Annotated in this window: 55 protein-coding genes, 1 tRNA gene and 1 riboswitch (2 of these 57 cut by a window edge); of the genes, 29 read left to right on the top strand and 27 right to left on the bottom strand. The window is 68.8% G+C overall.

The window, feature by feature from the left end:
- The 3 genes in view from BJ972_RS15845 to BJ972_RS15835 are tightly spaced (at most 55 nt apart) and all read right to left on the bottom strand, a layout consistent with a single transcriptional unit that may run on beyond the window.
- A protein-coding gene (locus tag BJ972_RS15845) for a DUF3048 domain-containing protein (protein WP_129175607.1) crosses the window boundary here: on the bottom strand, positions 1-151 show its start. It extends 914 nt beyond the left edge of the window; 151 of the gene's 1,065 nt are visible here — the first part of the coding sequence; it begins with the start codon at positions 149-151; its stop codon lies beyond the left edge, outside the window.
- A 55-nt stretch (positions 152-206) separates the two neighbouring features.
- The gene (locus BJ972_RS15840; protein ID WP_129175605.1) at positions 207-791 is read right to left on the bottom strand and encodes a LytR C-terminal domain-containing protein; all 585 of its coding nucleotides are present in this window, start codon (positions 789-791) and stop codon (positions 207-209) included.
- Positions 788-1,084: a DUF3263 domain-containing protein gene (locus tag BJ972_RS15835; RefSeq protein WP_129175603.1), complete on the bottom strand. Its 297-nt coding sequence runs from the start codon at positions 1,082-1,084 to the stop codon at positions 788-790. The genes BJ972_RS15840 and BJ972_RS15835 overlap by 4 nt, the downstream gene beginning before the upstream one ends.
- A gap of 194 nt (positions 1,085-1,278) precedes the next feature.
- On the opposite strand from BJ972_RS15835, the gene msrB reads away from it, so the two are divergent.
- Both msrB and BJ972_RS15825 read left to right on the top strand, forming a co-directional pair.
- Positions 1,279-1,680 carry a peptide-methionine (R)-S-oxide reductase MsrB gene (gene msrB / locus BJ972_RS15830; protein WP_129175601.1) on the top strand — a complete coding sequence of 134 codons (402 nt, stop codon included), beginning with the start codon at positions 1,279-1,281 and terminating at the stop codon, positions 1,678-1,680.
- 1 nt (position 1,681) lies between these two features.
- Entirely contained in the window at positions 1,682-2,233 is a 552-nt protein-coding gene (locus BJ972_RS15825) for a nitroreductase family protein (protein WP_129175599.1), read from the top strand.
- Positions 2,234-2,249: 16 nt separating this feature from the next.
- On the opposite strand, the gene BJ972_RS15820 is transcribed toward BJ972_RS15825, so the two are convergent.
- The 3 genes from BJ972_RS15820 to BJ972_RS15810 form a co-directional block, all read right to left on the bottom strand.
- On the bottom strand, positions 2,250-3,212 hold the full coding sequence (locus BJ972_RS15820) for a DMT family transporter (protein ID WP_129175597.1): 963 nt from the start codon (positions 3,210-3,212) through the stop codon (positions 2,250-2,252).
- 4 nt (positions 3,213-3,216) lie between these two features.
- Positions 3,217-3,289 (bottom strand) — tRNA-Thr (locus BJ972_RS15815).
- A gap of 57 nt (positions 3,290-3,346) precedes the next feature.
- Positions 3,347-4,264: a DsbA family protein gene (locus BJ972_RS15810; protein ID WP_129175595.1), complete on the bottom strand. Its 918-nt coding sequence runs from the start codon at positions 4,262-4,264 to the stop codon at positions 3,347-3,349.
- Positions 4,265-4,489: 225 nt separating this feature from the next.
- Between BJ972_RS15810 and BJ972_RS15805 the strand changes: the two genes are divergently transcribed.
- The 3 genes from BJ972_RS15805 (at position 4,490) to BJ972_RS15795 (ending at position 7,482) form a co-directional block, all read left to right on the top strand.
- The gene (locus BJ972_RS15805; RefSeq protein WP_129175593.1) at positions 4,490-5,590 is read left to right on the top strand and encodes an ABC transporter ATP-binding protein; all 1,101 of its coding nucleotides are present in this window, start codon (positions 4,490-4,492) and stop codon (positions 5,588-5,590) included.
- Positions 5,591-5,671: 81 nt separating this feature from the next.
- A complete protein-coding gene (locus BJ972_RS15800) occupies positions 5,672-6,988 on the top strand; it encodes a DUF4032 domain-containing protein (RefSeq protein ID WP_129175591.1) in 1,317 nt (438 codons plus the stop codon).
- Positions 6,989-6,990: 2 nt separating this feature from the next.
- Positions 6,991-7,482, top strand: coding sequence for a hypothetical protein (locus tag BJ972_RS15795; protein ID WP_206736521.1), 492 nt, complete (start codon positions 6,991-6,993; stop codon positions 7,480-7,482).
- A gap of 25 nt (positions 7,483-7,507) precedes the next feature.
- Here the strand turns inward: BJ972_RS15795 and BJ972_RS15790 are convergent, their stop codons facing one another.
- Together BJ972_RS15790 and BJ972_RS15785 are read right to left on the bottom strand one after the other, a co-directional pair.
- Positions 7,508-7,987, bottom strand: a complete 480-nt coding sequence (locus BJ972_RS15790) for a pyridoxamine 5'-phosphate oxidase family protein (RefSeq protein WP_164989950.1) — start codon at positions 7,985-7,987, stop codon at positions 7,508-7,510.
- A gap of 51 nt (positions 7,988-8,038) precedes the next feature.
- The gene (locus BJ972_RS15785; protein WP_179419958.1) at positions 8,039-9,208 is read right to left on the bottom strand and encodes an ROK family transcriptional regulator; all 1,170 of its coding nucleotides are present in this window, start codon (positions 9,206-9,208) and stop codon (positions 8,039-8,041) included.
- Positions 9,209-9,311: 103 nt separating this feature from the next.
- Between BJ972_RS15785 and BJ972_RS15780 the strand changes: the two genes are divergently transcribed.
- The 4 genes from BJ972_RS15780 to BJ972_RS15765 all read left to right on the top strand — a co-directional run bounded on the left by BJ972_RS15780 (position 9,312) and on the right by BJ972_RS15765 (position 14,658).
- Complete coding sequence (locus tag BJ972_RS15780; protein ID WP_206736520.1) at positions 9,312-11,477, top strand: alpha-galactosidase; 2,166 nt, start codon at positions 9,312-9,314, stop codon at positions 11,475-11,477.
- Between the two features lie 148 nt (positions 11,478-11,625).
- A complete protein-coding gene (locus BJ972_RS15775; protein ID WP_241830833.1) occupies positions 11,626-12,810 on the top strand; it encodes an ABC transporter substrate-binding protein in 1,185 nt (394 codons plus the stop codon).
- A gap of 10 nt (positions 12,811-12,820) precedes the next feature.
- On the top strand, positions 12,821-13,741 hold the full coding sequence (locus tag BJ972_RS15770) for a carbohydrate ABC transporter permease (protein ID WP_241830832.1): 921 nt from the start codon (positions 12,821-12,823) through the stop codon (positions 13,739-13,741).
- Positions 13,741-14,658: a carbohydrate ABC transporter permease gene (locus BJ972_RS15765; protein WP_129175579.1), complete on the top strand. Its 918-nt coding sequence runs from the start codon at positions 13,741-13,743 to the stop codon at positions 14,656-14,658. Before BJ972_RS15770 ends, BJ972_RS15765 begins: the two co-directional genes overlap by 1 nt.
- A 57-nt stretch (positions 14,659-14,715) precedes the next feature.
- Here BJ972_RS15765 and rlmB read toward each other — a convergent pair whose 3' ends face one another.
- From rlmB to BJ972_RS15745, 4 genes are read right to left on the bottom strand one after another with little or no spacing between them, the layout of a single operon-like run.
- Positions 14,716-15,732 carry a 23S rRNA (guanosine(2251)-2'-O)-methyltransferase RlmB gene (gene rlmB, locus BJ972_RS15760; protein WP_129175577.1) on the bottom strand — a complete coding sequence of 339 codons (1,017 nt, stop codon included), beginning with the start codon at positions 15,730-15,732 and terminating at the stop codon, positions 14,716-14,718.
- Positions 15,729-17,141 (bottom strand): cysteine--tRNA ligase, encoded by a 1,413-nt coding sequence (gene cysS / locus BJ972_RS15755; RefSeq protein WP_129175575.1) that lies wholly within the window; start codon positions 17,139-17,141, stop codon positions 15,729-15,731. The genes rlmB and cysS overlap by 4 nt, the downstream gene beginning before the upstream one ends.
- A 24-nt stretch (positions 17,142-17,165) precedes the next feature.
- Positions 17,166-18,299: a 2-C-methyl-D-erythritol 4-phosphate cytidylyltransferase gene (ispD, locus tag BJ972_RS15750; RefSeq protein ID WP_129175573.1), complete on the bottom strand. Its 1,134-nt coding sequence runs from the start codon at positions 18,297-18,299 to the stop codon at positions 17,166-17,168.
- A gap of 55 nt (positions 18,300-18,354) precedes the next feature.
- Positions 18,355-18,837: a CarD family transcriptional regulator gene (locus BJ972_RS15745; RefSeq protein WP_129175571.1), complete on the bottom strand. Its 483-nt coding sequence runs from the start codon at positions 18,835-18,837 to the stop codon at positions 18,355-18,357.
- A 163-nt stretch (positions 18,838-19,000) separates the two neighbouring features.
- Here BJ972_RS15745 and BJ972_RS15740 point away from each other — a divergent pair, with 163 nt between their 5' ends.
- Positions 19,001-19,465 carry a hypothetical protein gene (locus BJ972_RS15740; protein ID WP_129175569.1) on the top strand — a complete coding sequence of 155 codons (465 nt, stop codon included), beginning with the start codon at positions 19,001-19,003 and terminating at the stop codon, positions 19,463-19,465.
- A gap of 80 nt (positions 19,466-19,545) precedes the next feature.
- Here the strand turns inward: BJ972_RS15740 and BJ972_RS15735 are convergent, their stop codons facing one another.
- On the bottom strand, positions 19,546-20,226 hold the full coding sequence (locus BJ972_RS15735) for a response regulator (protein WP_129175567.1): 681 nt from the start codon (positions 20,224-20,226) through the stop codon (positions 19,546-19,548).
- The gene (locus BJ972_RS15730) at positions 20,223-21,467 is read right to left on the bottom strand and encodes a sensor histidine kinase (RefSeq protein WP_129175565.1); all 1,245 of its coding nucleotides are present in this window, start codon (positions 21,465-21,467) and stop codon (positions 20,223-20,225) included. Before BJ972_RS15730 ends, BJ972_RS15735 begins: the two co-directional genes overlap by 4 nt.
- 177 nt (positions 21,468-21,644) lie before the next feature.
- Between BJ972_RS15730 and phoU the strand changes: the two genes are divergently transcribed.
- A complete protein-coding gene (phoU, locus tag BJ972_RS15725) occupies positions 21,645-22,298 on the top strand; it encodes a phosphate signaling complex protein PhoU (RefSeq protein ID WP_129175563.1) in 654 nt (217 codons plus the stop codon).
- Positions 22,299-22,370: 72 nt separating this feature from the next.
- On the opposite strand, the gene BJ972_RS15720 is transcribed toward phoU, so the two are convergent.
- On the bottom strand, positions 22,371-23,117 hold the full coding sequence (locus BJ972_RS15720) for a phosphoglyceromutase (RefSeq protein ID WP_129175561.1): 747 nt from the start codon (positions 23,115-23,117) through the stop codon (positions 22,371-22,373).
- A 132-nt stretch (positions 23,118-23,249) separates the two neighbouring features.
- Between BJ972_RS15720 and BJ972_RS15715 the strand changes: the two genes are divergently transcribed.
- Entirely contained in the window at positions 23,250-24,059 is an 810-nt protein-coding gene (locus BJ972_RS15715; RefSeq protein ID WP_129175559.1) for a class I SAM-dependent methyltransferase, read from the top strand.
- Positions 24,060-24,074: 15 nt separating this feature from the next.
- Here the strand turns inward: BJ972_RS15715 and BJ972_RS15710 are convergent, their stop codons facing one another.
- The 8 genes from BJ972_RS15710 to BJ972_RS15675 form a co-directional block, all read right to left on the bottom strand.
- Positions 24,075-25,373, bottom strand: a complete 1,299-nt coding sequence (locus BJ972_RS15710) for a thymidine phosphorylase (protein WP_129175557.1) — start codon at positions 25,371-25,373, stop codon at positions 24,075-24,077.
- Between the two features lie 105 nt (positions 25,374-25,478).
- Positions 25,479-25,880 (bottom strand): cytidine deaminase, encoded by a 402-nt coding sequence (locus BJ972_RS15705; protein WP_129175555.1) that lies wholly within the window; start codon positions 25,878-25,880, stop codon positions 25,479-25,481.
- 13 nt (positions 25,881-25,893) lie between these two features.
- On the bottom strand, positions 25,894-27,186 hold the full coding sequence (locus BJ972_RS15700; RefSeq protein WP_206736519.1) for an ABC transporter permease: 1,293 nt from the start codon (positions 27,184-27,186) through the stop codon (positions 25,894-25,896).
- On the bottom strand, positions 27,183-28,448 hold the full coding sequence (locus tag BJ972_RS15695; protein WP_129175553.1) for an ABC transporter permease: 1,266 nt from the start codon (positions 28,446-28,448) through the stop codon (positions 27,183-27,185). Before BJ972_RS15695 ends, BJ972_RS15700 begins: the two co-directional genes overlap by 4 nt.
- The gene (locus BJ972_RS15690) at positions 28,445-29,965 is read right to left on the bottom strand and encodes an ABC transporter ATP-binding protein (RefSeq protein ID WP_129175551.1); all 1,521 of its coding nucleotides are present in this window, start codon (positions 29,963-29,965) and stop codon (positions 28,445-28,447) included. Before BJ972_RS15690 ends, BJ972_RS15695 begins: the two co-directional genes overlap by 4 nt.
- A gap of 181 nt (positions 29,966-30,146) precedes the next feature.
- Positions 30,147-31,229 carry a BMP family lipoprotein gene (locus BJ972_RS15685; RefSeq protein ID WP_129175549.1) on the bottom strand — a complete coding sequence of 361 codons (1,083 nt, stop codon included), beginning with the start codon at positions 31,227-31,229 and terminating at the stop codon, positions 30,147-30,149.
- Positions 31,230-31,526: 297 nt separating this feature from the next.
- A complete protein-coding gene (locus tag BJ972_RS15680; RefSeq protein ID WP_129175547.1) occupies positions 31,527-32,579 on the bottom strand; it encodes a BMP family lipoprotein in 1,053 nt (350 codons plus the stop codon).
- Between the two features lie 14 nt (positions 32,580-32,593).
- Positions 32,594-33,715 carry a mannose-1-phosphate guanylyltransferase gene (locus BJ972_RS15675; protein ID WP_129175545.1) on the bottom strand — a complete coding sequence of 374 codons (1,122 nt, stop codon included), beginning with the start codon at positions 33,713-33,715 and terminating at the stop codon, positions 32,594-32,596.
- 226 nt (positions 33,716-33,941) lie between these two features.
- Here BJ972_RS15675 and sdhC point away from each other — a divergent pair, with 226 nt between their 5' ends.
- The 16 genes from sdhC to BJ972_RS15595 all read left to right on the top strand — a co-directional run bounded on the left by sdhC (position 33,942) and on the right by BJ972_RS15595 (position 49,613).
- Complete coding sequence (sdhC, locus tag BJ972_RS15670; protein ID WP_129175543.1) at positions 33,942-34,382, top strand: succinate dehydrogenase, cytochrome b556 subunit; 441 nt, start codon at positions 33,942-33,944, stop codon at positions 34,380-34,382.
- 14 nt (positions 34,383-34,396) lie between these two features.
- On the top strand, positions 34,397-34,843 hold the full coding sequence (locus BJ972_RS15665; RefSeq protein ID WP_129175541.1) for a succinate dehydrogenase hydrophobic membrane anchor subunit: 447 nt from the start codon (positions 34,397-34,399) through the stop codon (positions 34,841-34,843).
- A gap of 11 nt (positions 34,844-34,854) precedes the next feature.
- A complete protein-coding gene (sdhA, locus tag BJ972_RS15660) occupies positions 34,855-36,675 on the top strand; it encodes a succinate dehydrogenase flavoprotein subunit (RefSeq protein ID WP_129175539.1) in 1,821 nt (606 codons plus the stop codon).
- Between the two features lies 1 nt (position 36,676).
- Positions 36,677-37,435: a succinate dehydrogenase iron-sulfur subunit gene (locus BJ972_RS15655; protein ID WP_129175537.1), complete on the top strand. Its 759-nt coding sequence runs from the start codon at positions 36,677-36,679 to the stop codon at positions 37,433-37,435.
- Positions 37,436-37,455: 20 nt separating this feature from the next.
- Positions 37,456-38,748 carry a YihY/virulence factor BrkB family protein gene (locus tag BJ972_RS15650; RefSeq protein ID WP_241830831.1) on the top strand — a complete coding sequence of 431 codons (1,293 nt, stop codon included), beginning with the start codon at positions 37,456-37,458 and terminating at the stop codon, positions 38,746-38,748.
- A 66-nt stretch (positions 38,749-38,814) separates the two neighbouring features.
- Positions 38,815-39,648 (top strand): exodeoxyribonuclease III, encoded by an 834-nt coding sequence (locus tag BJ972_RS15645; protein WP_129175535.1) that lies wholly within the window; start codon positions 38,815-38,817, stop codon positions 39,646-39,648.
- A gap of 83 nt (positions 39,649-39,731) precedes the next feature.
- Entirely contained in the window at positions 39,732-40,745 is a 1,014-nt protein-coding gene (trpS, locus tag BJ972_RS15640; RefSeq protein WP_129175533.1) for a tryptophan--tRNA ligase, read from the top strand.
- Positions 40,742-41,323 (top strand): GNAT family N-acetyltransferase, encoded by a 582-nt coding sequence (locus BJ972_RS15635; protein ID WP_129175531.1) that lies wholly within the window; start codon positions 40,742-40,744, stop codon positions 41,321-41,323. The genes trpS and BJ972_RS15635 overlap by 4 nt, the downstream gene beginning before the upstream one ends.
- Positions 41,320-42,048, top strand: coding sequence for an HAD family hydrolase (locus BJ972_RS15630; protein ID WP_129175529.1), 729 nt, complete (start codon positions 41,320-41,322; stop codon positions 42,046-42,048). Before BJ972_RS15635 ends, BJ972_RS15630 begins: the two co-directional genes overlap by 4 nt.
- A 78-nt stretch (positions 42,049-42,126) precedes the next feature.
- A riboswitch (FMN riboswitch) is annotated at positions 42,127-42,267 on the top strand.
- Between the two features lie 81 nt (positions 42,268-42,348).
- Positions 42,349-43,380, top strand: a complete 1,032-nt coding sequence (gene ribD, locus BJ972_RS15625; RefSeq protein WP_129175527.1) for a bifunctional diaminohydroxyphosphoribosylaminopyrimidine deaminase/5-amino-6-(5-phosphoribosylamino)uracil reductase RibD — start codon at positions 42,349-42,351, stop codon at positions 43,378-43,380.
- Positions 43,380-43,982: a riboflavin synthase gene (locus BJ972_RS15620; protein ID WP_129175525.1), complete on the top strand. Its 603-nt coding sequence runs from the start codon at positions 43,380-43,382 to the stop codon at positions 43,980-43,982. The genes ribD and BJ972_RS15620 overlap by 1 nt, the downstream gene beginning before the upstream one ends.
- Entirely contained in the window at positions 43,979-45,262 is a 1,284-nt protein-coding gene (gene ribA / locus BJ972_RS15615) for a GTP cyclohydrolase II (RefSeq protein ID WP_129175523.1), read from the top strand. Before BJ972_RS15620 ends, ribA begins: the two co-directional genes overlap by 4 nt.
- The gene (gene ribH, locus BJ972_RS15610; RefSeq protein ID WP_129175521.1) at positions 45,259-45,729 is read left to right on the top strand and encodes a 6,7-dimethyl-8-ribityllumazine synthase; all 471 of its coding nucleotides are present in this window, start codon (positions 45,259-45,261) and stop codon (positions 45,727-45,729) included. The genes ribA and ribH overlap by 4 nt, the downstream gene beginning before the upstream one ends.
- A 49-nt stretch (positions 45,730-45,778) precedes the next feature.
- A complete protein-coding gene (locus BJ972_RS15605) occupies positions 45,779-46,135 on the top strand; it encodes a hypothetical protein (RefSeq protein WP_129175519.1) in 357 nt (118 codons plus the stop codon).
- Positions 46,136-46,316: 181 nt separating this feature from the next.
- Entirely contained in the window at positions 46,317-47,669 is a 1,353-nt protein-coding gene (locus BJ972_RS15600) for an MFS transporter (RefSeq protein WP_129175517.1), read from the top strand.
- Positions 47,670-47,747: 78 nt separating this feature from the next.
- On the top strand, positions 47,748-49,613 hold the full coding sequence (locus tag BJ972_RS15595) for an ABC transporter ATP-binding protein (RefSeq protein WP_129175515.1): 1,866 nt from the start codon (positions 47,748-47,750) through the stop codon (positions 49,611-49,613).
- 108 nt (positions 49,614-49,721) lie between these two features.
- Here BJ972_RS15595 and BJ972_RS15590 read toward each other — a convergent pair whose 3' ends face one another.
- From BJ972_RS15590 to BJ972_RS15580, 3 genes are all read right to left on the bottom strand, one after another.
- Complete coding sequence (locus BJ972_RS15590) at positions 49,722-51,047, bottom strand: Cpe/LpqF family protein (RefSeq protein ID WP_129175513.1); 1,326 nt, start codon at positions 51,045-51,047, stop codon at positions 49,722-49,724.
- 131 nt (positions 51,048-51,178) lie between these two features.
- Positions 51,179-51,553 carry a DUF1622 domain-containing protein gene (locus BJ972_RS15585; RefSeq protein WP_129175511.1) on the bottom strand — a complete coding sequence of 125 codons (375 nt, stop codon included), beginning with the start codon at positions 51,551-51,553 and terminating at the stop codon, positions 51,179-51,181.
- A gap of 46 nt (positions 51,554-51,599) precedes the next feature.
- The gene (locus BJ972_RS15580) at positions 51,600-53,450 is read right to left on the bottom strand and encodes a phosphoenolpyruvate carboxykinase (GTP) (RefSeq protein WP_129175509.1); all 1,851 of its coding nucleotides are present in this window, start codon (positions 53,448-53,450) and stop codon (positions 51,600-51,602) included.
- 112 nt (positions 53,451-53,562) lie between these two features.
- Between BJ972_RS15580 and BJ972_RS15575 the strand changes: the two genes are divergently transcribed.
- Positions 53,563-54,999 (top strand): helix-turn-helix transcriptional regulator, encoded by a 1,437-nt coding sequence (locus BJ972_RS15575; RefSeq protein WP_129175507.1) that lies wholly within the window; start codon positions 53,563-53,565, stop codon positions 54,997-54,999.
- A gap of 151 nt (positions 55,000-55,150) precedes the next feature.
- On the opposite strand, the gene BJ972_RS15570 is transcribed toward BJ972_RS15575, so the two are convergent.
- Positions 55,151-55,822, bottom strand: partial view of a 3-hydroxyacyl-CoA dehydrogenase gene (locus tag BJ972_RS15570; protein ID WP_129175505.1) — the 3' portion only. Its footprint extends 114 nt past the window's final position; only the last 672 of its 786 coding nucleotides appear in the window; the start codon falls outside the window, past its right edge — the gene reads right to left on this strand; it ends in the stop codon at positions 55,151-55,153.

Raw genomic sequence — 55,822 nt, 5'->3', positions numbered from 1 at the left:
GAACGGGACGGGGGTCGACCGTCGGGGTCGGATCCGGCAGGAGCGAGGCCCCCGCGCAGCCCGAGACGGCGACGGAGACTGCGGCGACGAGAGCGAGGAGGGCGCCGGCGCGACGCCGGGGCGCGCGCTTCGACGGTGTTGAGCCGATCACAGCGACAGCGTAGTGTCCACGTCCGCGCTGGTCGCCCTCCGACACGCGCCGCCCGTCAGCCCGCGACGAGGGCGGCGTAATCGGCGCCCAGCACGACGACGAGGGAGGCGCCGGCCTCGGCGAACTCGGTCCCCTCACGAACCTCCGTCGTTCCGAGGGACTGCGCGATGCCTCGCGCCGCGCCTTCGAGCTCGGGTGTCGCGTAGACGACGACCGTCGACTGCACGGTGTCTTCGTCGGCGTTCGCCGTCACATCGATCGTGAGACCCGCTGCGGTGAGCGCCTCGGCCGCCGTCGCGGCGAGACCCGACGTCGAGGTGCCGTTCAGCACCATCACCGGTGTGGCCGGGTCGAGGGTCGGCTCGGCGGTCTGCACGGGCTCGTCGGAGGGCGTCTCCTCGGCCGAGGAACCCGGGAGGATGCGGAGGAGCTCGTTGTTGTAGAGCGAGATCGTGACGATGCCCGCGACGACGAGGACGACGGTCGCGAGTGCAGCCCAGCCGAAGGTCACCCAGCGGCGGCCGGGCTGGAGCGGCGCACGGTGCGCACCGACGCGTTCGATGTCGCTGGGGGCCTGATCGAAGCGATCAGAGGGGAACTTCTGGGCCATGACGTGCGAGAGCTTTCCGGTCGGCGTCAATCGCGGTGGGAACCGAGACCCAGCGATCGAAGCGACCGTGCCGCAGCGCGCGCGTCACGAACTCGTTGCAGTCTCTTGACGAGCATCGGGTCGAACGCGAGGGCTCCGGGCGAATCGATGAGACCGCCGAGTACCTGATAATACCGGGTCGACGAGAATCCGAACTCGTCGCGGATCGCCTCCTCTTTGGCGCCAGCGTGCTGCCACCACGAGCGCTCGAACACGAGGATGCGTTCGTCGCGATCACTGAGCGGCGAGCGTGCAGCGTCGCCGCTGGGTTCGGATGACTGCATTCCCACCTCCCCGGTCGTTGTTCCCCACATACTAAGCAGCGAAACCGAGCGGGGGTCGTGCGCCGATCGGCAGGTCAAGATCCCGTACAGCGGACACAGGTTGCCGTGTCATCCTGGGAACACCGCAGGGTGCACCATGGTTGGGTTAGAGGGTGCGCCGAGTCGGGCGCACCGGTGCCAGGAAGGGAAAGCCCATGGGTTACAACGTGTCGAAGTCCGAGGACCAGTGGCGCGACGAGCTCGGCGCCGATCAGTTCGCCGTTCTCCGCGAGGCCGCCACCGAGCGCCCGTGGACGGGTGAGCTCCTCGACGAAGAGCGCGCCGGCATCTATGCCTGTGCGGCGTGCAACGCAGAACTGTTCAAGAGCGGGACCAAGTTCGACTCCGGGTGCGGATGGCCGAGCTTCTACGAGTCGGTCCGCCCCGACGCCGTGGAGCTCATCGAGGACAACACCCTCGGCATGGTGCGCACCGAGGTGCGTTGCGCGAGCTGCGGCTCCCACCTCGGCCACGTCTTCCCCGACGGTTTCGGAACGCCGACCGGCGACCGCTACTGCATGAACTCCATCGCACTCGACTTCACGCCCGAGGCCTGACGTGGGCTCGGCCTTCGAGGCGGCCCTCGCACGGCGCTCGCGTTCGAAGGTCACCGACGACGCTCCGAGCCATGCCGAGCTGATCGACCTGATCGGCGCGGCCGGTCGCGTCGCCGACCATTCGTCGCTACGGCCGTGGCGGCTCATCGCGCTGCGCGGCAAGGCTCGCGCGCGCCTCGGTCGCGCGCTCGCCCGGGCGGCCGGACGATCGGCGGAGGATGCCGGCAAGTACGAACGCAAGGCCGAGCGCGCACCGCTCATCATCGCCGTCGTCTACTCGCCGAAGAAGAGCTCGAAGGTGCCCTCGTGGGAGCAGGAGGCCGTCGCCTCGGGCGTCGCCCACATGCTGAGCCTGCTGCTCGACGAAGCCGGGTGGGGCGTCTTCTGGCGCACCGATTCGAACACACGGTCCAAGCGCGTCGCCGCGATGCACGACCTCACGAAGCGTGAGCGGTTGCTCGGTTGGCTTTACGTCGGCGGGGTGCCCGAGAACGCGAAGCCCGGCCGACGCTCACCGGTTCCGGCCGAGAAGCTCCTCACCGAGCTCGACTGACCGCCGTTCGGCGTGCTCAGCGGCCGGCGGGACGACGACGACTCGCGCTCGCGACGAGCACGGCGATGAAGGCCACGACGGCGCCCGAGATCGTCGCGATCTCGGCGACGAGACTCACCGACGCTCCGAGGGGCGCGACGAGGTCGAGGGCGACGGCGCCCACGAGCTGACCGGCGAGCATCGCGAGCCCGAGCAGGAGCACACCGGTGAAGCGCACGAGCACGGCGGATGCCGCGATGAAGACGCACCCGATCGCGCCGCCCACGTAGAGCCACCACTCGGTGGGCAGCGCGGAGGGCCAGCTCGTCACGAGCGAGTGGATCAGGAACGCGACGACGAGAGCGATCGTGCCGAAGAGGAAGTTGCCGAACGTCGCAGCGAGTGCGCTCGTGGAGCTCACGCGCACACGCCCGTTCACGGCCTGCTGCCAGGCCATGCCGCACCCCGCGATGAGCGGCATGATGACGGCGCCGAGTGCCGCGGGTTCGCCGAGACGCGGCGCGACGGCGATGAAGACCGCGACGAGCGCGAGCACCGAGCCGACTGCTCGATTGACCGTCACGGGGCGGGGTCCGCCGGGGCCGAGCCCGAGCCTGTCGAACACGAGGCCGCCGCCCGCCTGACCGGCGACGATGGCGACCGTGAAGAGAGCGACGCCGAGCACGGGCGCCGACAACCCCTGAGCGAGGACGAACAGTGCTCCGGCGAGGCCGCCGAGCAGCATCCACCAGCGCAGCTCGCCCGAACGAACCGCGGCGACGGCGAGTCCGACGCCGCGGCGACCGTACGGCGAGACGGCCATCGCGACGCAGAGGATCAGGAAGCCGCTTCCGAACGAGATCGCCGAGGCGGCGAACCCGTCATCGAGCCTGACCGAGAGCTCGCCGTTGATGCGGGACTGGATCGACACGAGAACGCCGCCGATGCCGGCGAGGAGGAGCGGGATCCAGAGGGGGACGTGCCGAGAGGAGTTTTCCATTGTGAGCCGGCTGCGGGACTCGAACCCGCAACCCCCGCTTTACAAGAGCGGTGCGCTACCAATTGCGCCAAGCCGGCCTGGGACTGAGTCCCGGCGTTCATCCTAACCGCCGTCGTTCGGCGGCGGCGAACCGATTACGGGGTCGGGGTGGGGGTGGGCGTGGGGGTCGGCGTGGCGTCCTTGTCGGTCGTCGATGCGACGGCCTGGAGGACGAACGACGAGAACTCCTGGGGGTCGTCGAGCGAGCCGTTGTACGACTTGCCGTTCACGAGGATCGTCGGCGTTCCCTTGAGCTGCTCGATGTCGGAGTTCGGCAGCGGTTCGCTGCGAGCACGGTTCGTCGCGACCTGGGCCCACGACTTGAACTGCACGTCGTCGATGCACTGATCGATCGACGACGAGGTCGCGCCGGCCGATGCCGCGCGCGCCTTCAGCTCGTCGTTCGTGAGACCGGGCGTACCCTCGGCCGGCTGGTCGACGAAGAGTGCGGCGTTGAAGTCGAAGAAGGCATCGGGCGAGTAGTTCGCCACACACGCCGCGGCGTTCGTGGCCCGCAACGAGTACTGCGTGCCTGCCGAGCGGTTCGCGAGCAGGGCGATCGGGTGGATCTCGACGGTCGCCGCGCCCGATTCGACGAGGTCGCGGATGGTCTCGCCGTTCGTCTGCTCGAACTGGCCGCAGAACGGGCAGAGGTAGTCGATGTACATGACGATGTTCGCGACCGAACCCGAGTTGTCGGGCACGGTGGGGGTCGGGGCCTCGCCGGGCGCCAGCGCCGGGGTGCTCACGACCGTGAGCCCTTCGCCGATGAGAATGCCGTCGCTCGCCATGTTGCGCGGGCCGGGCCCAGCGGGACGGTTCATCTGGATCACGAACACCGACACGACGGCGACGACGGCGACGATCGCGACGGCGACGCCGCCCTTCAGCAGCCAGCTGTTGCGTCGCTCGCGTCGCTTCTGTGCGACGCGCAGCTCCTTGGCCTTCTCGCGCGCAGCTTCGCGACGTTCGTTCTTGGAGGCACGAGGCTCGAGAGGGGAACCGCTGGTCATGAATTCGCTCCGTGTGGCTGGTAGGCGCCGAGTCATCGGCACGACCTTCCGATAGTAGACGCGAGGTCTGAGAATCGGCCATATGCGGCGGCAGCCTCCCGCCGATTCCGCGTGGTCGCCCACGCGTGGCATACTGTGTGGATCAGCGTCCAATGGCGGGCGCCGTGTTTCCATTCACTACGGATCGTCCGGCACGTACCTGCCGGTGAAGGAGAAAGAACAACGATGGCTTCTGTCACGTTCGATAAGGCAACCCGTCTCTACCCGGGTGGCACCCGTCCCGCGGTCGACAAGCTCGACCTCCAGGTCGCCGATGGCGAATTCCTGGTTCTCGTCGGCCCCTCCGGCTGCGGTAAGTCCACGTCGCTGCGTATGCTCGCCGGCCTCGAAGAGGTCAACGAGGGCAACATCCTCATCGGCGACCGCAACGTCACCGACGTTCCGCCGAAGGACCGCGACATCGCGATGGTCTTCCAGAACTACGCGCTGTACCCGCACATGACCGTCGCCGAGAACATGGGCTTCGCGCTCAAGATCGCCGGCGTCAACAAGGACGAGCGCGCCGCTCGCGTTCTCGAGGCCGCCAAGCTCCTCGACCTCGAGCCCTACCTGAGCCGCAAGCCGAAGGCCCTCTCGGGTGGTCAGCGTCAGCGTGTCGCCATGGGTCGCGCCATCGTGCGTCAGCCCCAGGTCTTCCTCATGGACGAGCCGCTGTCGAACCTCGACGCCAAGCTCCGCGTCCAGACCCGTACGCAGATCGCGTCGCTCCAGCGTCGTCTCGGCGTCACCACGGTCTACGTCACGCACGACCAGACCGAGGCCCTCACCATGGGTGACCGCATCGCGGTCCTCAAGGACGGCCTCCTCCAGCAGGTCGGCACCCCGCGTGACCTCTACGAGAAGCCCGAGAACGTCTTCGTGGCCGGCTTCATCGGCTCGCCCGCGATGAACCTCTTCCACGCCGACATCGTCGACGGTGGCATCCTCTTCGGCACCTCGCTCGTCCCGGTCGAGCGCGAGATCCTCGCTCAGACCTCGAGCAAGGTCGCCACGATCGGTGTTCGCCCCGAAGACATCACCGTCTCGCAGACCCCGGGCCAGGGCCTCGAGGTCGACGTCGACCTGGTCGAAGAGCTCGGCGCCGACGGCTACCTGTACGGTCACTCGACCGTCGAGGGCAAGCGCACCGACATCGTCGCTCGCGTCGACGGCCGCCTGCACCCGAACGCCGGCGAGAAGGTGTACCTCACGGCTACGCCGCACCACGTGCACCTCTTCGACATCGAGTCGGGCGCACGCCTCGGCAACAAGGCCGTCGTCAGCTGACGAACGATCGTCCTTGACGGATGCCGGCCGGGCGCGTGTCTCGGCCGGCATCCGTTTTTTCTTCCCTGAAAGGCGAATAGAGTGAGCGGTTCCCTCTCGATCACCTCGGCGATGGCCGATCCGGCACTTCTCGACCTTCCGTGGGACCTCCCCCTCGACGCGTGGCCGAACGACACGATCGCCGCGCTGCCGAAGGGCATCTCGCGCCACCTCGTGCGCTTCGCCCATCTGAGCGGTCATGTCGCGGCCGTCAAGGAGACGACCTCCGACATGGCGCGCGGCGAGTACGAGATGCTGCGCACGCTGCAGCGCCTCGAGATCCCGTGCGTCGACCCGATCGCCGTGATCGACGGCCGCACCGACGCCGACGGCGAGCCGCTGAAGCCCGTGCTCGTCACGCGGCACCTCAAGTTCTCGCTCCCCTACCGCGCGCTCTTCTCGCAGACGCTGCGGCCCGACACCGCGACGCGCCTCGTCGACGCCCTCGCCGTGCTGCTCGTCCGACTCCACATCGTCGGGTTCTTCTGGGGCGACGTCTCGCTCTCGAACACCCTCTTCCGCCGCGACGCCGGCGCGTTCGCGGCCTACCTCGTCGACGCCGAGACCGGCAAGCTCTACAGCGGCGGTCTCTCGAACGGTCAGCGCGAGAACGACCTCGAGATCGCCCGGGTCAACATCGCGGGCGAGCTGCTCGACCTCGAAGCGGGCGGCCGCGTCGCCGACGAGCTCGACCCCGTGCGCATCTCGAACGGCATCGTCGCCGCGTACCGCAGCCTTTGGACCGAGCTCACCGAGTCGGAGTCGTTCTCGTCCGCCGAACGCTGGCGCATCAACGAACGCGTGAACCGCCTGAACGCCCTCGGCTTCGACATCGAAGAGCTCGCGATCAAGACGGATGACGCCGGTACGACGGTCCGCATCCAGCCGAAGGTCGTCGACGCCGGGCACCACCAGCGCCGTCTCTTGCGCCTCACCGGTCTCGACGCGCAGGAGAACCAGGCTCGTCGCCTCCTCAACGACCTCGACTCGTATCGCGCCACCTACGGCAAGGCCGAGGTCGACGAGGAGATGGCGGCGCACGAATGGCTCGTGCGCGTCTTCGAGCCGGTCGTGCGCGCGATCCCCGTCGAGCTTCGCGGCAAGCTCGAACCCGCCGAGGTCTTCCACCAGATGCTCGAGCACCGCTGGTACATGGCCCAGGAGGCGGGTCACGACATCCCCCTCGCCGAAGCCGTCACCCACTACGTCAACGACGTGCTCCGCCACCGACGCGACGAAGCGACAGTCATCGACCCGCCGACCGACGCGTTCACGATGCCGATCGACACGATCGCCCCGATGACGGGTGCGATCCCCGTCGCCGACGACGAGCAGGACGACTGGCGCCTGAAGGTGTGACGATGCCCGACCGGCGCGCCCGGGTGCTCGCCCGCTACCGGAGCCTCGGTTCGGGCGAGTTGTTCGCGGCTGCCGTCTTCGCGTTCCTCGCGTGGTTCGCCGTCGCTCCCTGGCTCTCGAGCCGAGAGTCCCTCGCACTCGTCTCCGCGCTCGTACCGCTGCTCGTCGTACTCGTGCAGGCGGGCGTCTACTGGCTGCTCGCGCGCGCCTGGGTCGGCCGCGGATCGATGCCGACCTCGCTCGCTCGTCTCTTCGGCGCTCTCCGGATCTTCACTGCCGTTCTCCTCGCGATCGGCCTCGTCGGAGTCATCGCGTGGTGGCCGTCGAGAGGGCTCGTCGCCGCGTTGATCCTCGGCGTCTGGGCGTTCGGGGTCGTCGAGTACATCAACTACTTCGTCGTGCAGCTCGCGCGACCCATCTCGGCCGGCACGTCGGCGACGAACTGGCTGCGCACACCGCGTCTCGTGCGCGACATGCGCGCGGCGGGGCGCTGAGCCGGCGCGCACGTCGCGAACGCGATCAGAGGCGGACGGTGTCGTTCTCGCCGATGTCGGGTGTGCCGCCCGTGAGGATCGCCTTCGTGGCCTTCACGAACGCGAAGACACCGGGCTCGGTGAGGGCCCAGTACTCGGCCGATTCGCCCTCGACGGTGATCACCGAGATGGTCGGGTCTTCGCGGCCCTCGGGGAACCAGGCCTGGGCCGAGGCGGTCCAGAGCTCGTCGATCAGAGCGGGGTCGGCTCCGATGCTCGCGGTTCCGGCGAGCGAGAGGTAGCCCTTCTTCGACGAGAACGAGACGTTGACGCCGCGGTTCTCGGCGATCTCGGCCGTCTTCTCGGTCGGGTGCTGCACGAGGAAGTAGACGCTGCCGTCGAACTCCTTCTGGAGCACGGCGAGCGGCCTGCTGTGGAGCGAGCCGTCGGCGCTCACCGTCGTCAGGATCGCGGTGTCGGTCGACGTCACGATGTCGGCCAGAATCTGCTGCACGTTGTCGGTCATACGCTCGACGCTACGCTCGACCGCCGTCATCCGAGAGGGCTTGACTCGAGGCTACCGCTGTGCAGATGGGGAACGGAGGCGCCACGCCCGGTCGTCTCCGAGCGCGTCGATTCCCGCTTCGATCGCGACGGCGGCCGCGCCGCGCGCCCACGCCGTGAACCCCGAGTCGTCGAGGAACACGTCGACGGCGAGCGCCTCGGGATCGCGGTCCTCCGAGAGCACCTCGAGCACGCGGCTACGCGTGCGGCGGACGAGCTCGAGCCCCTCGCCGGCGAGCACGACGGCGTCGAGCATCGCGAGGTTGACGACCGCCGCGATGAGGTGCCCGAGAGCGCGCGCGGCGGCGTCGACGACGAGGGATGCCGCGGGCTCGCCGCTCTCGGCGAGGTCGAGTACCTCGTCGTAGCGCACGGGGCGCCCGAGAGCGGACTCGACCTGGTCGCAGATGCTCGGGATGGAGAGGAGCGCCGTCGCGCATCCTCGATGCCCGTCGATGCAGACGGGCCCGTGGGGGTCGAGGGGGAAGTGGCCGCCCAGGCCGAGGCCGGTGTCGGGCGTGACGACGACGGTGCCGCGCGAGACGAGGCCGTAACCGACGCCGGCTCCGATCGTGATGACGGCGAAGCTCGAGCGCCCGCGTGCCGCGCCGAACCACTTCTCGGCGACGGTGAGCGCGACGACGTCGTTCGCGACCGTCACCGGCGCACCGGCACGCTCCTCGAGGAGGGCGCCCAGTTCGACGTCGCGCCAGCCCAGGAAGGGCGCTCGCGTCACCGTGCGGCCGTCGAGCACGTTTCCACCGATGCTCACGCCGATGCCGGTGAGCTCCGTGCCGCCCGACACCCGCTCGACGAGGTCGGCCAGGAGGGCTATGACGGCGCCGGGCGATCGATCGACGACCTCGACGACCTCGACGGCCGAGTGCGCGGCACGCACGTCGGTCAGCACGGCCGTCGCATCGTCACCGGTGAGTTTGATGCCGACGAAGCGGCCGGCGTCGGCCACGACGTCGAGGGGCTTGGTCGGACGCCCCACCCCGACGGCCTCGGCGCTCTGTCTCTCGACGAGGAGGCCGCTCTCGATGAGGGGCTTGCTCAGCCGTGTGAGACTCGCCGCCGAGAGGCCGAGTCGCAGGCCGAGTTCGGCTCGCGAGATCGGTCCGTGGATGAGAACCTCGCGGGCGATCTTGCGGGAACCGTCGGCGGAGACCAGATCGCTCATGTGTCGCGCCGTTCCCGCATGCGCTCAATCTTGGCACGCTCGTCGTCGCGTCCGAGGAGATCGGGTCTTGACAGACGAATTATTTTCAGCGTAGAAATAACCCATGCACTCCCCCAGCACCGTTGCTTCGACGATCGGCGGCCCGACCATGTCATCCGCCCTCCACCTCCGAGACGGCGGAACGAGCATCGTGCTCGACCTCCGCACCGACTCCGTCCCGACGATCGTCTACTGGGGCGACGACCTCGGCGACATCTCCGCGGCGGCGGTTGACGGACTCGCACTCGCGGCCGTTCCGCAGCGCGTCTCCGGCGGCCTCGATGTGACCGCACGACTGACGCTCCTCCCGCAGCCGTCCTCCGGATGGTTGGGCACCCCCGCGATCCAGGGACACCGCATGGGCCGAGGCTTCTCGCCCCGCCTCGCACTCACCGACGTCTCGGTCGACGGCGCGAGCGTGACCGTGAGTGCGGCCGACGAGCGCCGCAGCCTCAGCGCCGTGATCGAGCTCGAGGTCACGCCGGCCGGGCTCCTCCGCCAGCGTCTCTCCCTCACGAACACGGGCGACGACGACTACACGCTCGACTCCGCCCTGATGTTCTTCCCCGTGCCGGCCGACGCCGACGAGATCCTCGACACGACCGGACGCCATCTGCGCGAACGGTCGCCGCAGCGCCAGGCCTTCACGATCGGCTCCCATGTGCGCGAGAGTCGTCGCGGTCGGCCCGGTGCGGACTCGACGCTGCTGCACGCCGCCGGTCGCCGCGGATTCGGCTTCGAGAGCGGACTCGTGCACGGCGTGCACCTCGCGTGGAGCGGCAACCACCGGCTCGTCGCCGAGCGCACGCCCACGGCCGACGGCTTCCTCGCCGCCGGGGAGCTCTTCGAGCCCGGCGAGGTCATCCTCGCTCCGGGCCAGACCTACCGCTCCCCCGACGCGCTCGGATCGTGGGGCGAGGGGCTCAGCGCGCTGTCGGCGCGTTTCCACGACGAACTGCGCGCGCGACCGTCGCACGTCGCGCGTCCCCGCCCGATCACGCTCAACACGTGGGAGGCCGTCTACTTCGACCACGACGTCGAGCGACTGCTCGCGCTCGCGGACGCCGCCGCCTCGGTCGGCGTCGAACGCTTCGTGCTCGACGACGGCTGGTTCCTCGGTCGCCGCGACGACGAGGCCGGGCTCGGCGACTGGTACGTCGACCGCTCGGTCTGGCCCGACGGTCTGACGCCGCTCGTCGACCGCGTGATCGATCTCGGCATGGAGTTCGGACTCTGGGTGGAGCCCGAGATGGTCAACCCCGATTCCGACCTCGCGCGGGCACACCCCGACTGGCTGCTGAGCGCTCGGGAGGACCTTCCGCTGAGCGCCCGCCAGCAGCAGGTGCTCGATCTCGCGAACCCCGAGGCCTCCGCCTACGTGCTCGAGCGGCTCGACGCGCTCGTCACCGAGAACCGCGTCGCGTACCTCAAGTGGGATCACAACCGCGACCTGCTCGAACCGGGTGACGGCCCCTCGGGTCGCGCCCGCTCCCGCGAGAACGTCCTCGCCCTCTACGACATCCTCGACACCCTGCGCCTCCGCCACCCGCACCTCGAGATCGAGTCGTGCGCGTCGGGAGGGGCACGCGTCGACCTCGGAATCCTGCAGCGCACCGATCGCATCTGGACGAGCGACTGCCTCGATCCCCTCGAACGGTTGCAGATCCAGAAGTACACCGGCCTCGTCGTTCCGCCCGAGATGATGGGCGCCCACTTCTCGAGCCCCGTCGTGCACTCGACCGACCGCACGGCCCGACTCGAGCTGAGCGCCGGAATCGCCCTCATCGGGCACGTGGGGATCGAATGGGACCTGACCTCGCTCGACGAGTTCGGGCTCGCGGCGGTCGCCCGGTGGGTGCGGCTCGCGAAGCACTACCGCGATCTCGTGCGCACGGGCAGCGTCGTCCACGCCGACCGCTCGGACGACGCCATCGACGTGCGCGGAGTCGTCTCGCACGACCGAGAGCACGCGTTCTTCACGATCACGCAGGCGCGCACGAGCGTCACCCTGCCGCCCGGGCGCATCCGGCTGCCCGGCCTCGACCCGACGACGGAGTACACCGTGTCGGTCGTCGAGCCGAGCCCGGAACACCACCAGCCCGGCCAGTCGCCGCTCGCATGGGCCACGGGCCTCTCCGCCTCGGGCCGCTCGCTCGGCACCGCCGGTCTGCAGGCGCCCGTGCAGTTCCCCGGCCGACTCACCCTCATCGACGTACACGCGACCGCGTGACCGCAACACCCGACGCGCAAGGAGGCGCACGATGACATCCCCTTCATCACGATCCGGCCGGCGGAGGCGCAGAACGACGGCGCTCGCCCTCGGCCTGACCGTCGCAGTACTGGCGACAGGCTGCGCCGGCACCGACAGCGGAGAGGGCGTGACCCGACTCGACTTCTTCCAGTTCAAGGGAGAGGCTCTCGAGGACTTCACCGCCATCATCGCCGACTTCGAGGCCGAGAACCCCGACATCGACGTCGTCCAGAATCAGGTGGCCGACGCCGACACCGTCATCCGCACCCGGCTCGTGAAGGATGACGTACCCGACGTCATGACTCTCAACGGCAACGGCGGGCTCGGTCAGCTCATGCGCGCCGGGGTGTTCCACGACTTCACGGGCGATCCGCTTCTCGAGACCATCAATCCCGGGGTCCAGCAGATCCTCTCCGACATCGGCTTCGCCGACGGAGAGGTCAACGCTCTCGGGTACGTCAACAACGCGAACGGTGTCATCTACAACCGCGAGATCTTCGCGGAGCAGGGGCTCGAGGTCCCCGAGACGTGGGACGAGTTCATCGCCGTGTGCGACGCGCTCGAAGCCGCGGGCGTGACGCCGTTCTTCGGCACCCTCGCCGACTCCTGGACGGCGCTCCCGTCGTTCAACGCGCTCGGCGCCTACCCCGCCCAGGACGGCTTCTTCGATCAGATGCGCGCCGAGGGCGACACCGTCGGCCCCGACTCCGCCGTCTCGTTCGAGAAGGACTTCGGCACGGCCCTCGACCAGCAGAGCCAGCTCTTCTCCTACGCTCAGGCCGGCTACCGCGGCCGCACCTACGACGACGGCAATGCGGCCTTCGCGAACGGCGAGGTCGCGATGCTGCTGCAGGGCATCTGGGCACTCAACCCCGTCAAGGGCATCAACCCCGACATCGACGCGGCGATCTTCCCCTACCCCGCGGCCGACGATCCTGACGACCGGCTGCTCGTCTCGGGCGTCGACGTCGCCGTGCTCATCGGCAAGGACACCCCGCACCTGGCGGAAGCCGAGAGATTCGTCGAGTACCTCTTCCGTCCCGACGTCATCGAGAAGTTCGCGGCCTCGCAGACCATGATCCCCTCGGTCATCGGTGCCGAACTGAGCGACGACCCCGCCCTCCAGTCGGTCAAGCCGTACTTCGACGACAACCGCATCACGGGCTTCATCGACCACCAGGTCCCGCCGAGCATCCCGCTCGCGGCGATCGTGCAGGGCTTCCTGCTGAACGGCGACACCGAGGCCGCACTCGCGACCCTCGACAACGAGTGGCGCAAGGTCGCCGCCCGCACGACGACGAGCGGAGACTGAGATGTCGGCCATGACAGAGACCCGGGCGGTCACGACCGCCGATACCGGACGCGAGGGTCGTCCACGGAAGGTCGGTGGCCGCGCGCCGTCCGCCTACTACTGGATGGTGTGGCCGGCGCTCGCGCTCTTCGCCTTCTTCCACACCCTTCCCGTGCTCGTCGGAGTGTTCTTCAGCTTCACGAACTACGCCGGCTTCGGCACGTGGGACTTCATCGGCATCGGCAACTACGTCAACCTCTTCCGAGACGACCGCGTGCTCGCCGCCTACGGCTTCTCGTTCGGGTTCGCGCTCGTCGCGACGGTGCTCACGAACGTGATCTCCCTCGCCATCGCGATGGGCTTGAACGCCAAGATCGTCGGGCGCAACACGTTCCGCGGCATCTTCTTCGTGCCGTACGTGATCGCGATCCTCGTGATCGGCTACGTCTTCCAATTCCTCTTCTCGAACTCGCTGCCGAAGCTCTTCCCCGAGATCCCGCTCATCGCCGACAACATGCTGTCGAACCCGAACTGGGCCTGGGTGCCGATCGTCGTGCTCGCCGTCTGGCAGGCGAGTGCGTTCGCGATCATCATCTACCTGTCGGGCCTGCAGACCATCCCGCAGGAACTCTACGAAGCGGCATCCCTCGACGGTGCGAGGCCGTGGCGCCAGTTCCGCTCGATTACCTTCCCGCTCATCAGCGCCTTCTTCACGATCAACATGGTGCTGAGCCTCAAGGGCTTCCTCCAGGTCTTCGACCACATCGTCGCCCTCACCAACGGCGGGCCGGGCACCGCGACCGAGTCGATCACGATGCTCATCTACAAGGGCGGCTTCACCGGAGGCGAGTTCGCCTACCAGACCGCGAACGCGGTGATCTTCGTGATCGTCATCACGGTGGTCTCCCTCATCCAATTCCGAGTCCTTCAGCGCAGAGAGGCGGACTTCTGATGACGACCGTCACGAATACGGCAGCGCAGGTCACTGCACTCGCCGAGAACGAGATGCCTCCGGGGCGGAAGCGCCGCACGCGCGAGCCCTCCGACGACACGCGGCGCATCAACTGGTGGGCGACGGCGCTCATCGCCGTGTGCTCGCTCACCGTCCTCATCCCCCTCTGGCTCGCCGTCATGGTCGCGCTCAAGACGCCCGATCAGATCGCCTCGGGAACCGGCTTCGAGCTTCCGACGACGATCCGCTGGGAGAACTTCGCCGACGCCTGGACACGGACGAACTTCCCCCAGGCGCTGATGAACACGGCCCTCATCACGGTCGGCGCCGTCGTCTTCACGTTGCTCACCAACTCGATCGTCGCCTACGCGATCGCTCGCAACATGCACCGGCACTTCTTCACCGGGGCGTACTTCTACCTGCTCGCCGCGCTCTTCATCCCGTTCCCGATCATCATGCTGCCGCTCGTGAAGCAGACCGCCCTCCTCGGCATCGACAACCAGGTCGGCATGATCATCCTGTACACGGTGTTCGGGCTCTCGCTCAACGTGTTCATCTACACGGCGTACATCCGCTCGATCCCGATCGAGCTCGAAGAGGCCGCGCGCGTCGACGGGGCGAGCACGTGGCGGGTCTTCTGGTCGGTCATCTTCCCGCTCCTCGGGCCGATGAACGCGACGGTCGGAATCCTCACGTGCGTGTGGGCATGGAACGACTTCATCCTGCCGCTCGTGATCCTCAGCGACCCGGCCGACCGCACGCTGCAGCTCGCGCAGTACGTCTTCCAGGGGCAGTACAACACCGACTACTCGGTCGCGTTCGCCTCGTACCTCATGGCGATGGCGCCGCTCCTGCTCGTGTACGTCTTCGCGCAGCGTTGGGTCATCTCGGGGGTCACCCGAGGCTCCATCAAGTAGGTGCCGAGAACGACGGATGCCCCGGGTCGCGTGACCCGGGGCATCTCTCGTTCGTGTCTAGGACTTCGCGGCGCGGAGCTTCGCGATCTCGTAGAGGGTCACCGACGCGGCGATACCGGCGTTGAGCGACTCGACCGACTCGATCGGGATCGACACGACGGCGTCGCACGTCTCGGTGACGAGACGTGACAGGCCCTTGCCCTCGCTGCCGACGACCACGACGATCGGGCGATCGGCGAAGTCGAGACCGGGAAGGTCGACGTCACCCCCGCCGTCGAGGCCGAGCACGAAGACGCCGCGCTCCTTGAGCGCCTTGAGCGTCTGGGTGAGGTTAGGGGCCATGGCGACGGGCGTGCGAGCCGCGGCTCCGGCCGACGTCTTCCACGCCGACGCCGTGAGGCCGACCGAGCGACGCTGCGGCACGATGACGCCCTGGCCGCCGAAAGCGGCGGTCGAGCGGATGATCGCACCGAGGTTACGCGGGTCGGTGATGCCGTCGAGTGCGACGAGGAGCGGTGTCTCGCCGCGATCGATGACCTCGTCGAGGAGCTCGAGCGGGTGCGCGTACTCGTACGCGGGCACCTTGAGCGCGAGCCCCTGGTGCACCCCGCCCTCTCCAGCGAGACGATCGAGCTCGGGGCGCATAACCTCGAGGATCGGGATCTCGCGGTTCGTCGCGAGCTTCAGCACCTCGCGCACACGGTCGTCGACCTCGATGCGCGCGGCGATGTAGAGCGTCGTCGCGGGGATCTTCGCGCGCAGCGCCTCGACGACCGCGTTGCGGCCCGTCACGATCTCGGACTCGTCGCCCGACTTCGAGCGTCGAGCGGCGCCCGATGCGCCACGGGGCGAGCCCTTCTGCGGGGAGTTGCCGCGACCGCCGGCCGCGGCGTACCGCTCGGCGGCCGCCTTGCGCTTACCCGCGGGGTGGTACGGACGGTCTTCCGCCTTGGGCGTCGGCTTCTTGCCCTCGAGGGCCTGGCGGCCCTGGCCTCCCGAACCGACCTGCGGGTTCTTCGTCTTCTTGCGTACAGCGCCGGCTCGCGCCTGCGCCTTTCCGTTGCTGCCCTTCATGACAGGCTCCAATGCGTTCCGGTCGAGGTGTCTTCGATGGTGATGCCGGCCGCGGCGAGTTCTGCGCGGATCCGGTCGGCGGCTGCGTAATCCTTCGACTCGCGCGCGATCGTGCGGTCGTCGATGAGCCGGGTGATGAGGGTGTCGAGGACGTGGCGGCTACCCGCGTCATCCGTCGTCGACCATTCGGGGGCGGAGGGGTCGAGGCCGAGGATCGCGACCATCGCACGCACGTGACCCTCGATCTCTGCCGCGAGGCGGAGGTCCTCGGAGTCGAGTGCGTTGTTGCCGGCGCGGACGGCGTCGTGGAGAACGGCGAGCGCTTGGGGAACGCCGAGGTCGTCATCCATCGCCTCGGCAAAGTCGGCGGGCACCTCGTGCACGCCCGTGCCCGCGAACCGGGTGCCGTCGAGGCGTCGTTCGACCCGCTCGAGGAAGCCCGTGATGCGCTCGAACGCCGCTCCGGCCTCGACGAGCGAGCCCGGGTTGTAGTCGAGCGTCGAGCGGTAGTGCGCCGACCCCAGGAGGTAGCGCACGACGATCGGCGGTGCCGCGGCGAGCAGTTCGGAGGCGAAGACCGAGTTGCCGAGCGACTTCGACATCTTCTGGCCGCCGACGTTCACAAGGCCGTTGTGCACCCAGTAGTTGGCGAAGGCGTCGCCGGCCGCGTTCGACTGGGCGAGCTCGTTCTCGTGGTGCGGGAAGCGCAGGTCGAGACCGCCGCCGTGGATGTCGAAGTGGTCGCCGAGGTAGCGGGCCGCCATGGCGGAGCACTCGATGTGCCAGCCGGGGCGACCGTCGCCCCACGGCGAGGCCCACGCGGCGGACGTCGGTTCGTCGGCCTTGTGGCCCTTCCACAGTGCGAAGTCGCGGGGGTCGCGCTTGCCCCGAGGGTCGGCGTCGGCCGCGGCCTCCATGTTGTCGCGGCTCTGGTGCGTCAGTTCTCCGTATGCGGGCCAGCTCGCCGTGTCGAAGTAGACGTCGCCCGAACCGTCGGCCGCCGCGTACGCGTGGCCGCGGTCGATGAGGCGGGCGATGATGTCCTGCATCTGCTGGATGCTCGCCGTCGCGCGCGGCTCGTAGGTCGGCGCGAGGATGCCGAGCTTCTGGTAGCCCGCCGTGAACTCGAGTTCGAAACGGTAGGCGAGAGCCCACCACTCCTCGTCGCCCTGCGCGTTCACGAGGATCTTGTCGTCGATGTCGGTGACGTTCCTGACGAAGGTCACCGCGAAGCCGCGGTACGAGAGCCAACGGCGGAGGATGTCGTAGACGAGCGCACTCCGCAGGTGACCGATGTGCGGGCTCGACTGCACCGTGGGTCCGCAGACGTAGATGCCGACCCGGCCCTCGGTGAGGGGCACGAAGTCGCGAAGGGACTGTTCCTTCGAGTCATAGATACGCACGGTCACTCCGTCAGCCTACCGGCGGCGCTCTCAGGCGACCGCGACGATGAGCGCGCTCGCGAATGCCGCGACGCCCTCTCCGCGACCGGTGAAGCCGAGTGAATCCGTCGTCGTCGCCGAGACGCTCACGGGAGCACCGAGCACGTCGGACAGGACCCGCTCGGCATCGAGCCGACGGGGAGCGAGTTTCGGTCGGTTGCCGCAGATCTGCACGGTCGCGTTGCCGATGCGGAAGCCCGCGGCCTCGACGAGACGACGCGTCTCGGCGAGGAAGACGTCGCCGTGCGCGCCGGCGAACCGCTCGTCGGCGGTTCCGAAGACGCCTCCGACGTCGCCGAGCCCCGCCGCGGCGAGCAGCGCGTCACAGAGGGCGTGGGCCGCGACATCGCCGTCGCTGTGACCCGAGAGGCCGCGCTCGCCCGGCCAGTGCAAGCCGGCGAGCCAGAGCTCTTCTCCGTCGGCGAAGGCGTGGACGTCGGTGCCGAAGCCGATGCGCGGCGCACGGTCTCCGCCGAGGAGGAGTGCAGCGCGCTCGAGGTCGGCGGACGTCGTGATCTTGAAGGAGCGTTCGTCGCCGGGAATGACATCGACGTCGAGACCGTGAGCGGCGACGAGCGCCGCATCGTCGGTGAACTCGCGGTCGGCCGCTGCGTACGCCGCCGCGAGCGGAGCGCGGGGGAAGCCCTGCGGCGTCTGCATGGCGGCGAGCTCCGTGCGATCGAGAGTCTCGATCACGCGGCCGACACCGTCGACGCGCTTGACCGTGTCGGTGACGCCGAGAGCGGGCACGATGCCGACGGAACGCTCGCGCACGGCGTCGATGACGGCCGTGAAGCGGTGCGCGGGTGCGAGCGGGCGCGCCGCGTCGTGCACGAGCACGATCTCGACGGCGGGTTCGAGCGCGGCCAGTCCGGCCGCGACCGACTCCTGCCGCGTGGCGCCACCGGCGACGACGGTCGCCCCGGGCGCCGCGTCGCGAGCACGCTCGAGCTCGGCGGCCGGCGCGACGACTACGATCTGCACGGGCTCATCGAGATGAGCGACCGTGTGGACCGCCCGCGCCACGAGACTCGTGCCGCCGAGTTCGACGAACGCCTTGGGCTCGGCGCGCCCCAGACGGGTACCGCTGCCTGCGGCGACGATGACGACGGCGACGGTACTCATACTGCGCGCGTTCCACACCGAGGGCGCGGCCCGTGAGGGCCGCCCGCCCGCGGAATCAGGACGCGAGGACCTCGTCGAGCACGGTCGATGCGCGCTCTTCGTCGGTCTTCTCGGCGAGCGCGAGCTCGGAGATGAGGATCTGACGAGCCTTCGCGAGCATGCGCTTCTCACCGGCGGAGAGACCGCGGTCCTGGTCACGACGCCACAGGTCGCGGACGACCTCGGAGACCTTGATGACATCGCCGGAGGCGAGCTTCTCGAGGTTCGCCTTGTATCGGCGCGACCAGTTGGTCGGCTCCTCGGTGAAGGGAGCGCGCAGCACCTCGAACACCTTGTCGAGGCCTTCCTTGCCGATGACGTCACGGACGCCGACGAGGTCGACGTTCTCAGCGGGGACCTCGATGACGAGATCGCCCTGCGTGACGTTGAGCTTCAGGTAGAGCTTCTCCTCGCCCTTGATGACTCGCTTCTTCACCTCAACGATCGTTGCGGCTCCGTGGTGGGGGTAAACGACTGTCTCGCCGACCTCAAAAAGCATGAATAGTTGTCCCTTCAGCAACGTTTAGGATACCACAGGCATCTGGTGCTAAGGTTCGCTCCCCTGCACGGCGACCGTCCGGGCCGTGCGCTAAACTCGGACACGGCTCGTCACCGCGCTCACGCGCGCCCGGGCCGATTCCCGCTCTTGCCTTGGAGGTCCTGTGAAGTTGCGCCTGGCGGCATCCGTCGCTCTTGCCCTTGGAATCGCCCTCGGCGGAAGCGGATGCGCGATGGTCACCTACCAGGCGACCACCGAGAAGTACGACGCGAGCGACGGCCTCTCCGCGAACGTCGGCCCGCTCGACGTGCGCAACGCGCTCGTCGTGAGCGACGACGGCGTCGACGGCAACCTCATCTTCACGGTCGTCAACACGAGCGCCGACGACGCCGAGCTCGCCATCCAGTTCGAGGGCGACTCGGGCCGCACGACCTCCACCCTCGACGTCCCCGGCAACTCGACCGTCGTCCTCGGCGGCGAAGAGGAGCCCATCCTGCTCGAGGGCATCGGCACGATCCCCGGCTCGCTCCTGCCCGTCTACTTCCAGACCGGCGACTCCGCGGGTGAGCAGCTCACCCTTCCCGTGCTCGACGGCGGACTGCCCGAGTACAGCGCGTTCGTTCCCTGATCGAACGCCCCTGACACGCCGAAGGCGCCGCGAACCCGGTTCGCGGCGCCTTTCGCGTACCCGCCGAGACGGGCCGGGCCTCAGGCCTCGAAGCGGTAGCCGAGACCGCGCACGGTCACCAGAAGTTCGGGCTCGGACGGCGCGACCTCGATGCGCGAGCGGATGCGCTTGATGTGCACGTCGAGCGTCTTCGTGTCGCCGAAGTAGTCGCTGCCCCACACCCGGTCGATGAGCTGGCCGCGGGTGAGCACGCGCCCGGCGTTCCGCATGAGCAGCTCGAGGAGTTCGAACTCCTTGAGCGGGATCGAGATCTCCGAACCGTCGACGGCGACCGTGTGCCGCTCGATGTCCATGACGACGCGACCGTGGTCGAGGATGTTGTCGTCGAGGCCCTCGACCTCGACGCGACGCCGCAGCACCGCACGGATGCGGGCGAGCAGCTCACGCGTCGAGTACGGCTTCGTGACGTAGTCGTCCGCTCCGAGTTCGAGCCCCACGACGATGTCGACCTCGGAGTCCTTGGCCGTGAGCATGATGATCGGCACGTTCGAGCGCGAGCGCACCTCGCGGCACACCTCGGTGCCCGGCAGGCCGGGGAGCATGAGGTCGAGCAGGATGAGGTCGGCGCCGCTGCGGTCGAACTCGGCGAGCGCACTGGGACCGTCCTCCGCGACCGTGACGTCGTAGCCCTCACGTTCGAGGAGGAAGCTGAGCGGCTCGCTCAGTGCGGATTCGTCTTCGACGAGGAGGATGCGAGTCACGGGGTGTCTCCGGGGATCGATGCGCGGGCGGGGAGGGGGCTGGATGCGGAGAGACGATCTCTCGAGTCATCCGTCGTACTGCGGAGCGGGTCGGTGGCCGGCTCGTCGGCGGGGAGCTGGGGAGCCTCGGGCAACCGGATGACGAACGTCGAGCCGCGCCCCGGTCGTGACCACGCGCGCACCTCGCCGCCGTGGTTCTGCACCGTGTGCTTCACGATGCTGAGGCCGAGGCCCGACCCGCCGGTGTTGCGCGAGCGCGCCTGATCGACGCGGTAGAAGCGCTCGAAGATGCGCTCGAGGTCGTCCTCGACGATGCCGATGCCCTGGTCGATGACGGCGATCTCGACGATGCCCTTGTCGCACGTCACGCCGATGCCGACGCGCGAGTTGTCGTTCGAGTAGCTCACGGCATTCGAGACGAGGTTGTTGACCGCGACGAGCAGGAGCGCCGGGTCGCCGTAGATCTGGGCCTTGCTCTTCGCCTTGACGGCGACCTCGATGCCGCGAGCCTCCGCGACGATGCGGTTCTGATCGACCGCCGCCGCGACGATGTCGTCGACGTCGATGAGCTCGTCGGGGCGGAGCGCATCGTGCGCCTGCAGCCGGGAGAGTTCGATGATCTCGCTCGTGATGCGCGCGAGGCGCGACGACTCCGAGGAGAGCCGGTGCGCGAAGCGGCGCACCATCGGCGGCTCGTCGGCCGCCTGGTCGAGGGCCTCGGCGAGAAGGCTCACCGACGCGATCGGGGTCTTCAGCTCGTGGCTGATGTTCGCGACGAAGTCACGGCGCACCTCGTCGAGGCGATGCGCCTCGGTGCGGTCCTCGGCGAGGATCATGATGAAACGCGTGCCGAGTCGCGCGATGCGCACGTGCAGTTGCAGGAGGGCGTCACCGCCGAATGGACCGCGCCCGAGCGAGATGTCCTGCGTGACCGACTCCCCCGAGCGCCGCACGTCGCCGGCGATGTCGACGAGTTCGGAGTGCACGAGGTTGCCGTTCCAGACGAGCCCCATCGCGAGCGCACCGGGAGAGGCCTTCAGCACGTTGTTCGACGGATCGATGACGATTCCCGCCGACTCGAGCGCATCGAGCACCTGGTCGACGCCATCGGGCACGGTGGGGCTGACGACCCGTGCGGCGCTGGCCCCCCGGCGCTCCGCGAGATGGAACAATCCCACGAAACCCGCGCCGATCACGAGTCCGAGCGCCAGCGCGATCAGCACCAACCACGTGGGATCCATGGCACCAGACTAGAACGCGGCGCGCCGACGATTCGACGTTACCCCTCTGCTCGGGGCTACTTTAGAGACTGTTCAGGTCATCGGCACCTGCCGTTAACCTCTCCCGGCCACGATTCCCGAAGGTCGGTGAGCCGGAGAGTTCTTCGCGTCCGCGCGACCAAGGAAGGGATTCGATCCATGCGTGAGGTGTTCCAGCAGGAACTGCGCGAGGTCCAGGAGCGACTCGTCGAGATCGCGAACCTCGTTGCGGAATCGATCGAGAAGGCGACGACGGCGTTCAACCAGTCGAACGTCAGTCTCGCCGAAGAGGTCATCGAGGACGACTATCGCATCGACGCCCTCGCGGTGGCACTCGATGAGCACGCGATCACGATCCTCGCTCGTCAGTCGCCCGTCGCCCGCGATCTTCGTATCGTCGTGAGCGCGCTGCGCATCAGCGCATCGCTCGAGCGCATGGGCGACATGTCGACCCACATCGCGCAGCTCGCGCGCTACCGTTTCCCCGACAAGGTCGTGCCGAAGTCACTGCGCCCGACCTTCGCCGAGATGGGCCGCCTCGACGTCGAGATCGCGCGGAAGCTCGCCGAACTCGTCACCACCGAGAACATCGAGCTCGCCGAAGAGATCCGCAACGACGACGACAAGATCGACGCGCTGCACCTCTCGGTCTTCGACAAGGTGCTCGGCGAGACCTGGAAGGGCGAGGCCGTCGACACGGTCGACGCGACCCTCGCGAGCCGCTACCACGAGCGTTTCGCCGACCACGCGGTCTCGATCGCCAAGAAGGTGCAGTACCTCGCCACGGGCGACTGGGTGCCGGAAGACGTCTGATCCCCGAGCCACGGAAAACGGCGGATGCCGCGAGCGATTCGCTCGCGGCATCCGCCGTTTCGGGGTCTCGGTCTACTTCTTGCCCTGAGCGGCCACAGCGGCCGCTCCGGCGGCGGCGGCCTCGGGGTCGAGGTACTCGGCCGGGCCGAGCGGCAGGAAGTCGTCACCGAGGCGGTAGACGAGCGGGATGCCGGTCGGGATGTTCAGCTCGGCGATGTCGTCGTCGCTGATGCCGTCGAGGTGCTTGACGAGGGCGCGGAGCGAGTTGCCGTGGGCGGTCACGAGCACGGTCTTGCCCGACTCGAGGTCGGGGACGATGTCCGACGTCCAGTACGGGATCATGCGGTCGATGACGTCCTTGAGGCACTCGGTGCGCGGCAGCTCGCCGTCGGCGAGGTCGGCGTAGCGCGGGTCGCCGACCTGCGAGTACTCGGCGTCGTCGGCCAGCACGGGCGGCGGCACGTCGAACGAGCGACGCCACAGCTGGAACTGCTCGGGGCCGTACTTCTCGAGCGTCTCGGCCTTGTCGAGGCCCTGCAGGGCGCCGTAGTGACGCTCGTTGAGGCGCCAGCTGCGACGGACCGGGATCCACGCGCGGTCGGCCTCGTCGAGGGCGAGGTTCGCGGTCTGGATCGCGCGGGTGAGCACCGAGGTGTGCAGCACGTCGGGCAGCACGCCCGACTCGGCGAGCAGCTCGCCGGCACGCTTCGCCTCTCCGACACCCTGGTCGGACAGACGCACGTCGACCCATCCGGTGAAGAGGTTCTTCTGGTTCCAGTCACTGTTTCCGTGACGCAGCAGCACGAGGGTATAAGCCATGCCTCCAGGGTAGTCGGGTTCGCAATTCAGGTTCGAACACGTGTCGTGACCCGATGCGCCGCAGCGCGACGCCCGACTCGCCGCTCCGCACCTGAATTGCGCACGGGGTCGAGCGGAGGTGAGGATGTTCGGATGCCGGTGGGACAGATCACGCGCGGGACGACCAACACGAATCGTCTCCGCCGCGTCGACCGCTGGATCGCCGACCGGCCCGAACTGCAGACCGCCGCCGATCCCCTCGTCGTCGACCTCGGCTACGGCGCGAGCGGCGTCACGGCCTTCGAACTCGCGGCACGCCTGCGCTCGGCACGACCCGACGTCTCGGTGCTCGGCCTCGAGATCGAACCCGGTCGCGTCGCCACGGCGACGGCCCAGCTCGAGCGCGTGCAAGCGGGACTCACGCCCTTCGCCGCCGACTCCCCCGTCTCGTTCGCCCTCGGCGGGTTCGACGTCTCGATCCCGGGCGGGCGGCGCCCCGCCGTCATCCGCGCCTTCAACGTCCTACGGCAGTACGACGAATCGGATGTCGCGGGAGCATGGCGTCTCATGACGAGCCGCCTGCAGCCCGGCGGGCTGCTCGTCGAGGGGACGTGCGACGAGATCGGGCGTATCGCGAGCTGGGTCGCGGTCGACGCATCGGGGCCGCAGAGCCTCACGGTGAGCCTCCGCCTCGCGAACATCGACGCGCCGTCCGTCGTCGCCGAGCGCCTGCCGAAGGCGCTCATCCACCGCAACGTGCCCGGTGAGCGTGTGCACGCGTTCCTCACCGACCTCGACCGGGCGTGGCGCGTCAACGCACCGCTCTCGGTCTACTCGCCCTCGCAGCGGTGGATCGCGACCATCGCGTCACTGCGGTCGACTGGCTGGCCGATCCTCGCCGACGCGCGCCGCTGGCGCCTCGGCGAGGTCACCGTGGCCTGGGAGGCCGTCGCTCCCCGGTAGACGCCGACGCGGCCGTCAGCGACCGATGCGCTCGGCGATCAGCGGGCCGCCGTCCTGCACGGTCTCGCCGGCGTCTCCGATGCGCCACGCGCCCTCGACCGATTCGAGAGCACGCGTGAAGCGAGCGGCGTCCTCGGCGTGCAGCGTGAAGAGCGGCTCGCCGGCCTTCACCGTGTCGCCCGGCTTCTTGTGCAGGTCGATTCCCGCCGAGTGCACGACGGGGTCCTGCTTGCGGGCGCGGCCGGCTCCGAGACGCCAGGCGGCGATGCCGAACGGCAGAGCGTGCTGCTCGACGAGCACACCGTCACGGTCGGCCGTGACCGTGTGGGTCTCGGGTGCGACGGGCAATGCGGCATCCGGGTCGCCGCCCTGCGCATGGATCGACGCCCGCCACGTGTCCATGGCACGGCCGTCGTCGAGAGCGCCCTCGACATCGGCATCCGTCACTCCCGCGAGCGCGAGCATTTCGCGGGCGAGGGCGAGCGTCAGCTCGCGCACGTCGGCGGGGCCACCGCCGGCGAGCACCTCGACCGATTCGCGCACCTCGTTGGCGTTGCCGATCGTGAGGCCGAGCGGCACGTTCATGTTGGTGAGGAGGGCGGATGTCGCGACGCCGGCATCTTCACCGAGCTCGACCATCGTGCGGGCGAGCTCGCGCGAGCGCTCGATGTCCTTGAGGAACGCGCCCGAGCCGAACTTCACGTCGAGCACGAGAGCGCTCGTGCCCTCGGCGATCTTCTTCGACATGATCGACGACGCGATGAGCGGGATCGCCTCGACCGTGCCCGTGATGTCGCGGAGTGCGTAGAGCTTCTTGTCGGCGGGGGCGAGGCCTGCGCCCGCGGCGCAGATGACGCCGCCCACGTCGCGCAGCTGCGCGAACATCTCCTCGTTCGTGAGGTCGGCGCGCCAGCCCGGGATCGACTCGAGCTTGTCGAGCGTGCCGCCCGTGTGGCCGAGTCCGCGACCCGAGAGCTGCGGCACCGCGACGCCGAACGAGGCGACGAGAGGCATGAGCGGGAGCGTGATCTTGTCGCCCACGCCACCCGTGGAGTGCTTGTCGGACGTCGGCTTGCCGAGGCCCGAGAAGTCCATGCGCTCGCCCGAGGCGATCATCGCCATCGTCAGGTCGCGGATCTCGCGGCGCTCCATGCCGTTCAGGAAGATCGCCATGGTCATCGCCGACATCTGCTCATCGGCGACGTAACCGCGCGTGTAGGCATCGACGAGCCAGTCGATCTCGGCGGTCTCGAGCGCGCCTCCGTCTCGCTTGGTGCGGATCAGGTCGACGACGTCGAACGCTTCGATACTCATGGTGTCCTTCCTGTGCAGGAGTCGTGGCGAGGGAACGGAGCGATTGCGACGAGGGACTCCTGCGAATCGTCGAAGCTCCGACAAAGAGGGCGTGGCCCGGGCGCCTCAGGCGTCGCGGTACTCGACGAGCTGACGGGGCCCGAACGCGTCGGGCAGCACCTCGTCGATCGTCTTGATGCCCGACACGGTCTCGAGGAGCATGCCCTCGGCCGAGTGCTCGTAGAGCAGCTGACGGCACCGGCCGCACGGCATGAGCACGTTGCCGTGCCCGTCGACGCAGCTGAAGGCGATGAGCTTTCCGCCGCCGCCCATCGTGAGCGCCGACACGAGCGAGCACTCGGCGCAGAGCGTCACCCCGTAGCTCGCGTTCTCGACGTTGCAGCCGTTCACGATGCGGCCGTCGTCGACGAGCGCCGCGGCCCCCACCGGGAAGTTGGAGTACGGCACGTAGGCGAGCTTCATGGCGTCGTTCGCCGCGGCGCGCAGTTCATCCCAATCGATGCTCATGCGTCATCCCCGATCATGATTTTATGTACGGTTTACCGGCTGCCGCGGGGCCTCGACTGAGACCCACGAGACCCGCGACCGCGAAGATCGTGACGAGGTACGGCAGCATGAGCAGGAACTCGCTCGGCACCGGAGAACCGATGATTCCGAGCACGTTCTGCAGGCTCGACGCGAAGCCGAAGAGCAGGGCAGCGAGCGTCGCCTTGATCGGGTCCCAGCGACCGAAGATGACCGCGGCGAGGGCGATGAAGCCGGCGCCCGCCGTCATCTCCTTGTTGAACGCGCCGACCGAGCCGAGCGTGAAGTACGCACCTCCGAGACCGGCGATCGCACCCGCGAGCGAGACGTTCCAGAACCGCGTGCGGCCGACGTTGATGCCGACGGTGTCAGCGGCCTGCGGGTGCTCGCCCACGGCGCGGAGGCGGAGGCCCCAGCGCGTGTAGAACAGCGCGAAGAACACGAGCGCGACCGCGATGTACATGAGGTAGATGATGATCGTCTGCCGGAAGAGCACCGGTCCGATGATCGGGATCTCGCTCAGGAACGGGATGTTGATGCGCTCGAAGCGCGGCGGCGAGTTGAGGAGCGCCGCGTCCTCGGTGAGCACCTGCGAGTAGAGGAAGCTCGTGAGACCCGTGACGAGCACGTTGAGCACGACACCGACGATGACCTGGTCGACGAGGTACTTGATCGCGAACGCGGCGAGCACGAAGGACACGAGCATGCCGGCGAGCATCGCCGCGGCGAGACCCACGAACGCGTTGCCGGTGATCGAGGCGACCATCGCCGAGACGAACGCGCCCGCGAGCAGCTGACCCTCGATCGCGACGTTGACGACACCGACGCGCTCGGAGATGACTCCGCCGAGGGCACCGAAGATGAGCGGCACGCTCAGGGCGACGGTTCCGATGAGGAGACCAGGCACGGGGATCGTCGCGCCCGCGGCCGCCCACGTCAGGAATCCGACGACGAGCAGCAGGGCGAACACCGAGATGAGCCAGAGCGGCGTCTTCCGGCGCGACCGCACGAGGAGGAAGGCGACGACGGCGATCGCGACGAGGAGCGCCGTGATGACGTAGCCGGTCGTGCGCGACGGCAGGTCGAGCGGCGGCAGCTGGATGAAGTCGTTGTCGGTCGAGAGCCGGAACCGCGTGACGGCGTCGGCGGCGACCGGTACGAGAACGAAGAGGATGAACCCGATGAACGCGAAGATGGCGAGCGCGATCGGCGCCTTCCAGCTTCGGACGTCGGCCTTCTCGAGCACGATGGGCTGGTCGGCGTGGTGGTGTTCGGTTGCGGTGCTCACTTGGCCGTCACCTCCTGCGTCACGTTGGGGACGGCTCGGCGCGGGCGCGAACCCGGGGCCGGCAGTCGGAAGATCGCACGCACGAGGGGCGGCGCGGCGATGAAGAGCACGATGAGCGACTGCACGACGAGCACGATGTCGATCGGCACGCCCTCGGCGGCCTGCATCGCGAATCCGCCGGCCTTGAATGCACCGAAGAGGATGCCGGCGACGAAGATGCCCCACGGCTTCGAGCGACCGAGCAGAGCGACCGTGATGGCGTCGAATCCGACACCGGCGTCGATGCCGGAGCTGAAGCCCGTCGTGACCGTTCCGAGCACCTGGTTGACGCCCGCGAGGCCGACGAGGCCACCCGAGATGAGCATGACGTAGACGTACATGCTCTTGACGTTGATACCGGCGACACGAGCAGCGTTGGGGTTCTCGCCGACGGCGCGGAACTTGAAGCCGAGGCTCGAGCGGCTGAGCAGCCACCAGACGTAGACCGTCGCCGCGATGACGACGAGGAAGCCCGCGTGCAGGTTGTACGACGGCCCGAGGAGGTCGGGGAAGATCGCGGTCTCCTGCATGGGCGGCGTCTTGGGGTTGTTGCTGCCGGGCGCCTGGAGCGCACCGGGGGTGCGCAGCAGGAAGGTGATCAGGTAGAACGCGACGTAGTTCAGCATGATCGTCACGATGACCTCGTGGGCACCGGTGCGGGCCTTGAGGAGTCCGACGATGCCGCCCCAGATCGCACCGCCGATAAGTCCGGCGAGCACGGCGACGATGAGGTGGATGACGGGAGGCAGGTTCCACGCGAAGCCGACGTAACCGGCGCACGCCGCGGCGATGAGCATCTGGCCGCGACCACCGATGTTGAAGAGGCCGGCGCGGAACGCGAGGCCGACGCCGAGACCGGCCGCGATGAGCGGGGTCGCGAAGGTGAGCGTCTCCGTGAGCGGCTTGATGCCGGTCGCGAAGTCCGGGCGGCGGAAGTTGTAGATCGCGCCCTGGAAGAGAGCGCTGTACGCACCGGAGACCGACTGCCAGATGGCGCCGAGCATGTCGCCCGGCCGCGCGAAGAAGTAGCCGGCCGTCTTCTGGACGTCGGTGTCTGTGATGGCGATGAGGATCGCGCCGACGAGGAGCGCGAGCACGACGGCGAGCACCGAGATGACGGCGCTTCCCGTGATGATCTCGCGGAAGGCCGACTGGAACCTCGAGGGCTCCTCACCCGGAGGTGTCGGGCGTGGGGTGGGGGCTTCTGCCGTCGCCTGGCTCACGCGGCGACCTCCGTTCCCGCCGGGAGTTCTCCGGCCATCATGAGTCCGAGGACGTCGCGCGGGGTGGTGCCGGGCACGATGCCGACGATCGCGCCGCGGTACATGACCGCGATGCGGTCGGCGAGCGCGACGACCTCGTCGAGCTCGGTCGAGACGACGATCACGGGAACACCCGAGTCGCGCGTCTCGACGATGCGCTTGTGCACGAACTCGATCGAGCCGACGTCGATACCGCGCGTGGGCTGGGCGGCGACGAAGAGACGCAGTTCACGGCTCAGCTCGCGCGCGAGCACGACCTTCTGCTGGTTTCCGCCCGAGAGTCGGCCGACCGGCGTCGTGATGCCCTGCGCTCGCACATCGAACTCGCGCACCTTCTCTTCGGCGAACTGGGCGAGGTAGCTCAACTGCAGCGATCCCGCCTTCACGAAGGGGGCCGAGTCGGAGCGGTCGAGCATGAGGTTCTCGGCGATGGTGAACTCGCCGACGAGTCCGTCCTCCTTGCGGTCCTCGGGCACGAAGCCGACACCGGCGTCGAGCACCTTCCGCACGCTGAGGCCCGTGAGGGTCGCGCCGTCGAGGGAGACGGTGCCGCGCACGCGCGGCTGGAGGCCGAGGATCGCCTCGGTCAGCTCGGTCTGGCCGTTGCCCTGCACGCCCGCGATCGCGAGGATCTCGCCGCCGCGGACGTCGAACGAGACGTCGTTCACGACGATCTGGCCGAGCGGATCGATGACCGAGAGCTTCTCGACGATGAGAGCGCGGTCGCCGAGCGTCGGCGGGTTCTTGTGCACGGTGAGCTCGACGGCGCGGCCCACCATGAGGGATGCGAGGTCGGAGTTCGACGCGGTCGGTGCGGCTTCGCCGACGACCTTGCCGAGACGGATGACGGTGATGCGGTCGGCGACCTCGCGCACCTCACGCAGCTTGTGCGTGATGAACACGATCGCCGTGCCCGACTCGCGGAGCTGGCGCATGATGACCATGAGCTCGTCGGTCTCCTGCGGCGTCAGCACGGCCGTCGGCTCGTCGAAGACGAGCACGCGGGCGTCGCGCGAGAGGGCCTTGATGATCTCGACGCGCTGCTGCACGCCGACGGGGAGATCTTCGACGAGCGCGTCCGGGTCGACGTCGAAGCCGAACCGCTCGGAGATCTCGATCACGTGGCGACGCGCGGCGGCGAGGTCGAGGCGACCGCCCGCCTTGGTCTCCTCATGACCGAGCATGACGTTCTCGGCGACGGTGAAGACGGGGATGAGCATGAAGTGCTGGTGCACCATGCCGATGCCGGCCGCCATGGCGTCGCCGGGGCCCGAGAAGTGCTGGACGACGTCGTCGAGCAGGATCTCGCCCTCGTCGGCCTGATACAGGCCGTAGAGCACATTCATGAGTGTGGACTTGCCGGCGCCGTTCTCGCCGAGCAAGCAGTGGATTTCTCCGGGCTCAACGGTGAGATCGATGTGGTCGTTCGCGACCAGAGCGCCGAACCGTTTGGTGATTCCACGAAGTTCGAGCTTCATACTCCCCATCCTAAGAGCGGTGCGCCGATGTCGGTGGGTCTGCTCACAAGTGCAGCTGCCGGTGGGTCGTCGCTCGGAAGTTGTCCATGTGCTCAGGTGAGCACGGTGAGTGGCGGTTAACCGCGCCACGGGGAGGCCAGGCGAACCCGGCCTCCCCGCGACACAGCGATGTGCTTACTGACTACTTGGGCGACGAGGGCGACTCGACGGGGATCGAACCGTCGACGATGCCGGCCTTGATCGTCTCGAGCTCGTCGGCGAGAGCCGGGTCGACCTTCGATTCGAAGTCGTGGAACGGGGCGATTCCGACGCCGTCGTTCTCGAGCGTTCCGACGTAGGGCTCGTTGCTGAACTCGCCACCGGCAGCAGCGGTGACGACGTCAGCGACACCGACCTTCATCTGCTTGAGGATCGAGGTGAGGAAGAGCGACGCGTTGTCGGGGCTGGTCTCGACGAGGTCGGCGTCGACACCGATCATCGCGATGTCCTTGCCCGAGTCCTTGATGGCTTCGATCGCCGACAGGAAGATCGGTCCACCGACGGGCAGGAGCACGTCGACGTTCTGGTCGATGAGGCCCTGAGCCGAGCTCTTGGCGACCTCGTTGGCCTCGAAGCCACCGGTGAACGAACCGGTCTGGCTGGCGACATCCCAGCCGACGACCTTGACGTCGGTGCCCTTCTGCTCGTTGAAGTACGCGACGCCGTCGGCGAAGCCGTCCATGAAGATGGTGACGGTCGGGATCTGCATGCCGCCGAAGGTGCCGACGGAGCCGGTCTTCGAGTAGCTCGCGGCCGCGTAGCCGGCGAGGAACGCCGCCTGGGCGGTGTCGAAGATGATCGGCTTGATGTTCTCGCCCTCGATCGACGAGTCGATGATGGTGAACTCGACATCGGGGTTCGCCGCAGCAGCCTCGGTGGTCGCCTCTTCGAGGAGGAAGCCGACGGTGACGATCAGGTTGCAGCCCTGGTCGACGAGGCTCGTGATATTCGGAGCGAAGTCGGTCTCGGTCGCGGACTCGACCTGCTTGTAGTCGACGCCGAGTGCGTCAGCGGCCTCGACGAGACCCTCGTAGCCGAGCTGGTTGAACGACTTGTCGTCGAATCCGCCCGAGTCCGAGACGATGCAGGGGAGGAAGTCGGGAGCCGCGGCTCCATCGGTGCTTCCGCCGCCTTCTTCGGGTGCCGAGGCGCAGCCGGCGAGAAGCGCGGCAACGCCCAAGGTCGCGAGACCGCTGAAGACGGCCTTCCGGGTCGTGATCGTCACTGTGACCTCCAAGATGCAGGCCCTCTATAAACGGGGCCAGAGTGCAAGTCACGTTACAGAAAGTTGCGGCGAGTGACAGGGTCGCGAGCGAGCGCGAAACCGAAAAGTTACAAATCTCTGCTCATATGAGCAACCGCGTGGTCACGACACGCTCACCCGCCGCATCCGCCGCCCCTCCCTCACCCCAACCCCCTCGTCTCGGCGTCACGACACGCTGGTTATCGGGTCGATAACCAGCGTGTCGTGACGCCGAGACGGAAGGTAAGTGCGGGGGCGCGGGGGCGCAGGGGCGCGGGGCTAGGGGGCGCTCGGGGAGGTGACCTCGATGGTGCCCGCGATGATCTCGGAGCGCACCCCGTCGATCTCGGCCTGGAGCTCGGGGCTCACCCGGTCGGCGAGGTCGTGGTACGGGGCGAGCCCGACTCCCTCGTTCTCGAGCGTTCCGATGAAGGGCTCGTTCGTGAAGGTGCCGTCGATGTCGTCGCCGACGATCTGCACGACGGCGTCCTGGGTGTTCTTCAGCACGCTCGTGAGGATGACGGGACGGAACGAGGCGTCGAGCGTGTCGTAGCCGTCGTTGTCGACCCAGATCACGAGGGCGTTCCGCTCGAGGGCCGCCGCTGCGGCACCTTCACCGACCTGCCCCGCGACGGGGAGGATGACGTCGGCGCCCTGATCGATGAGGCCCTCGGTCGTCGTCTTCCCCTTGTTGATGTCTTCGAAGTCGCCCGTGAACGTGCCGTCCTGGGCGGCCTTGTCCCAGCCGAGCACACGAACGGCTGTGCCGTGCACCTCGTTGTAGTGGGCGACGCCGTCGACGAAGCCGTCCATGAAGAGGGTGACGGGCGGCTGGTTGCCGCCGCCGAACGTCGCGACGACGCCGGTCTGCGTGACACCCGCGGCGAGGTAGCCCGCGAGGAAGGTCGCCTGCGCCGTGTCGAACACGATGGGCTTGATGTTCTCGCCCTCGACGAGCTCGTCGACGATCGCGAAGTGCACGTCGGGGTTCGCCGCGGCCTGCTCGGTCGTCGGGTCGGCGAGCTCCCACCCGACGGTCAGCACGAACTCGCAGCCGCTCTCGACGGCCTGCTGCACGTTCGGCGCGAGGTCGGTCTCGTTGGTCGAGACGAGCGCGCGCACGTCGATGCCGAACTCGTCGCTCGCCGCCTCGAGGCCCTCCCAGCTCGACTGGTTGAACGAGCGGTCCTCGAGACCGCCCGAGTTGGTGACCATGCGCGCGCAGTAGTCGCTGCCGGCGGTCTCGCCGCCGGCGTCGGGCGCGGCGGCGCAGCCGGCGAGGAGGACGGATGCCGCGAGCACGCCGGTCGCGGCCAGATGACGAGTGAGCATGAGGGGTCCTTTCGTCAGAGCACGTCGCTCGAGCCGCTGAGCTTCAGGGCGTCGACGACGCTCTTCACCCGCTGGGCGTGCTCGGCGGTCGTCACGAGGAGGGCGTCGGGGGTGTCGACGACCACGATGTCCTTCACGCCGATGAGGCTGATGACACGCTTCGTCTGCGTCACGACGATGCCGCTCGACGCGTCGGAGAGCACGCGGGCGTCGCGGCCGAGGATGGCGAGGTCGCTTGCCCGACCGCGCGAGTTGAGCTTCGCGAGGGATGCGAAGTCTCCGACGTCGTCCCACCCGAAGAGACCGGGGATGACGACGAGGCGACCGGCGGCCGCGGCGGGTTCGGCGACGGAGTAGTCGATGGCGATCTTCTCGAGACGCGGCCAGATGCGGTCGACCGCGGGGCCGCGCGTCGCCGGATCGTCCCACGCCTCGGCGAGTTCGAGGAGGCCCGCGAGGAGCTCGGGGCGGTTGCGGCCGAGTTCCTCGAGGATGACGGAGGCGCGGGCGATGAACATGCCGGCGTTCCACAGGTGGTCTCCACCCGAGACGTACGTGCGGGCCGTGGCGAGGTCGGGCTTCTCGACGAACGACTCGACGAGGAGTCCGTGGGGCGCTCCCTCGATGGAGAGCGACTCGCCGCAGTGGATGTACCCGAAGCCGACGGCGGGTTCGGTCGGGCGGATTCCGATCGTCGCGATGTACCCGGCCTCGGCCGAGGCGACGGCCTCGACGACGGCCTCGCGGAAGAGTGCGGCACCCGTGATGACGTGGTCGGCGGCGAAGGAGCCGATGACGACGCCCGGCTCGCGTCGCTCGAGGATCGCCGCGGCGAGTCCGATCGCGGCGGACGAGTCGCGCGGTTCGCTCTCGAGCACGACGTTCAGGTCTTCGAGCGCGGGGAGCTGGCTCTCGACGGCGCCGCGGTGGGCGCGACCCGTGACGACCATGATCCGCTGCTCGCCCGAGAGCGGGGCGAGGCGGTCGAACGTGTCGCGGAGGAGGGTCTGGCCCGACCCGGTGAGATCGTGGAGGAACTTCGGCGCATCGGCGCGGGAGAGCGGCCACAGGCGCGAACCGACACCGCCCGCCGGGATGACCGCGTAGAAACCGGGGATCGCGTGGTCGTTAGGCATGCGGCCAGACTACCGAGAGGCGGATGACGCGTCATCGCGCTCAGTGGAAACTCTCGCCGGCCGCGTCATCCGTTCGATCTCGATCGGGAGATGTCTCGACGTCGAGACACTTAGGTTTGCCTTAGCGGCAGGGGCCCCGGAGCGGAGATAGACTAGCGGCATCGAGCCTCGTGCTCAGAGTGCCCTCTCTTCGCAGGGCGTACACGACAGCCAGGGAGGGTTGTTCATGCCAGAGTCGCCGGCAGGAACCCTGACGGAATCGGTCGATTCGAACGTCGGGACGGCGAAGAAGAAGCACCGACCGGGCGGAACGCTCTATCGGGGCAATGAAGGCATGTGGTCGTGGGTGCTTCACCGCATCACGGGCGTCGCCATCTTCTTCTTCCTTCTCGTCCACATCCTCGACACGGCTCTCGTGCGAGTGAGCCCCGAGGCGTACAACGCCGTCATCGGCACGTACCAGACGCCCATCATGGGCCTCGGTGAGGTCGCCCTCGTCGGCGCCATCGTCTTCCACGCCTTCAATGGTCTGCGCATCATCCTCGTCGACTTCTGGTCGTGGGCGACGCGCCATCAGAAGCTGCTGTTCTGGATCGTCATCGGCCTGTGGGTCGTCACGATGCTGGCCTTCACCCCCCGCCACCTGATCAACGTGTTCAGCCACTAGGAGAGGAGAGCGACATGACGACAACCATCGACTCCCCCCGCGCTCCGATCCGCCCGGCCCGCAAGCGCGGGATCAACTGGGAGAAGTGGGGCTGGATCTACATGCGCGCCTCGGGCGTCGTGCTCGTGGTGCTGATCTTCGGCCACCTCTTCGTGAACCTCATGGTCGGCGAAGGCGTCAAGGCCATCGACTTCGGATTCGTCGGCGGCAAGTGGGCCCAGCCGTTCTGGCAGTGGTGGGATTGCCTCCTGCTCTGGCTCGCGCTGATCCACGGCACCAACGGAATGCGCACCCTCGTCAACGACTACACCAACCCCGGGCGCATCCAGTCCGTGTTGAAGGGTGCCCTCCTGGCATCCGCTGTCGTCCTCATCGTCCTCGGCACGCTCGTCATCTTCACCTTCGAGCCCTGCCCCGTGGGAGCACCCGCCGATCTGCTCCCCTCGTTCTGCTCGGCTTGACTAGGAGCACTGTGACTGCCGCCCCGTCCCCCTGGAACAACGACGCCGACGTACGGATCGTCGACGGAGTCCACTACCACCAGTTCGACGTCGTCATCGTCGGCGCCGGCGGTGCCGGCATGCGTGCCGCGATCGAAGCCGGCCCCGGCGCGAAGACCGCCGTCATCTCGAAGCTGTACCCGACGCGCTCCCACACGGGTGCCGCTCAGGGCGGCATGGCTGCCGCCCTCGCGAACGTCGAGGAGGACAGCTGGGAGTGGCACACCTTCGACACCGTCAAGGGCGGCGACTACCTCGTCGACCAGGACGCGGCCGAGATCCTCGCGAAGGAGGCCATCGACGCGGTCATCGACCTCGAGAACATGGGCCTGCCCTTCAACCGCACACCCGAGGGCAAGATCGACCAGCGCCGCTTCGGCGGTCACACGCGTGACCACGGCAAGGCGCCCGTCCGCCGTGCCTGCTACGCCGCCGACCGCACGGGTCACATGATCCTGCAGACGCTCTTCCAGAACTGCGTCCGCCTCGGCATCAACTTCTTCAACGAGTACTACGTGCTCGACCTCGTCATGACCGAGGTCGACGGCGTCGACCAGCCCTCGGGCGTCGTCGCCTACGACCTCGCCACGGGCGACCTGCACGTCTTCCAGGCCAAGGCGATCATCTTCGCGACCGGCGGCTTCGGCAAGATCTACAAGACGACGTCGAACGCGCACACCCTCACGGGCGACGGCGTCGGCATCATCTGGCGCAAGGGCCTCCCGCTCGAGGACATGGAGTTCTTCCAGTTCCACCCGACCGGTCTCGCCGGCCTCGGCATCCTCCTCACCGAGGGTGCCCGCGGTGAGGGTGCGATCCTCCGCAACGCGAGCGGCGAGCGCTTCATGGAGCGGTACGCCCCGACCATCAAGGACCTCGCGCCGCGCGACATCGTCTCGCGCTGCATGGTGCAGGAGGTCGCCGAGGGCCGCGGTGCCGGCCCGCACAAGGACTACGTGCTGCTCGACTGCACGCACCTCGGCGCCGAGGTGCTCGAGACGAAGCTCCCCGACATCACCGAGTTCGCCCGCACCTACCTCGGTGTCGACCCGGTCTTCGAGCCCGTCCCCGTCATGCCGACGGCGCACTACGCCATGGGCGGCATCCCGACGAACGTCGCGGCCGAAGTCCTCCGCGACAACACGACCGTCGTGCCCGGCCTCTACGCCGCCGGCGAGTGCGCGTGCGTCTCGGTGCACGGATCGAACCGTCTCGGAACGAACTCGCTCCTCGACATCAACGTCTTCGGCAAGCGCGCCGGAAAGAACGCCGTCGAGTACGTGCAGACGGCCGAGTTCGTGCCGCTGCCGGACGACCCGACCGCGGAGATCCGCGGCCTGCTCGAGCACCTGCGCACCTCGACCGGCACCGAGCGGATCGCCGCGATTCGCAAGGAGCTGCAGGACGAGATGGACAAGGGCGCCCAGGTGTTCCGCACCGCCGAGTCGCTCGCGCACGTCATGAACGTGATCGCGGGCCTGCGCGAGCGCTACAAGAACATCGCCGTGCAAGACAAGGGCAAGCGGTTCAACACCGACCTGCTCGAGGCCGTCGAGCTCGGCTTCCTGCTCGATCTCGCCGAGGTCGTCGTCTTCTCGGCGGCGAACCGCGACGAGAGCCGCGGCGGCCACATGCGTGACGACTTCCCGAAGCGCGACGACGAGAACTACATGAAGCACACGATGGCGTATCTGTCGGGCGACGCACACTCGTCGCACGCCGCCGATCACATCCGGCTCGACTGGAAGCCGGTCACGATCACGCGCTACCAGCCGATGGAGAGGAAGTACTGACGTGAGCACCGCTACGCTCGACGCCCCGACGACGGATGCCGCGATCCTTCCGTTCACCGTGACGTTCATCATCCGCCGGTTCGACCCCGAGGTCGACGACGAGCCGCGCTGGCAGGACTTCGACGTCGAGATGTACTCGACCGACCGCGTGCTCGACGCCCTCCACAAGATCAAGTGGGAGCAGGACGGCACGCTCACGTTCCGTCGCTCGTGCGCCCACGGCATCTGCGGCTCCGACGCCATGCGCATCAACGGCCGCAACCGCCTCGCGTGCAAGACGCTCATCAAGGACCTCGACATCTCGAAGCCCATCTACGTCGAGGCGATCAAGGGTCTGCCCCTCGAGAAGGACCTCATCGTCGACATGGAGCCGTTCTTCGCGTCGTACCGCGAGGTGCAGCCGTTCCTCATCGCGAACTCCACGCCGGAGCCCGGCAAGGAGCGCGTGCAGTCGATCGCGAAGCGTGAGATCTTCGACGACACCACGAAGTGCATCCTGTGCGCCGCGTGCACCTCGTCGTGCCCCGTCTTCTGGACCGACGGCCAGTACTTCGGCCCGGCGGCGATCGTCAACGCGCACCGCTTCATCTTCGACTCGCGCGACGATGCGGCCAACGTGCGCCTCGACATCCTGAACGACAAGGAAGGCGTGTGGCGCTGCCGCACGACCTTCAACTGCACCGAGGCGTGCCCGCGTGGCATCGAGGTGACGAAGGCGATCGCCGAGGTCAAGCAGGCCATCATGCGCGGTAAGCCGTAGCCCCTCGCTAGTCTGGTCGCGTGAGTCAGTCCCCGAACCGCGATGCTTCGGCGCGCGGTGGGCGCTCCCGCGTACCCGCGTCGGAGCCGGTTCCGGCTGAACCGGTGATCGGCATGCCGCTCGATTCCGAGTCGGCCATGCGCGAGCGGATGCGCCGTGCCGAGGCGGAGCTCAAGGAGCGTGCCGACCAGGTGAGCGGACCCTTGCGCGAGCGCTTCGAGGAGCCCGTGCAGCGCGTCACCGAGCTCACGCAGCGCACCCTCGCGCTCTTCCCCGTGCGCGTCTGGCGGCGCTTCCTCACGGTCAACGGCTTCCTGCTGAGCGCCGGGATGAGCTATCAGGCGCTCTTCGCGATCTTCGCGGCCGTCTACGTGGTCGTCGCGGTCGCGGGTATCTGGTTCAGCGGTCGCCCCGACGTCATGCAGGCCGTCATCGACCTCATCAACACGTACATCCCGGGCCTCATCCGCGAGGGCGGCGCGATCACGCCCGAATCCCTCGAGGCAGCCGCGACGACCAGCACGAGCCTCTTCGGGTGGACCGGCGCCGTCGCCCTCGGTGGTCTCATCTGGACCGCGATCGGCTGGGTCACCTACTCGCGGCTCGCGATCCGCAGCGTCTTCGGGCTGCTGAAGGACACGCGCGCATACGTCCTCCTCAAGGCCCGCGACTTCCTCGCCGCCCTCATCTTCGGTGCCGCGCTCCTGCTCGGAGCGGGCCTCACCGTCGCGAGCACAGCGGCCCTCGAGTGGATCATGAGCCTCTTCGGCGTGCCCGAGGACTCGTGGCTGACCTCCTTCGCGGGTTCCCTTGTCGGCCTCGTGCTCGTCTTCGTCATCGACGCGTCCGCGCTCATCGCCCTCTTCCGCTTCCTCTCGGGCGCCGAACTCCGATGGCGCCAGCTGTGGAGCGGATCGCTCCTCGGCGGTCTCGGACTCGTCGTGCTGCAGTTGCTCGCGTCGACGCTCCTCGGCAGCGCGACGCGCAACCCCCTGCTCGCGACCTTCACCGTCTTCATCGGTCTGCTGCTGTGGTTCCGTTTCACGAGCGTCGTCATCCTCGTCGCCGCATCGTGGATCGCCGAAAGGGCGAGCGATCGCGACGAGTCGCTGCGCCGCGTGAGCGCCGAGGAGCTCGAACGCGAGCGCATCGAGCGCGAGCGCCACGCCCTCCTCGTCGCCGCACGTGTGCGGGTGCGGCGAGCCCAGGCCGCCGTCGACGCGGCGCACTGGTGGAACGCGTGGAGCGCCCGCCGTGAGCTGCGGGCGGCGACCACGGCGCTCGGCGAGCTCGACGCGACGAACAGCGGATGACGCGGAGGGCGCCCGCGCTCTGTCGGCGGCCGCGCTCTGTCGGCGGCCGCGCCTATGATCGAAGGCATGGCCCGCCCCCTTCGCATCGCCTCTGTCAACGTGAACGGCGTCCGCGCCGCCTACCGCAAGGGAATGGGCGACTGGCTCGACGCCCGCGGTGTCGACATCCTCGCGCTCCAAGAGGTGCGCGCGTCGACCGACGACCTGACGGGTCTTCTCGGTGACGAATGGTCGGTCCTGCACGACGCGGCGACGGCCAAGGGTCGCGCGGGCGTGGCGATCGCTTCGCGCAACCGAGCGACCATCCACCGCGTCGAGTTCGGTCCCGACGAGTTCGACAGCGCAGGCCGCTGGATCGAAGCCGACTACGAAGTGGGCGACAAGATCGTCACGGTCGTCAGTACCTACGTGCCGACCGGTGGCGTCGGCACGCCGAAGCAGGACGACAAGTACACGTTCCTCGCGGGCATGGCCGAGCGCCTTCCCGCGCTCGCCGCGCACACCGACTACGCGGTCGTGATGGGCGACCTGAACGTCGGGCACCGCACCCTCGACATCAAGAACTGGAAGGGCAACCTCAAGAACGCCGGCTTCCTGCCGGAGGAGCGCGCCTACTTCGACCAGTTCCTCGGCGCAGAAGGCGCCGACGACTACAACGCGGGCGGCGGCCTCGGCTGGGTCGACGTCGGGCGACGTTTCGCCGGCGACGTCGCGGGCCCGTACACGTGGTGGTCGCAGCGCGGCAAGGCCTTCGACACCGACACCGGCTGGCGCATCGACTACCACCTGGCGACGCCCGCACTCGCGGCGACCGTCACCGACTACGCGGTCGACCGTGCGGCGGCCTACGACGAGCGATGGTCCGACCACGCCCCCGTCGTCGTCGACTACGCCCTCTGACCCTTCTCGCCCGCCGGCCCGCCGCGGCGCGACACTCCCCGTGACACCCGGCCCCTCGGCCCTCCGAACAGGAATCTCTTCGCATGACCTCGTCCTCCCGCCCCGTCCTCTTCTCGGGCATGCAGCCCTCCGCCGACTCGCTGCACCTCGGCAACTACCTCGGCGCCCTCACCAACTGGGTGGCGCTGCAAGACTCGTACGAGTCGTACTACTGCGTCGTCGACCTGCACGCGATCACCGTCGCGCAAGACCCGGTGGCCCTGCGGGCGAGCGTGCGTCGCACGGCCGCGCAGTACATCGCCGCGGGCATCGATCCCGAGAAGGTCACTCTGTTCGTGCAGTCGCAGGTGCCGGCGCACGCCGAGCTCGCCTGGATCCTCTCCACGATCACGGGCTTCGGCGAGGCGAGCCGCATGACGCAGTTCAAGGACAAGTCGGCCAAGCAGGGCGCCGACGCGACGACCGTCGGTCTCTTCACCTACCCCGTGCTCATGGCGGCCGACATCCTCCTCTACGGCACCGAGCTCGTGCCCGTCGGCGACGACCAGAAGCAGCACCTCGAGCTGACTCGCGACCTCGCAGGGCGTTTCAACTCGCGGTTCGGCCAGACGTTCACGATCCCCGAGGCCTTCATCGGCAAGGAGTCAGCCCGCATCTACGACCTGCAGGAGCCGACGTCGAAGATGTCGAAGTCGGCGGCCACGGAGGCCGGCCTCGTGAAGCTCCTCGACGAGCCCTCCGTCACGGCGAAGAAGTTCAAGAGCGCGGTCACCGACACCGAGCGCGAGATCCGTTTCGACCGTCAGGCGAAGCCGGGCATCTCGAACCTCCTCGGCATCCACTCGGCGATCAGCGGAACGAGCGTCGCCGATCTCGAGGCCGCCTACGCGGGCCGCGGGTACGGCGACCTGAAGAAGGAGCTCGCCGAGCTCGTCGTCGAGACGCTCGCGCCGATCCGTGAACGCGCCCTCGAGCTCACGAACGACCCGGCCGAGCTCGATCGCGTGCTCGCCGCCGGTGCCGAGAAGGCCGACGCCCGCGCCCGCGCGACGCTCGCCGAGGTCTACGACCGCATCGGATTCCTGCCGCGCCGATGAGCGATCCCGTCGACCTCCGCACGGCACGGCTCGTGCTCGATCAGCCGACGACGGCCGACGTCGACACCATCGCCGAGTTCTGCCGCGACCCGCTGTTCGAGCGCTATCTGACGACGCCGTGGCCCTACGAACGCCACCACGCCGACATGTACGTCGAGCAGTATGTTCCGAACGGATGGCAGACCGGGGGCGAGTCGACGTGGGCGTTGCGCCTCGAGCCCGGCTCGCCGCTGCTGGGCGTCGTCGGCATCCGCTCGGGTTCGGGTGAGATCGGATTCTGGCTCGGTGCGCCGCACCGCGGCCACGGCTACATGCCCGAAGCGGTGCGCGCTGTGATCGCGTGGGCGCACGACGGCGGCATGCCCGGAGTCGACGACCTGCTCTGGCGGGCCGCGCCAGGCAATCGGGCATCGGCGTCGGTCGCGCGCGCGACAGGTTTCCGTTTCACGGGCGAGGTCGATCCGACCTTCCTCGACCGATCGGGCCAGCCGACGGCGGCGTGGATCGCACGGCGCGGCCGCAGCATCGACCACAACGCCGCGGCAAGTTGGGCCGCGATCCTCGAGTGGCCGTCGTGAGCGGGGCTGCCCTCCAGGTCGTGCTCTTCGATCTCGACGACACGCTCTTCGCGCATCGCGAGGCGGTGCGGAGCGGCATCGTCGCGCACTCCGCGCTGCGCGGGCACCGCGGCGAGGCCGACGCGCTCGATCGGCTGTGGTTCGAACTCGAAGAGCGGCACTATCACTCGTATCTCGCGGGCGACCTGAGTTTCGAGGGCCAGCGCCGAGCGCGGGCTCGCGACTTCGCGGCGGCCCACGGCGTCGAGCTCGATGGTGACGCCTCGGGTGCGTGGTTCGCCGACTACTTCGAGCACTACCGCGCTGCCTGGCACCTGCACGCCGATGCGCTTCCCACCCTCGACGCGCTCGAGCGCGTCATCCCGGGCGTGCGGTTCGGCATCATCACCAACGGCGAGGCCGACTTCCAGGCCGACAAGATCGACCGCGTGGCGATCGCATCACGCCTCGAGCATGTCATCGCGTCGGGCGAGCTCGGCGTGACGAAACCCGATGCGCGCATCTTCCAGCACGCGGTCGAAGCCTTCGGCGTCGCCCCGGCCGCCGCCGTCTACGTCGGCGACCGCCTGCGGACGGATGCGCTCGGCGCCGCGCGCGCCGGACTCACGGGCGTGTGGATCAACCGGAGCGGCAAGCGCCCGAGCGAGTCCGACGCCGCCGAGATCGCGGAGCTCGGGGTCATCGAGATCGCGTCGCTCTCCGAGCTCCCCGCGCTCCTCGCCTGACCGATCCTGCGTCCTTTACGCGAGTGTGACGGGGAATACTCGGGGTGTCGGAGCGTTGACCTACAATCGAGAACACGAAACGTGCTCCGGGGTCGGTGAGAATCCGAACCGGCGGTGATAGTCCGCGAGCCGTGAGAGTTGCCCAGTCGGGTCGCTCGAGCGGTTGAACTGGTGAAACTCCAGTACCGACGGTTAAAGTCCGGATGGGAGGCGCACGGGTCGGTAGTCGTCGAGAGACGACCGCCGACGCTCGGACGCGAGTCCATCGATCCCCGGAGCCCGCACAGGGAACGGAAGAGGATGTCGGTCGTCGAGCGGTCGCAACACGAGGAACGGGCGTTGCGCCGAGCCATCGAGCTCGCCGGCCGCGGTCCCTCGCGCGGCATCAACCCTCGGGTCGGCTGCGTGATCCTCGATGCCGACGGCGATGTCATCGCCGAGGGCTGGCACCGCGGCGCCGGTACGGCTCACGCCGAGGTCGACGCCCTCTCGAAGCTCAGCGAGGGCGCGGCGCGCGGCGCGACGGCCGTCGTCACGCTCGAGCCCTGCAACCACGAGGGCCGCACGGGCCCGTGCGCCCAAGCACTCATCGCGGCGGGTGTCTCCCGCGTCGTGTTCGCCGTGCCCGACCCGGGTCAGCACTCCTCGGGAGGCGCCGAGACCCTGCGTGAGGCCGGTGTCGACGTCGAGGGCGGACTCCTCCTCTCGGACGCCGAGACCGCACTCGGCGACTGGCTGCCCGCCGCTCGACTCGGACGACCGCTCGTGACGGTGAAGTGGGCGCAGACCCTCGACGGTCGCGCAGCAGCCGCCGACGGGTCGAGTCAATGGATCACCGGCCCCGCCGCCCGAGCCGACGTGCACGTGCGCCGCGCCGCCGCCGACGCCATCGCCGTCGGTAGCGGAACGCTCCTCGCCGACGACCCGTCCCTCACGGCGCGCACTCCCGGCGGCGAGCTGCTCGAGTCGCAACCGGTTCCCGTCGTCTTCGGGAGTCGCGCCATTCCGGCCGATGCCGCCGTGCACCGGGGCCCGCACGAGCCGCTCCACGTCGACGGCCACGACCTCGATGCCGCGCTCCGTGAGCTGCACTCCCGAGGCATCCGTTCGCTCTTCGTCGAAGGCGGCCCGACGCTCGCGAGCGCGTTCCTCGCCGCCGATCTCGCCGACGAGCTCGTCGTATACATCGCCCCCACGCTTCTCGGCGGACCCCGCGTCGCGATCGGCGACCTCGGAATCGGCACGCTCGCCGACGCCCACCGACTCACATTCGACTCACCCGAGACACTCGGCGACGACATCCTGATCGTCGCCCGGAGAGGAACCCGCTGATGTTCACCGGAATCATCGAAGAGATCGGCCGCATCGACCGCATCGAACTGACCGACGACGCCGCCCGCTTCACCGTGCGCGGACCCATCGCCGTCTCCGATGCGCGCCACGGCGACTCGATCTCGGTAAGCGGCGTCTGCCTCACCGTCGTCGAGCAGGGCGACGACTGGTTCACGGCCGACGTCATGCGGCAGACCCTCGTGACGTCGACCCTCGGCGACGCCGCCGAAGGCCGCACGGTCAACCTCGAGCGCGCCGCGAAGATCGGCGACCGCATCGGCGGCCACATCGTGCAGGGCCACATCGACGGCACCTCCGAGCTGCTCTCGGTCGTTCCCGGTGAGGCGTGGCGCGTGCTCCGCTTCAGCCTCGACCCTCAGCACGCCCCGCTCGTCGTCGATAAGGGCTCCATCACGGTCGACGGCACGTCGCTCACGGTCAGCGCCGTCGGCGACGACTGGTTCGAGGTGTCGCTCATCCCCGAGACCCTCACGGCGACGACGCTCGGCGAACGCGTCGTCGGCGACCGGGTGAACATCGAGACCGACATCCTCGCCCGCCAGGTGCAGCGCATGCTGCGATTCGAAGGAGACCGCGCATGAGCCTCGCCACGATCCCCGAGGTGCTCGACGCGCTCCGCGCCGGCAAACCCGTCATCGTCGCCGACGACGAGGCCCGAGAGAACGAGGGCGACGCCATCATGGCCGCCGAGTTCGCGACGCAGGAGTGGATCGCCTGGATGGTGCGCCACACGAGCGGCTACCTCTGCGCCCCCATGCCCGACGGCGTCGCCGACCGGCTCGACCTGCCCCTCATGGTCGAAGACAGCCAGGACGCACGAGGCACCGCCTACACGATCACCGTCGATGCGGCCGATCGCGTGAGCACGGGCATCTCGGCCGCCGACCGCGCCCACACGCTCCGCGTGCTCGCCGACCCGTCCGCGACGCCCGACCGGCTCATCCGGCCCGGCCACGTCATCCCCCTGCGTGCGCGCGAGGGCGGCGTGCGCGAACGGCCCGGGCACACCGAGGCCACGGTCGATCTCATGAAGCTCGCGGGCCTCGCGCCCGTCGGCGTCATCGGCGAGCTCGTGGCGGACGACGGCGAGATGATGCGCCTGCCCGGCCTCATCGAGCTTGGCGAGAGCGCCGGCCTGCCCGTCACGACGATCGCGGCGCTCGTCGCGTGGCTCGACGAGCACCCGGCCTCCGACGTACCGGCCGCCGCCGACGTGCCCGAGTCGTCGCGCGTCACGTTCGAGGTCGAGACGACCGTTCCGACCACGCACGGACCGTTCCGCGTGCGCGCCTACCGCGACCGCTCGACGGGCGCCGACCACGTCGCGATCGTCGCCGGTACCCCGAGCGCGCAAGGCACACTCGTGCGCGTGCACTCCGAGTGCCTGACCGGTGAAGCGTTCGGCTCGCTCAAGTGCGAGTGCGGCCCGCAGCTCGACGCCGCCCTCGACACCATCCAGCGTGACGGCGGTATCGTCATCTACCTGCGCGGCCACGAGGGTCGAGGCATCGGCCTCATCAACAAGCTGCGCGCCTACGCGCTGCAGGAGCAGGGCCTCGACACGCTCGACGCCAACCTCGCGCTCGGCCTGCCCGCCGACGCGCGCGACTACGGCGCCGCGACGGCGATCCTCGACGAGATGGGCGTGCGCTCGGTGCGACTCCTCACGAACAACCCCGAGAAGATCCGCCAGCTCACCTCCCACGGCATCGCCGTGAGCGAGCAGGTGCCCCTCGTCGTCGGCGTCGGCGCCTTCAACGAGGGCTACCTTGAGACCAAGCGCGAGCGCATGGGCCACACCATCACCGACAGCCAACTCGGCGCCGCCGAGGCAGCACTCCTGGAAGGACACGCATCATGAGCGGAGCAGGCTCCCCCACACTGACGGTCGACGGCACGGGGATCACCGTCGTGATCGTCGCGGGCAGCTGGCACGAAGTCGTCACCGACGGGCTCATCGCGGGCGCGCAGCGCTTCCTCGACTCCGCCGGCGCGACCCACTCGCTCGTGCGCGTGCCCGGCAGCTTCGAGCTGCCGATCGTCTCGAAGGCCGCCCTCGACGCGGGCGCCGACGCCGTCGTGGCCCTCGGCGTCATCATCCGCGGGGGTACGCCCCACTTCGAGTACGTCTCGTCGGCGACGACCGACGGCCTCACGCGCGTCGCCCTCGACACGGGCAAGCCCGTCGGCTTCGGCGTCCTCACGACCGACGACGAGCAGCAGGCCCTCGACCGTGCGGGCATCGAGGGCTCGAAGGAAGACAAGGGAGCCGAGGCCGCCGAGGCCGCCCTCGCGACGGTCGTCGCGCTGCGGAGCCTCGCCCGCTGAGGTTTCCCTTACTGGCGACGACGTTCTTGCTCTACATACAGTAGAGAGCATGAACGTCGTCGTCATGATCCTGCTCATCCTGCACTTCGTCGGCCTCGCATCGCTGCTCGGAGGTTTCCTCGTGCAGACGAAGGCAATCGGTCGCGGGAAGGGCACCGTCGTGACCGCGATGGTGCACGGAGCACTGACGCAACTCGTGACGGGCGTCGCCATGGTCGGCCTCATCGAGATGATGGGCGAGCGCGACCTCGACATGGCGAAGATCGCCGTCAAGCTCATCGTCGCCGTCGTCATCACGGTTCTCGTGTTCGTGTTCCGCAAGAAGGACCCGGCGCCGTCATGGGCGCTCTGGCTCATCGGCGGCCTGACGCTCGCGAACATCGTGATCGCCGTCGTCTGGCGCTGATCGAGCCGTTCGTCGCGCGAACAGTACCGTTCGTCTCGCTCGAGTCGACGCGGCTCGCGCCCGAGCGTAGCGTTCTGAGGTTGCCACAAGCGACGGATGACTCATCCGTGTGCGGTTCTGACGCCTGATCGACGCCTCCCCCCATGCGGAGATCAACGCACTCTTCGGAAAGCCGCTCCTCATGTCTCTGTCCGCAACTCAGGCGGAATCCTCGAACGTCCCCGCGAACCCGCGCAGCCGCGTGCTGCTCGCGAGCCTCATCGGTACGACGATCGAGTTCTACGATTTCTACGTCTACGCGACGGCCGCCGTCCTCGTCTTCCCCCATCTGTTCTTCCCGTCCGACGACCCGACGACATCGCTCCTGTCATCCTTCGCCGTCTTCGGCGCCGCGATGGTCGCCCGCCCGCTCGGTGCGGTCGTGTTCGGTCACCTGGGCGACAAGGTCGGGCGGAAGGCGACACTCGTCGGCGCGCTCCTCACGATGGGAATCGCGACCTTCCTGATCGGCGCCCTGCCGACCTACGCCCTCGTCGGCTGGATCGCTCCGTTCCTGCTCGTGGTACTGCGTCTCGCCCAGGGCTTCGCGCTCGGCGGCGAGTGGTCGGGCGCCGCGCTCGTCGCGACGGAGAACGCCCCGAAGGGCAAGCGCGCCTGGTACGGCACGTTCCCGCAGCTCGGCGCGCCCATCGGCTTCATCATCGCGAACGGCCTGTTCCTCGTCATCGCGGCGATCCTGCCGTCGGACGACCCGACGATGCCGTCGGACGCCTTCCTCGAGTGGGGCTGGCGCATCCCGTTCCTCTTCTCGATCGTCATGGTCGCCGTCGGCCTCTGGGTGCGTCTGCGGCTCGTCGAGTCGACCGCGTTCACGAAGGCCGAGAAGACCGGCACGATCCAGCGCCTGCCGCTCGCCGTGGCGTTCCGCCTGCACTGGCGGAAGCTCATCCTCGGCACCTTCTTCATGCTCGCGACGTACGTGCTCTTCTACCTGATGACGGCGTTCTCGCTCAGCTACGGGCGGGCCGCGACGGATGCCGCGGTGCCGGGTCTCGGCTACTCGTACACGACGTTCGTGCTCATGCTCATCGCGGGAGTCGTGTTCTTCGGCGTCTTCACGCTCGTCTCGGGTCCGCTCGCCGATAAGTGGGGCCGTCGCCGCACGCTCATCTGGGTCACCCTCGGCATCATCGTGTTCGGCCTCGTCTGGGTGCCGCTGCTCGACGCCGGCTTCGTCGGTGTGATGGCGTGGCTCGTGATCGGCTTCTCGCTCATGGGTCTCACCTTCGGACCCATGGGTGCACTGCTGCCCGAGCTGTTCCCGACGAACGTGCGCTACACAGGCTCGGGCATCTCGTACAACGTGTCGTCGATCCTCGGAGCCGCCGTCGCACCCTTCATCGCGGTCGCGCTCTGGGAGGCGGGTGACGGCAGCCCGTTCTGGGTCGGCATCTACCTCGCCGTCATGGCGGTGCTCACCCTCGTCGCGCTCCTCATCTCGACCGAGACGAAAGACGTCGACATCGACGCCTGAGACTCCGGATGCCGCAGGCGACTCCCATCGCGAGAGCGTAGGCTCGCCTGCGGCATCCGTCGTTTCGAGAAGGCAGTCATGAGCACCACCAGCACCCCCCGTCGCGGCCGAGGCCGCGCGAACACGTCCGGCCCCCGCGCGAGCTTCGGCCAGCTCCTCCCCTATCTGTTCGAGCACAACAAGGTGCTCGGTTTCGTGATCGTCTTGAGCGTGCTGCTCGCCGCCGCGAGCCTCGCGCAGCCGCTGCTCGTCAGCCAGGTCATCACGCAGGTCGGCGAGGGCGGATCGCTCGGCGGACTCGTCTGGGTGCTCATCGCGCTCGTCGTGATCGCCGGGCTCCTCAGCGGCTATCAGCACTACCTGCTGCAGCGCACGGGTGAGGGTGTCGTGCTCTCGAGCCGGAAGCGACTCATCAACCGCATCCTGCGCCTGCCGATCAGCGAGTTCGACGCGCGCCGCACGGGCGACCTCGTCTCGCGCGTCGGCAGCGACACGACCCTCCTGCGCGCCGTGCTCACGCAGGGTCTCGTCGAGGCGATCGGTGGTTCGCTGACGTTCCTCGGCGCGCTCATCGCGATGCTCGTCATCGACCCCGTGCTGCTCGGACTCACGGTGCTCGTCGTCGCGATCGCCGTGACGACCGTGACTCTCCTCTCCCGCAAGGTGCGCGACGCGTCGCACGCCGCGCAGGCGAAGGTCGGCGACCTCGCCGCAGCCGTCGAGCGCTCGATCAGCGCCGTGCGCACCATTCGCGCCGCGAATGCGACCGAACGCGAAGCCGTCGCCGTCGAGTCGGAGGCGACGGGCGCGTGGCAGAAGGGCATCGAGGTCGCTCGCATCTCGGCGCTCATCGTGCCGATCGCGGGAATCGCGATGCAGGTCTCGTTCCTCGTCGTGCTCGGCGTCGGAGGCTTCCGCGTCGCGAACGGCGACATCACGATCGCAAACCTCGTCGCGTTCATCCTGTTCCTCTTCATGATGATCATGCCGCTCGGCCAGGCATTCGGAGCGATCGCCGCGGTCAACCAGGCGCTCGGTGCGCTCGGCCGCATCCAGGAGATCCTCGACCTGCCGACCGAAGACCAGGACGACCGCGAAATCGCCCCGCTCGCCGTGTCGGTCGGACCGGCGAACGCCGCGATCCTGCCCGACGCGCCCGCGATCGAGTTCGACGACGTGCACTTCACGTACGCGAAGGTCGCCGTCGAGCCGGAGGGGACCCCGGCGGATGACGCGGGCGAGGCTCCCCTCGTCATCGAGAGCCGCCCCGTGCTGCACGGAGTCTCGTTCGCGGCCGAGCGCGGCACCCGCATCGCGCTCGTCGGGCCGTCGGGTGCGGGCAAGTCGACGATCCTCGCCCTCATCGAACGGTTCTACGACCCGCAGTCGGGCGTCGTCCGCATGGGCGGCCTCGACGTGCGATCGCTCGAGCGCGCCGACCTGCGCCGTCAGATCGGCTACGTCGAGCAGGACGCACCGGTGCTCGCGGGCACGCTCCGCGACAACCTCACGCTCGGTACGCCCGAAGCGACCGACGACGAGTGCATCGCGGTCCTGCGTTCGGTGAACCTCGGCAGCGTGCTCGATCGCGATCCCGCCGGCCTCGGCGCCGCGGTCGGCGAAGACGGCGTCATGCTCTCGGGCGGTGAGCGTCAGCGACTTGCGATCGCACGCGCCCTGCTCGCGGCCCCGCCGATCCTGCTGCTCGACGAGTCGACGTCGAGCCTCGACGGCGTCAACGAGCAGATGATGCGCGAGGCCATCGACGCCGTCGCCGAGGATCGCACCCTCATCGTCATCGCGCACCGGCTCTCGACGGTCGTCGACTCGGATCGCATCGTCGTCGTTGATGACGGCCGCGTCGTCGGCACGGGCACGCACTCCGAACTCGTGTCGACCGTGCCGCTCTACCGCGAGCTCGCGAAGCACCAGCTGCTCGTCTGACGCCCGCCCGCGTCATCCCCCGCTTCTTCGTCCTTCCGTCTCGGCGTCACGACACGCCGGTTATCGCCTCGATAACCAGCGTGTCGTGACGCCCAGACCGGGGTGGGGTCAGTCGGCCGCGAGGGTGAGGGCTACCGCGTCCTGCACGTGGGCGAAGACCGCGGCGGGGTCGACGACGGCCGTCGGGTCGTCGGATGACGCGAGCATGACGGCCACGACGGGTTCGCCGCCCTCGCGCTCGAGGTACCAGGCGCCGCTCATGACACCCGTCGAGCTTCCGCCCTTGAAGCCGACGTAGGTCCACTCGTCGCCGAAGTCGATACCGGGGTTCGCCGAGAGGATGCCGCGCACGGGCTGACCCGCGGCCGTCGACGCCTTCTGCTGCAGGGCCTCGTGGGCACGCACGAGGTCGGTCGCGGTGGCGAACCAGTCGACATCGTCGGTCCAGACGACGTCCTCGGTGATTCCATCGATCGGCGGCACGCCCGCGGGCACGTCGGCGAGCACCGCGCGGCGTTCGGCCTCGTCGCCGTCGGCCCACCGCTCCTTCAGCGCCTCGTCCCCCCAGCCGATCCAGAAGAACTCGCGCGTCGTCGCGAACGGCGTGTTGAGCGACGGGTCGGAGTGGCCCATGATCTCGAGCTGGGCTTCGACGGCGTCGCGGCCCACGGCCCGGATGAGGAGGTCGGTCGCCGTGTTGTCGCTGATCGCGATCATCTTCGAGGCTGCTTCGATGACGTCGACGGTCGATCCGCTCGGGCGGTCCTGCAGCTCGCCCGAGGGGAGGCTCTTCACGGCGTCGTCGATGACGAGCTCGTCATCCCACGCAAGCTCGCCCGCGGCGACGGCGTCGACGACGGCGCCGAGGACGTAGAGCTTGAACGCCGAGGCGATCGGGCCCGGGCTGCCGTTCCCGAACTCGTAGACGGTCTCGCCGCCCTCAGAGACGTAGAGCTGCGCGTCGTACTCGACGGCGCCGAGCGCCGAGGTGAGCTCGTCGAACGATGCGGCGGGGGTGTGCTCGGGCGAGGGCGCGCCGAAGAAGAGGCCCGCGATGGTTCCCGCGTCGTCGACGGCGATGGTCATCTGCAGCGGGGTGGACTTCGCCGACTCGAGTCGGACGACCGCCTGGGTCTCGTCGCCGTCGTACGCCGTCGCCACCCACGGGCGCGTCTCGCGGAAGCGATCGAGCACGAGGGCGAGCTGATCGAGCGGAACCTCGGCGATCATCTCCTCGGTGAACCGCCCGTCGACGTCGACCGTCTCGATCGCGTGCTCCGAGCTGAGACTCTCGACGACCCAGGTTGCCTGCTCACCCACCGGTGTCGACGGGATCTCCACCGCCTCGAGTTCGGCGGGCGACGAGCATGCCGCGGTGACGGCGATGAGAACGACGGCGAGCGCGGCTGACACGGATCGAGAGAGGCGGGTCATACCTCCACCCTCGCAGACGCGGCGACTCAGAAAATCCCCCGCGCGGCTGAGATCGACGTCATCCCCCCTCGCACGTCCCCGTTTGTGACCGGTTCGTGTCGTTATGGGCGCGCGATACCGACGTCAACGAGTCACAAACCGGCAGGGTCGGGGGTGGGGGTCGGTTCGCGGCGGGCACGCTGCCACGGCCACCGACCGCTGACCTCGAGCTGCAACGACCAGCTGAGGAACGTGCGGATGAGCACGATGATCCCGAGCACGGCGACCGACTCGAGCGTCGGGGTCACGGCGACGGTGCGCACGATGTCGGCGGCGACGAGCAGTTCGAGGCCGATGAGGATCGCCCGCCCGAGCACCCGCCGGAAGCGTTCGTAGACGGCGCCGTTCCGCTTGATGAGCCGGACGCCCGCATCGATCAGGGCGAAGCTGACGCCGACGACGATCGCGACGACGCCGATGAGGTCGACGACGTCGCCGAGGGTTCCGATGATGTGACCGAATTCCATGAGGGCCTCCCGCGCTCACCGTAGCGCGGAAGGCCCTCATGCCGCCTCAGTCGGTCAGGTGGTAGCGCAGGCTCGCGAGCTCGGCCTGCAGCGCCGCGGGCACCCGCCCGTCGAACTGCGCGAAGTACTCCTCGGTCAGCGCGCACTCGGCGAGCCACGACGTGGTGTCGACCGCGAACAGCTGCGCGAGCGCTGCGTCGTCGATGTCGAGACCGTCGACGTTCAGCGCGCCCTCGGCCGGCACGAGCCCGATGGGGGTGGATGACGCACGCGCGTCGCCCTCGAGACGCCCGACGATCCACTCGAGCACGCGGGCGTTCTCGCCGAACCCGGGCCAGAGGAACGAACCGTCGGCACCCTTGCGGAACCAGTTCACCTGGAAGATCGCCGGAGCCTTGTCGCCGAGCGTGCGGCCGATCTTCAGCCAGTGGCCCCAGTAGTCGGCCATGTTGTAGCCGCAGAACGGCAGCATCGCGAACGGGTCGCGGCGGAGCTCTCCGACGGTCCCCTCGGCCGCAGCCGTCTTCTCCGACGAGATCGTCGCACCCATGAAGACACCGTGCTTCCAGCTGCGCGCCTGGGCGACGAGAGGCACGTTCGTCGCGCGGCGACCGCCGAAGAGGATGGCGTCGATCGGCACGCCGCCGACGTCCTCCCAGTCGTCGGCGATCTGCGGGCACTGCGCCGCGGCGACGGTGAAGCGCGAGTTGGGGTGCGCGGCGGGGCGACCGGATGCCGGCGTCCAGTCGTTTCCCTCCCAGTCGATGAGGTGCGCGGGCGGGGTGTCGGTGAGCCCCTCCCACCACACGTCTCCGTCATCGCGCAGGGCGACGTTCGTGAAGATCGTGTTGCCCCACAGCGTCTGCACGGCCGTCGGGTTCGTCGACTCCCCCGTTCCCGGCGCGACGCCGAAGAACCCGGCCTCGGGGTTGATCGCCCACAGTCGGCCGTCATCGCCCGGGCGCATCCAGGCGATGTCGTCGCCGATCGTCTCGACGGTCCAGCCGGGGATCGACGGGCGGAGCATCGCGAGGTTCGTCTTGCCGCACGCCGAGGGGAACGCCGCGGCGACGTGGTAGGCGCGGCCCTCGGGCGAGGTGATCTTGATGAGCAGCATGTGCTCGGCGAGCCAGCCCTCGTCGCGCGCCATGACGCTCGCGATGCGGAGCGCGAAGCACTTCTTCGCGAGCAGGGCGTTGCCTCCGTAGCCCGAGCCGTACGACCAGATCTCGCGCGAGTCGGGGAAGTGCGAGATGTACTTCGTGTCGTTGCACGGCCAGTCGGACTCGGCGCGGCGGTGGCCCGCGGCATCCGCCAGCGGGTAGCCGACCGAGTGCACCGTGCGCACCCACGGCTCGCCCTCTTCGATGAGGCGGTAGACGCGCTCGCCCATGCGGGTCATGATCCCCATGCTGAGGACGACGTAGGGCGAGTCGGTGATCTCGACACCCAGCTGCGAGATGGGGCCGCCGAGCGGGCCCATCGAGAACGGCACGACGTACATCGTGCGGCCGCGCATCGAACCGTCGAAGACCGCGTCGAGCTCCTCACGCATGAACTTCGGGTCGCGCCAGTTGTTCGTCGGTCCGGCATCCTCTTCGTACGTCGAGCAGATGAAGGTGCGGTCCTCGACGCGGGCGACGTCGCGCGGGTCGGTGCGCGCGAGGAAGCTGTTGGGGCGCCACTCGGGGTTTAGCCGGGTGAGCTTGCCCTCGGCGACGAGGAGCTTCGTGAGGTGATCGGCCTCGGCGAGCGAGCCGTCGCACCAGACGACCTCGTCGGGCCGGGTGAGAGCTGCGATGCGGTCGACCCAGGCGCGCAGATCGACGTCGATCGTGCCGGGGTGCGCGGTGCGGGGGGCGGAGCCGGTGCCGACGGAGAACTCGGAGAGGGTCATCGCGCTGCCTTTCGAATAAGTTGATGGCTTGATCTCAGAATGCGCCCGTTTCCGTCGACATACGTCGCGATTTGGGTGTTAAGAATGACGCTTCTTTCGATATCTTTAAGCCATGCAGGCAGGCAGCGCCGATCTCGCGACCCTCGGCCAGAGAATCCGTCACTTCCGCGGCGAGCGCGGACTCACCCTCGACCAATTGGGAGAGGCGGTCGGACTCGCCGGCAGCCAGCTCTCCCTCATCGAGAACGGCAAGCGCGAGCCGAAGCTCTCGGTGCTCGGCGCGACGGCTTCCGCACTCGGAGTCGAGCTCGCCGACCTGCTCTCGGCCGAACCCCCGAACCGGCGCGCGGCGCTCGAGATCGAACTGCAGCGCGCCCAGGCCGGCCCGCTCTACGGCGCGCTCGGCCTGCCGACGGTGAAACCGACGCGCGGCATGAGCGACGAGGCGCTCGAAGCGGTCGTAGGCCTTCACCGTGAACTGCAGCGCCGCGCGAGCGAGGCGATCGCGACACCCGAGGAAGCCCGTCGCGCGAACACCGAGCTGCGCGAGAGGATGCGCCGCGAGAACAATTACCTTCCCGACATCGAGGCCCTCGCCGAAGAGCGCGTGCGCGCCTCGGGTCACCGCTCGGGCGCACTCACGCACCGCGAGGTGAGCGTCATGGCCGAGCAGCTGGGCTTCCAGCTCATCTACGTCAATGACCTCCCCGACTCGACGCGCTCGATCACCGACCTCGCGAACGGTCGCATCTATCTGCCACCGGCATCGATCCCCGGTGGGCACGGCCTGCGATCGATGGCACTGCAGGCGATGGCGCACCGGCTGCTCGGGCACGAACGACCGTCGAGTTACGCCGAGTTCCTCTGGCAGCGTCTCGAGATCAACTACTACGCCGCGTGCTGCCTCATGCCGCGCGAGGCATCCGTCGCCTTCCTCAGCGAAGCGAAACGCGAGAAGCGCCTCGCGATCGAGGACTTCCGCGACGCGTTCGGCGTGACGCACGAGGCTGCGGCGCTGCGCTTCACGAACCTCGGCACGTCGCACCTCGACATGACGCTGCACTTCCTGCGCGTCGCCGGCGACGGCGCCCTGCAGAAGGGGTACGAGAACGACGGCATCCCCCTGCCCGTCGACGTCACGGGATCGATCGAGGGGCAGTGGGTCTGCAAGCACTGGAGCGCGCGCACGGCCTTCGACGAGACCAACCGCACGACCGAGAACTACCAGTACACCGACACCCCCGCGGGCACCTACTGGTGCGCGACGCAGACCGGCCGAACGGATGCCGCGGAGTTCTCGATCACCGTCGGCGTGCCGTTCAACCAGGCGAAGTGGTTCCGCGGTCGAGAGACGTCGCTCCGGGCGGAGTCGCGCTGTCCCGATGAGTCGTGCTGCCGCCGGGCGCCGTCGGAGCTCGCGAGCCGGTGGGCCGGGCAGGCGTGGCCGAGCGCGCGGCTGCACTCGCACGTGCTCTCGCCGCTGCCGTCGGGAACCTTCCCGGGCGTCGACGACGCCGAGGTCTACACCTTCCTCGAGTCCCACGCCTGACCCGCCGCCCCGCGCGTTGCCCGCCTCCCCGCCACGCCCTCGATTCCCCCGTTTCGGCGTCACGTTTGTGCTGTTCGCGCGCGCTGAGCAGCACATTCGTGACGCCGAGACGGAAGGGCGGGCGGGGCGGGAAGGGCGAGAGCGGGAAGGGTTACTTGGGCTGCATGCGGATGGCGCCGTCGAGGCGGATCGTCTCGCCGTTGAGCATGGGGTTCGCGATGATGTGCCGCACGAGCGCGGCGTACTCCGCGGGGGTTCCGAGCCGCGACGGGTGCGGGATCTGCGCGGCGAGAGACGCCTGCACCTCGTCCGGCATGCCCGCCATCATGGGCGTCTCGAAGATGCCGGGCGCGATCGTCATGACGCGCACGAGCAGGGTCGACAGGTCGCGCGCGAGCGGCAGGGTCATCGCGGCGACGGCGCCCTTCGACGCCGAGTACGCGGCCTGACCGATCTGCCCGTCGAACGCCGCGACCGACGCCGTGTTGACGATGACGCCGCGCTCGGGCGTCTCGGGCACGCCGGGCAGGACGGATGACGCGATCGGCTCGTTCTCGGCCATCGCCGCCGCGGCGAGGCGCGTGACGTTGAACGTTCCGACGAGGTTCACGCGGATCGTGCGCTCGAAGAGTTCGAGGGCGTGCGGTCCGCTTCGGCCGACGGTGCGCGACGCCGTCGCGATTCCCGCGCAGTTCACGGCGACGCGGAGCGGCCCGAGCTCGACGGCGGCAGCGACAGCTGCTTCGACCTCGCCCTCGTCCGACACGTCGGCGGGCACGAAGTGCGCCCCGATCGATTCCGCGACCGCAGCGCCGTCCGACCG

Origin of the sequence: Agromyces atrinae (genome assembly GCF_013407835.1) — a bacterium.
Taxonomy (GTDB): domain Bacteria; phylum Actinomycetota; class Actinomycetes; order Actinomycetales; family Microbacteriaceae; genus Agromyces; species Agromyces atrinae.
Note: the sequence above shows the minus strand (reverse complement) of the source record. Positions and strands in the feature narration are given on the sequence as shown.

Excerpts from the sequence above, each read along its gene's own strand:
- BJ972_RS15580 (WP_129175509.1), bottom strand. The coding sequence starts at position 53,450 with ATGACCCTCTCCGAGTTCTCCGTCGGCACCGGCTCCGCCCCCCGCACC.
- BJ972_RS15645 (WP_129175535.1), top strand. The coding sequence starts at position 38,815 with ATGGCCCGCCCCCTTCGCATCGCCTCTGTCAACGTGAACGGCGTCCGC.
- BJ972_RS15675 (WP_129175545.1), bottom strand. The coding sequence starts at position 33,715 with ATGCCTAACGACCACGCGATCCCCGGTTTCTACGCGGTCATCCCGGCG.
- BJ972_RS15785 (WP_179419958.1), bottom strand. The coding sequence starts at position 9,208 with ATGAGCGATCTGGTCTCCGCCGACGGTTCCCGCAAGATCGCCCGCGAG.
- BJ972_RS15690 (WP_129175551.1), bottom strand. The coding sequence starts at position 29,965 with ATGAAGCTCGAACTTCGTGGAATCACCAAACGGTTCGGCGCTCTGGTC.
- BJ972_RS15745 (WP_129175571.1), bottom strand. The coding sequence starts at position 18,837 with ATGCTTTTTGAGGTCGGCGAGACAGTCGTTTACCCCCACCACGGAGCC.
- BJ972_RS15715 (WP_129175559.1), top strand. The coding sequence starts at position 23,250 with ATGCCGGTGGGACAGATCACGCGCGGGACGACCAACACGAATCGTCTC.
- trpS (WP_129175533.1), top strand. The coding sequence starts at position 39,732 with ATGACCTCGTCCTCCCGCCCCGTCCTCTTCTCGGGCATGCAGCCCTCC.
- BJ972_RS15705 (WP_129175555.1), bottom strand. The coding sequence starts at position 25,880 with ATGAGCATCGATTGGGATGAACTGCGCGCCGCGGCGAACGACGCCATG.
- BJ972_RS15680 (WP_129175547.1), bottom strand. The coding sequence starts at position 32,579 with ATGCTCACTCGTCATCTGGCCGCGACCGGCGTGCTCGCGGCATCCGTC.
- msrB (WP_129175601.1), top strand. The coding sequence starts at position 1,279 with ATGGGTTACAACGTGTCGAAGTCCGAGGACCAGTGGCGCGACGAGCTC.
- BJ972_RS15770 (WP_241830832.1), top strand. The coding sequence starts at position 12,821 with ATGACAGAGACCCGGGCGGTCACGACCGCCGATACCGGACGCGAGGGT.
- BJ972_RS15805 (WP_129175593.1), top strand. The coding sequence starts at position 4,490 with ATGGCTTCTGTCACGTTCGATAAGGCAACCCGTCTCTACCCGGGTGGC.
- BJ972_RS15795 (WP_206736521.1), top strand. The coding sequence starts at position 6,991 with ATGCCCGACCGGCGCGCCCGGGTGCTCGCCCGCTACCGGAGCCTCGGT.
- BJ972_RS15635 (WP_129175531.1), top strand. The coding sequence starts at position 40,742 with ATGAGCGATCCCGTCGACCTCCGCACGGCACGGCTCGTGCTCGATCAG.
- BJ972_RS15585 (WP_129175511.1), bottom strand. The coding sequence starts at position 51,553 with ATGGAATTCGGTCACATCATCGGAACCCTCGGCGACGTCGTCGACCTC.
- rlmB (WP_129175577.1), bottom strand. The coding sequence starts at position 15,732 with ATGAAGGGCAGCAACGGAAAGGCGCAGGCGCGAGCCGGCGCTGTACGC.
- BJ972_RS15765 (WP_129175579.1), top strand. The coding sequence starts at position 13,741 with ATGACGACCGTCACGAATACGGCAGCGCAGGTCACTGCACTCGCCGAG.
- BJ972_RS15730 (WP_129175565.1), bottom strand. The coding sequence starts at position 21,467 with ATGGATCCCACGTGGTTGGTGCTGATCGCGCTGGCGCTCGGACTCGTG.
- BJ972_RS15820 (WP_129175597.1), bottom strand. The coding sequence starts at position 3,212 with ATGGAAAACTCCTCTCGGCACGTCCCCCTCTGGATCCCGCTCCTCCTC.
- BJ972_RS15790 (WP_164989950.1), bottom strand. The coding sequence starts at position 7,987 with ATGACCGACAACGTGCAGCAGATTCTGGCCGACATCGTGACGTCGACC.
- BJ972_RS15605 (WP_129175519.1), top strand. The coding sequence starts at position 45,779 with ATGAACGTCGTCGTCATGATCCTGCTCATCCTGCACTTCGTCGGCCTC.
- BJ972_RS15810 (WP_129175595.1), bottom strand. The coding sequence starts at position 4,264 with ATGACCAGCGGTTCCCCTCTCGAGCCTCGTGCCTCCAAGAACGAACGT.
- BJ972_RS15665 (WP_129175541.1), top strand. The coding sequence starts at position 34,397 with ATGACGACAACCATCGACTCCCCCCGCGCTCCGATCCGCCCGGCCCGC.
- BJ972_RS15595 (WP_129175515.1), top strand. The coding sequence starts at position 47,748 with ATGAGCACCACCAGCACCCCCCGTCGCGGCCGAGGCCGCGCGAACACG.
- BJ972_RS15600 (WP_129175517.1), top strand. The coding sequence starts at position 46,317 with ATGTCTCTGTCCGCAACTCAGGCGGAATCCTCGAACGTCCCCGCGAAC.
- BJ972_RS15575 (WP_129175507.1), top strand. The coding sequence starts at position 53,563 with ATGCAGGCAGGCAGCGCCGATCTCGCGACCCTCGGCCAGAGAATCCGT.
- BJ972_RS15835 (WP_129175603.1), bottom strand. The coding sequence starts at position 1,084 with ATGCAGTCATCCGAACCCAGCGGCGACGCTGCACGCTCGCCGCTCAGT.
- phoU (WP_129175563.1), top strand. The coding sequence starts at position 21,645 with ATGCGTGAGGTGTTCCAGCAGGAACTGCGCGAGGTCCAGGAGCGACTC.
- ispD (WP_129175573.1), bottom strand. The coding sequence starts at position 18,299 with ATGAGTACCGTCGCCGTCGTCATCGTCGCCGCAGGCAGCGGTACCCGT.
- BJ972_RS15590 (WP_129175513.1), bottom strand. The coding sequence starts at position 51,047 with ATGACCCGCCTCTCTCGATCCGTGTCAGCCGCGCTCGCCGTCGTTCTC.
- BJ972_RS15720 (WP_129175561.1), bottom strand. The coding sequence starts at position 23,117 with ATGGCTTATACCCTCGTGCTGCTGCGTCACGGAAACAGTGACTGGAAC.
- BJ972_RS15780 (WP_206736520.1), top strand. The coding sequence starts at position 9,312 with ATGCACTCCCCCAGCACCGTTGCTTCGACGATCGGCGGCCCGACCATG.
- BJ972_RS15620 (WP_129175525.1), top strand. The coding sequence starts at position 43,380 with ATGTTCACCGGAATCATCGAAGAGATCGGCCGCATCGACCGCATCGAA.
- ribA (WP_129175523.1), top strand. The coding sequence starts at position 43,979 with ATGAGCCTCGCCACGATCCCCGAGGTGCTCGACGCGCTCCGCGCCGGC.
- BJ972_RS15710 (WP_129175557.1), bottom strand. The coding sequence starts at position 25,373 with ATGAGTATCGAAGCGTTCGACGTCGTCGACCTGATCCGCACCAAGCGA.
- sdhC (WP_129175543.1), top strand. The coding sequence starts at position 33,942 with ATGCCAGAGTCGCCGGCAGGAACCCTGACGGAATCGGTCGATTCGAAC.
- ribH (WP_129175521.1), top strand. The coding sequence starts at position 45,259 with ATGAGCGGAGCAGGCTCCCCCACACTGACGGTCGACGGCACGGGGATC.
- ribD (WP_129175527.1), top strand. The coding sequence starts at position 42,349 with ATGTCGGTCGTCGAGCGGTCGCAACACGAGGAACGGGCGTTGCGCCGA.